Source organism: Stenotrophomonas sp. YJH_SMC_4, from assembly GCF_059371575.1.
On the sequence record NZ_JCAFUR010000004.1, the window covers coordinates 112,878 to 168,257 of the forward strand.

At 65.2% G+C, this 55,380-nt stretch carries 61 protein-coding genes (2 of these 61 running past the window's edge); 20 read left to right on the plus strand and 41 right to left on the minus strand.

Annotation, left to right across the window (positions count from 1 at the left end; translation table 11 throughout):
* Together AC5P9F_RS08880 and AC5P9F_RS08885 are read left to right on the plus strand one after the other, a co-directional pair.
* Positions 1–251, plus strand: partial view of a DUF5694 domain-containing protein gene (locus AC5P9F_RS08880; RefSeq protein ID WP_087803652.1) — the 3' portion only. 838 nt of this gene lie to the left of the window's left edge; 251 of the gene's 1,089 nt are visible here — the last part of the coding sequence; its start codon lies beyond the left edge, outside the window; its stop codon occupies positions 249–251.
* Between the two features lie 61 nt (positions 252–312).
* Positions 313–603 (plus strand): putative quinol monooxygenase, encoded by a 291-nt coding sequence (locus AC5P9F_RS08885; protein ID WP_005410081.1) that lies wholly within the window; start codon positions 313–315, stop codon positions 601–603.
* Here AC5P9F_RS08885 and AC5P9F_RS08890 read toward each other — a convergent pair.
* The 10 genes from AC5P9F_RS08890 to AC5P9F_RS08935 all read right to left on the minus strand — a co-directional run bounded on the left by AC5P9F_RS08890 (position 545) and on the right by AC5P9F_RS08935 (position 10,750).
* Positions 545–847: a hypothetical protein gene (locus AC5P9F_RS08890; RefSeq protein ID WP_012480609.1), complete on the minus strand. Its 303-nt coding sequence runs from the start codon at positions 845–847 to the stop codon at positions 545–547. The two genes, AC5P9F_RS08885 and AC5P9F_RS08890, sit on opposite strands and share 59 nt — an antisense overlap.
* A 62-nt stretch (positions 848–909) precedes the next feature.
* A complete protein-coding gene (locus AC5P9F_RS08895) occupies positions 910–3,099 on the minus strand; it encodes a PAS domain S-box protein (protein ID WP_005410083.1) in 2,190 nt (729 codons plus the stop codon).
* Positions 3,100–3,307: 208 nt separating this feature from the next.
* On the minus strand, positions 3,308–5,695 hold the full coding sequence (locus AC5P9F_RS08900; RefSeq protein ID WP_099474611.1) for a Tex family protein: 2,388 nt from the start codon (positions 5,693–5,695) through the stop codon (positions 3,308–3,310).
* Between the two features lie 207 nt (positions 5,696–5,902).
* Positions 5,903–6,118, minus strand: coding sequence for a hypothetical protein (locus tag AC5P9F_RS08905; protein ID WP_005410085.1), 216 nt, complete (start codon positions 6,116–6,118; stop codon positions 5,903–5,905).
* A 734-nt stretch (positions 6,119–6,852) separates the two neighbouring features.
* Positions 6,853–7,305, minus strand: a complete 453-nt coding sequence (locus AC5P9F_RS08910) for a hypothetical protein (protein WP_043034666.1) — start codon at positions 7,303–7,305, stop codon at positions 6,853–6,855.
* Positions 7,302–7,505 (minus strand): PspC domain-containing protein, encoded by a 204-nt coding sequence (locus tag AC5P9F_RS08915; protein ID WP_005410087.1) that lies wholly within the window; start codon positions 7,503–7,505, stop codon positions 7,302–7,304. The genes AC5P9F_RS08910 and AC5P9F_RS08915 overlap by 4 nt, the downstream gene beginning before the upstream one ends.
* A 64-nt stretch (positions 7,506–7,569) precedes the next feature.
* Complete coding sequence (locus tag AC5P9F_RS08920) at positions 7,570–7,938, minus strand: YfeK family protein (RefSeq protein ID WP_005413813.1); 369 nt, start codon at positions 7,936–7,938, stop codon at positions 7,570–7,572.
* Positions 7,939–7,969: 31 nt separating this feature from the next.
* Entirely contained in the window at positions 7,970–9,037 is a 1,068-nt protein-coding gene (gene phaC, locus AC5P9F_RS08925; protein ID WP_005410089.1) for a class III poly(R)-hydroxyalkanoic acid synthase subunit PhaC, read from the minus strand.
* Positions 9,034–10,113 carry a class III poly(R)-hydroxyalkanoic acid synthase subunit PhaE gene (phaE, locus tag AC5P9F_RS08930; protein ID WP_308678794.1) on the minus strand — a complete coding sequence of 360 codons (1,080 nt, stop codon included), beginning with the start codon at positions 10,111–10,113 and terminating at the stop codon, positions 9,034–9,036. The genes phaC and phaE overlap by 4 nt, the downstream gene beginning before the upstream one ends.
* Positions 10,114–10,135: 22 nt before the next feature.
* Positions 10,136–10,750: a CDP-alcohol phosphatidyltransferase family protein gene (locus AC5P9F_RS08935; RefSeq protein WP_014647547.1), complete on the minus strand. Its 615-nt coding sequence runs from the start codon at positions 10,748–10,750 to the stop codon at positions 10,136–10,138.
* 343 nt (positions 10,751–11,093) lie between these two features.
* Here AC5P9F_RS08935 and AC5P9F_RS08940 point away from each other — a divergent pair, with 343 nt between their 5' ends.
* Positions 11,094–11,744, plus strand: a complete 651-nt coding sequence (locus AC5P9F_RS08940) for a class I SAM-dependent methyltransferase (RefSeq protein WP_308678795.1) — start codon at positions 11,094–11,096, stop codon at positions 11,742–11,744.
* A gap of 877 nt (positions 11,745–12,621) precedes the next feature.
* Here the strand turns inward: AC5P9F_RS08940 and AC5P9F_RS08945 are convergent.
* The 5 genes from AC5P9F_RS08945 to ppsR all read right to left on the minus strand — a co-directional run bounded on the left by AC5P9F_RS08945 (position 12,622) and on the right by ppsR (position 16,948).
* On the minus strand, positions 12,622–13,986 hold the full coding sequence (locus AC5P9F_RS08945; RefSeq protein WP_197596896.1) for an MATE family efflux transporter: 1,365 nt from the start codon (positions 13,984–13,986) through the stop codon (positions 12,622–12,624).
* A gap of 117 nt (positions 13,987–14,103) precedes the next feature.
* Positions 14,104–14,733: a DUF2239 family protein gene (locus tag AC5P9F_RS08950; protein WP_033833148.1), complete on the minus strand. Its 630-nt coding sequence runs from the start codon at positions 14,731–14,733 to the stop codon at positions 14,104–14,106.
* A 162-nt stretch (positions 14,734–14,895) separates the two neighbouring features.
* Entirely contained in the window at positions 14,896–15,384 is a 489-nt protein-coding gene (locus AC5P9F_RS08955) for an NUDIX hydrolase (RefSeq protein ID WP_197596895.1), read from the minus strand.
* Between the two features lie 41 nt (positions 15,385–15,425).
* Entirely contained in the window at positions 15,426–15,935 is a 510-nt protein-coding gene (locus AC5P9F_RS08960; protein ID WP_005410096.1) for a DUF1249 domain-containing protein, read from the minus strand.
* Positions 15,936–16,126: 191 nt separating this feature from the next.
* On the minus strand, positions 16,127–16,948 hold the full coding sequence (ppsR, locus tag AC5P9F_RS08965; protein WP_005410097.1) for a posphoenolpyruvate synthetase regulatory kinase/phosphorylase PpsR: 822 nt from the start codon (positions 16,946–16,948) through the stop codon (positions 16,127–16,129).
* A 144-nt stretch (positions 16,949–17,092) separates the two neighbouring features.
* Here ppsR and ppsA point away from each other — a divergent pair, with 144 nt between their 5' ends.
* Positions 17,093–19,471, plus strand: a complete 2,379-nt coding sequence (ppsA, locus tag AC5P9F_RS08970; protein ID WP_005410098.1) for a phosphoenolpyruvate synthase — start codon at positions 17,093–17,095, stop codon at positions 19,469–19,471.
* A 151-nt stretch (positions 19,472–19,622) separates the two neighbouring features.
* Entirely contained in the window at positions 19,623–20,519 is an 897-nt protein-coding gene (locus AC5P9F_RS08975; protein WP_005413824.1) for a mechanosensitive ion channel family protein, read from the plus strand.
* Between the two features lie 129 nt (positions 20,520–20,648).
* Here AC5P9F_RS08975 and AC5P9F_RS08980 read toward each other — a convergent pair whose 3' ends face one another.
* From AC5P9F_RS08980 to AC5P9F_RS09000, 5 genes are all read right to left on the minus strand, one after another.
* Positions 20,649–21,764 (minus strand): alkene reductase, encoded by a 1,116-nt coding sequence (locus tag AC5P9F_RS08980; protein WP_012480623.1) that lies wholly within the window; start codon positions 21,762–21,764, stop codon positions 20,649–20,651.
* A 139-nt stretch (positions 21,765–21,903) separates the two neighbouring features.
* Positions 21,904–22,779, minus strand: coding sequence for an EcsC family protein (locus AC5P9F_RS08985; RefSeq protein ID WP_005413826.1), 876 nt, complete (start codon positions 22,777–22,779; stop codon positions 21,904–21,906).
* 169 nt (positions 22,780–22,948) lie between these two features.
* Positions 22,949–23,521 carry an oligoribonuclease gene (gene orn / locus AC5P9F_RS08990; RefSeq protein ID WP_005413827.1) on the minus strand — a complete coding sequence of 191 codons (573 nt, stop codon included), beginning with the start codon at positions 23,519–23,521 and terminating at the stop codon, positions 22,949–22,951.
* A gap of 75 nt (positions 23,522–23,596) precedes the next feature.
* The gene (tadA, locus tag AC5P9F_RS08995; RefSeq protein ID WP_099473697.1) at positions 23,597–24,121 is read right to left on the minus strand and encodes a tRNA adenosine(34) deaminase TadA; all 525 of its coding nucleotides are present in this window, start codon (positions 24,119–24,121) and stop codon (positions 23,597–23,599) included.
* A gap of 75 nt (positions 24,122–24,196) precedes the next feature.
* Positions 24,197–24,556: a winged helix-turn-helix transcriptional regulator gene (locus AC5P9F_RS09000; RefSeq protein ID WP_005410104.1), complete on the minus strand. Its 360-nt coding sequence runs from the start codon at positions 24,554–24,556 to the stop codon at positions 24,197–24,199.
* Positions 24,557–24,634: 78 nt separating this feature from the next.
* Here AC5P9F_RS09000 and AC5P9F_RS09005 point away from each other — a divergent pair, with 78 nt between their 5' ends.
* From AC5P9F_RS09005 to AC5P9F_RS09015, 3 genes are all read left to right on the plus strand, one after another.
* Positions 24,635–25,402 (plus strand): NAD(P)H-dependent oxidoreductase, encoded by a 768-nt coding sequence (locus AC5P9F_RS09005; RefSeq protein ID WP_099473699.1) that lies wholly within the window; start codon positions 24,635–24,637, stop codon positions 25,400–25,402.
* A 68-nt stretch (positions 25,403–25,470) separates the two neighbouring features.
* On the plus strand, positions 25,471–25,908 hold the full coding sequence (locus AC5P9F_RS09010) for an acetyltransferase (RefSeq protein WP_099473701.1): 438 nt from the start codon (positions 25,471–25,473) through the stop codon (positions 25,906–25,908).
* 56 nt (positions 25,909–25,964) lie between these two features.
* Positions 25,965–26,171, plus strand: coding sequence for a hypothetical protein (locus AC5P9F_RS09015; protein ID WP_088429380.1), 207 nt, complete (start codon positions 25,965–25,967; stop codon positions 26,169–26,171).
* A 22-nt stretch (positions 26,172–26,193) separates the two neighbouring features.
* On the opposite strand, the gene AC5P9F_RS09020 is transcribed toward AC5P9F_RS09015, so the two are convergent.
* Positions 26,194–26,700, minus strand: a complete 507-nt coding sequence (locus tag AC5P9F_RS09020) for a GNAT family N-acetyltransferase (protein WP_024958431.1) — start codon at positions 26,698–26,700, stop codon at positions 26,194–26,196.
* Positions 26,701–26,974: 274 nt separating this feature from the next.
* Here AC5P9F_RS09020 and AC5P9F_RS09025 point away from each other — a divergent pair, with 274 nt between their 5' ends.
* The 3 genes from AC5P9F_RS09025 to AC5P9F_RS09035 are packed head-to-tail and all read left to right on the plus strand — an operon-like array spanning position 26,975 to position 29,650.
* The gene (locus AC5P9F_RS09025) at positions 26,975–27,631 is read left to right on the plus strand and encodes a hypothetical protein (RefSeq protein ID WP_258014877.1); all 657 of its coding nucleotides are present in this window, start codon (positions 26,975–26,977) and stop codon (positions 27,629–27,631) included.
* 40 nt (positions 27,632–27,671) lie between these two features.
* Positions 27,672–28,325 carry a hypothetical protein gene (locus tag AC5P9F_RS09030; RefSeq protein WP_005413833.1) on the plus strand — a complete coding sequence of 218 codons (654 nt, stop codon included), beginning with the start codon at positions 27,672–27,674 and terminating at the stop codon, positions 28,323–28,325.
* Positions 28,322–29,650 (plus strand): XVIPCD domain-containing protein, encoded by a 1,329-nt coding sequence (locus tag AC5P9F_RS09035; protein ID WP_099473705.1) that lies wholly within the window; start codon positions 28,322–28,324, stop codon positions 29,648–29,650. Before AC5P9F_RS09030 ends, AC5P9F_RS09035 begins: the two co-directional genes overlap by 4 nt.
* A 49-nt stretch (positions 29,651–29,699) precedes the next feature.
* Here the strand turns inward: AC5P9F_RS09035 and AC5P9F_RS09040 are convergent, their stop codons facing one another.
* The 19 genes from AC5P9F_RS09040 to AC5P9F_RS09130 all read right to left on the minus strand — a co-directional run bounded on the left by AC5P9F_RS09040 (position 29,700) and on the right by AC5P9F_RS09130 (position 48,064).
* On the minus strand, positions 29,700–30,800 hold the full coding sequence (locus AC5P9F_RS09040) for a hypothetical protein (RefSeq protein ID WP_099473707.1): 1,101 nt from the start codon (positions 30,798–30,800) through the stop codon (positions 29,700–29,702).
* A 97-nt stretch (positions 30,801–30,897) separates the two neighbouring features.
* A complete protein-coding gene (locus AC5P9F_RS09045; protein ID WP_099473709.1) occupies positions 30,898–31,902 on the minus strand; it encodes an XVIPCD domain-containing protein in 1,005 nt (334 codons plus the stop codon).
* A 57-nt stretch (positions 31,903–31,959) separates the two neighbouring features.
* Positions 31,960–32,496, minus strand: coding sequence for a hypothetical protein (locus AC5P9F_RS09050; RefSeq protein WP_005410114.1), 537 nt, complete (start codon positions 32,494–32,496; stop codon positions 31,960–31,962).
* Between the two features lie 317 nt (positions 32,497–32,813).
* Positions 32,814–33,365: a DUF4189 domain-containing protein gene (locus AC5P9F_RS09055; protein WP_012480633.1), complete on the minus strand. Its 552-nt coding sequence runs from the start codon at positions 33,363–33,365 to the stop codon at positions 32,814–32,816.
* Positions 33,366–33,677: 312 nt separating this feature from the next.
* Positions 33,678–34,058 (minus strand): DUF4189 domain-containing protein, encoded by a 381-nt coding sequence (locus AC5P9F_RS09060; protein WP_077684470.1) that lies wholly within the window; start codon positions 34,056–34,058, stop codon positions 33,678–33,680.
* Positions 34,059–34,090: 32 nt separating this feature from the next.
* Entirely contained in the window at positions 34,091–34,609 is a 519-nt protein-coding gene (locus AC5P9F_RS09065) for a DUF4189 domain-containing protein (RefSeq protein ID WP_043034651.1), read from the minus strand.
* Between the two features lie 11 nt (positions 34,610–34,620).
* Entirely contained in the window at positions 34,621–35,778 is a 1,158-nt protein-coding gene (locus AC5P9F_RS09070) for a TrbL/VirB6 family protein (protein WP_012480636.1), read from the minus strand.
* 74 nt (positions 35,779–35,852) lie between these two features.
* Positions 35,853–36,653 carry a hypothetical protein gene (locus AC5P9F_RS09075; RefSeq protein ID WP_123958716.1) on the minus strand — a complete coding sequence of 267 codons (801 nt, stop codon included), beginning with the start codon at positions 36,651–36,653 and terminating at the stop codon, positions 35,853–35,855.
* Positions 36,654–36,704: 51 nt separating this feature from the next.
* Positions 36,705–39,152 carry a VirB4 family type IV secretion/conjugal transfer ATPase gene (locus AC5P9F_RS09080; protein WP_024958424.1) on the minus strand — a complete coding sequence of 816 codons (2,448 nt, stop codon included), beginning with the start codon at positions 39,150–39,152 and terminating at the stop codon, positions 36,705–36,707.
* Positions 39,153–39,236: 84 nt separating this feature from the next.
* Complete coding sequence (locus tag AC5P9F_RS09085; RefSeq protein WP_012480639.1) at positions 39,237–39,545, minus strand: VirB3 family type IV secretion system protein; 309 nt, start codon at positions 39,543–39,545, stop codon at positions 39,237–39,239.
* Positions 39,538–39,957: a TrbC/VirB2 family protein gene (locus AC5P9F_RS09090; protein WP_012480640.1), complete on the minus strand. Its 420-nt coding sequence runs from the start codon at positions 39,955–39,957 to the stop codon at positions 39,538–39,540. The genes AC5P9F_RS09085 and AC5P9F_RS09090 overlap by 8 nt, the downstream gene beginning before the upstream one ends.
* 73 nt (positions 39,958–40,030) lie before the next feature.
* The gene (locus tag AC5P9F_RS09095) at positions 40,031–40,996 is read right to left on the minus strand and encodes a lytic transglycosylase domain-containing protein (protein ID WP_024958422.1); all 966 of its coding nucleotides are present in this window, start codon (positions 40,994–40,996) and stop codon (positions 40,031–40,033) included.
* 3 nt (positions 40,997–40,999) lie between these two features.
* On the minus strand, positions 41,000–42,043 hold the full coding sequence (gene virB11 / locus AC5P9F_RS09100) for a P-type DNA transfer ATPase VirB11 (protein ID WP_012480642.1): 1,044 nt from the start codon (positions 42,041–42,043) through the stop codon (positions 41,000–41,002).
* Positions 42,044–42,057: 14 nt separating this feature from the next.
* Complete coding sequence (locus AC5P9F_RS09105) at positions 42,058–43,311, minus strand: TrbI/VirB10 family protein (RefSeq protein WP_099473713.1); 1,254 nt, start codon at positions 43,309–43,311, stop codon at positions 42,058–42,060.
* Positions 43,308–44,087, minus strand: coding sequence for a TrbG/VirB9 family P-type conjugative transfer protein (locus AC5P9F_RS09110; RefSeq protein WP_012480644.1), 780 nt, complete (start codon positions 44,085–44,087; stop codon positions 43,308–43,310). The genes AC5P9F_RS09105 and AC5P9F_RS09110 overlap by 4 nt, the downstream gene beginning before the upstream one ends.
* On the minus strand, positions 44,084–45,130 hold the full coding sequence (locus AC5P9F_RS09115) for a VirB8 family type IV secretion system protein (RefSeq protein ID WP_043034645.1): 1,047 nt from the start codon (positions 45,128–45,130) through the stop codon (positions 44,084–44,086). The genes AC5P9F_RS09110 and AC5P9F_RS09115 overlap by 4 nt, the downstream gene beginning before the upstream one ends.
* An 89-nt stretch (positions 45,131–45,219) precedes the next feature.
* Positions 45,220–45,666 carry a hypothetical protein gene (locus AC5P9F_RS09120; protein WP_012480646.1) on the minus strand — a complete coding sequence of 149 codons (447 nt, stop codon included), beginning with the start codon at positions 45,664–45,666 and terminating at the stop codon, positions 45,220–45,222.
* 424 nt (positions 45,667–46,090) lie between these two features.
* Positions 46,091–47,770, minus strand: coding sequence for a type IV secretory system conjugative DNA transfer family protein (locus AC5P9F_RS09125; RefSeq protein ID WP_005410127.1), 1,680 nt, complete (start codon positions 47,768–47,770; stop codon positions 46,091–46,093).
* 36 nt (positions 47,771–47,806) lie between these two features.
* A complete protein-coding gene (locus AC5P9F_RS09130; protein ID WP_005410128.1) occupies positions 47,807–48,064 on the minus strand; it encodes a hypothetical protein in 258 nt (85 codons plus the stop codon).
* 130 nt (positions 48,065–48,194) lie between these two features.
* Between AC5P9F_RS09130 and AC5P9F_RS09135 the strand changes: the two genes are divergently transcribed.
* Both AC5P9F_RS09135 and AC5P9F_RS09140 read left to right on the plus strand, forming a co-directional pair.
* A complete protein-coding gene (locus AC5P9F_RS09135) occupies positions 48,195–48,614 on the plus strand; it encodes an HD domain-containing protein (RefSeq protein WP_043034643.1) in 420 nt (139 codons plus the stop codon).
* Between the two features lie 125 nt (positions 48,615–48,739).
* Positions 48,740–49,951: an MFS transporter gene (locus tag AC5P9F_RS09140; RefSeq protein WP_005410130.1), complete on the plus strand. Its 1,212-nt coding sequence runs from the start codon at positions 48,740–48,742 to the stop codon at positions 49,949–49,951.
* Positions 49,952–49,967: 16 nt separating this feature from the next.
* Here the strand turns inward: AC5P9F_RS09140 and AC5P9F_RS09145 are convergent, their stop codons facing one another.
* Positions 49,968–50,447 carry a MerR family transcriptional regulator gene (locus AC5P9F_RS09145; RefSeq protein ID WP_005410131.1) on the minus strand — a complete coding sequence of 160 codons (480 nt, stop codon included), beginning with the start codon at positions 50,445–50,447 and terminating at the stop codon, positions 49,968–49,970.
* 89 nt (positions 50,448–50,536) lie between these two features.
* On the opposite strand from AC5P9F_RS09145, the gene AC5P9F_RS09150 reads away from it, so the two are divergent.
* The 7 genes from AC5P9F_RS09150 to AC5P9F_RS09180 form a co-directional block, all read left to right on the plus strand.
* On the plus strand, positions 50,537–51,775 hold the full coding sequence (locus tag AC5P9F_RS09150) for an NADH:flavin oxidoreductase/NADH oxidase family protein (RefSeq protein ID WP_060380630.1): 1,239 nt from the start codon (positions 50,537–50,539) through the stop codon (positions 51,773–51,775).
* A gap of 94 nt (positions 51,776–51,869) precedes the next feature.
* Positions 51,870–52,346 (plus strand): membrane protein, encoded by a 477-nt coding sequence (locus tag AC5P9F_RS09155; RefSeq protein WP_005410133.1) that lies wholly within the window; start codon positions 51,870–51,872, stop codon positions 52,344–52,346.
* A 133-nt stretch (positions 52,347–52,479) separates the two neighbouring features.
* Positions 52,480–53,124 carry a hypothetical protein gene (locus tag AC5P9F_RS09160; RefSeq protein WP_049396608.1) on the plus strand — a complete coding sequence of 215 codons (645 nt, stop codon included), beginning with the start codon at positions 52,480–52,482 and terminating at the stop codon, positions 53,122–53,124.
* 86 nt (positions 53,125–53,210) lie between these two features.
* Positions 53,211–53,480, plus strand: a complete 270-nt coding sequence (locus AC5P9F_RS09165; RefSeq protein ID WP_005410135.1) for a hypothetical protein — start codon at positions 53,211–53,213, stop codon at positions 53,478–53,480.
* A gap of 124 nt (positions 53,481–53,604) precedes the next feature.
* Positions 53,605–53,850: a hypothetical protein gene (locus AC5P9F_RS09170; protein ID WP_024958240.1), complete on the plus strand. Its 246-nt coding sequence runs from the start codon at positions 53,605–53,607 to the stop codon at positions 53,848–53,850.
* A 98-nt stretch (positions 53,851–53,948) separates the two neighbouring features.
* The gene (locus tag AC5P9F_RS09175; RefSeq protein WP_005410137.1) at positions 53,949–54,197 is read left to right on the plus strand and encodes a hypothetical protein; all 249 of its coding nucleotides are present in this window, start codon (positions 53,949–53,951) and stop codon (positions 54,195–54,197) included.
* A 182-nt stretch (positions 54,198–54,379) separates the two neighbouring features.
* A protein-coding gene (locus AC5P9F_RS09180) for an ATP-binding protein (protein WP_049396605.1) crosses the window boundary here: on the plus strand, positions 54,380–55,380 show its 5' portion. Its footprint extends 703 nt past the window's final position; the window shows 1,001 of its 1,704 coding nt (coding positions 1–1,001); it begins with the start codon at positions 54,380–54,382; its stop codon lies beyond the right edge, outside the window.

Here is a 55,380-nt window from a genome sequence, read left to right on the forward strand (position 1 = left end):
TGCTGGCCTTCAACAGCGATTTCGGCGCGACGCTCGTCGAACCCTCGCCGGAAGGCTTCGGCCGCAACTACGTGGGCTACTGGGAAACCCGCAACCTGCGCATGGTCGCCAACATGCGCGACGTGCTCGGCCAGCACCCGGGCACCCGCATGCTGACCATCGTCGGTGCCTCGCACAAGGGCTACTACGAGGCCTACCTCAACCAGATGCACGATGTGCAGCTGGTCAGTGCGGACGCAGTATTGCGTTGACGGGATGGGTGCCGGCCACCCGCCGGCACTATCCTGCAGGGCCCCGTCCAGAGGTGCCTGCATGCTCAAGGTCATCGCCGAAGACTTCATCCATCCCGATGCCGTGGACACCGTGCTTCCGCTGTACCGGGAACTGGTCGCCTGCACGCAGCGCGAGCCGCTCTGCCTCGGCTATGAACTGTTCGTGGACCAGAAGGATCCCGGGCACTTCGTCTTCATCGAGCAATGGCCTGACCGCGCCGCCCTGGACATCCACTGCGCCAGCGAACATTTCCAGCGGCTGGTGCCGCAGATCAATGCCTTCCAGCGCGCGCCATGCCGGTTCCTGCTGATGGATGCTGCGCCTCTGTAGTGCCGGCATCAACGCGACGGTGATCCCGGCGCCTGTGCCGCCACAGCACCAGGCTGGCCGCCACCGTGCACGCCAGGGTGAGGGCCAGCAGCGCCACCACGCTCGCCTGCAGCACCGGCAACATTGCCTGGGCGAGACGGTCCTCACGCACCTCCTCCAGCCGGAGCCCGGCCGCCAGGGCCAGGCACCAGCCGACCAGGGCCGGGGCGAAGGCACGCACCGCCATCGGGTTGCAGACATTCATGGGATCACCTGTAAGAGAGGAGGTGCGCGGAGTATTTGCGCCCGCCCTCTCACAGGCTGAGATCAGCCCTCGACGACCTCGGAATCATCGCCCGGCAGCTCACTGGCCTCGCCCTGCACCTGCACGTTGTTGCGGCCCATCGCCTTGGCCCGGTAACACTGGGCATCGGCCGCGGCCACCGCCTGATCCACGCTCATCCCTCCGGCCAGCGGCGCGATGCCGATGCTGGCCCCTACCCGCAACCGGTCCTGGTCCCACGGAATCGACAGCGACGCCAGGGTATGCAGCAGCTCGCCGCCAATGCGCGCTGCACGACGCGGCGTGCAACCGGACAGGATCACAGCGAACTCATCGCCGCCCAGCCGCGCCACCACATCCGAATCGCGCACCCCGTGACGCAGAACGCTGGCCACCGCCCAGAGCACCGCATCGCCAGCCAGATGGCCCCAGGTATCGTTGATCGGCTTGAACCGGTCCAGATCGATGTACATCAGCGACGCGGCCTGGCCGGTACGTTCGACACGGGTGATCGCCTGCTGCAGATGCACCTCGAAGCCACGGCGGTTGCTCAGTTCGGTCAGCGGATCGATCTCGGCCAGATGACGCGCCTCGCGCTGGCGGGCACGCTGCTGGGTATCGTCGCGCAGCACCCAGACCGCGCCTCGCACGTGGCCCTCGTCATCGCGCAACCAGGCGCGGGTCAGGTCCACCGGCACCGTGGCGGCACCCAGGCGCAGCAGCAGGTCGGCATGCAGGTCGACCGCATTGCTGTCCGGATCCAGCAGTACCGACACGTCCAGCACCGAACCCGGCGCGTATTCGGTGGTCAGCGCCAGCACATCCTGCACCTTGTGTCCGGCCAGCGACAACGCGCCATCGCCGGCCAACATGCGTACTGCAGCGGCATTGGCGTAATCGATACGGCCATCGAGGCTGACGCTCAGCACCAGGTCGGCCACGGCATCCAGGGTGATGCGGCTGCGCTGTTCGCTCTCGAACAGCCGCTGCTCGCTGCTGCGCTGGGCGGTGATGTCCTGGATCTGCGACACGAAATGCAACGGCTCGCCATGCTCGTTGCGCACCAGCGAGACCGACAATCGGGCCCAGATGACCTTGCCATCGCGATCGAGATAGCGCTTTTCCAGGTGGTAGTGGCTGCGACGCCCGGCCAGCAGGTCCTGCACCAGGGCCAGGTCGGTCTGCAGGTCATCAGGATGGGTGAGACGCTGGAAATCCACCTGCAGCAGTTCTTCCCGCGGATAGCCGAGGATCCGGCACAGCGCATCGTTGACGTCCAGCCATCGCCCTTCCAGTGACACCAGCGCCATGCCCAGCGCAGCCGAGGTGAACGCACCGGCGAACTTCTCCGCGGACAAGCGCGCTTCGGCCCTCGCCTGCAGGATCTCGGTGATGTCGATGGCCATCCCGACATAGCCGATGCGTACACCGTCGGCACCGTCCATGCGGCTGATCGAGAGGCGTACCTGGCGTGGCTGGCCGTCCTTGCGCAGCAGCGTCCATTGCCGCGAATAGGTCTGGCCATCGGCACGCGCACTGAGTGCCTCGAACACATCTGGCAGTTGGCCATCGGCATCGGCCAGCGGTCGCAGCCAGGCATTCAGTTCCTGCGGATCGTGGAAGGCATCCAGCCGGCGCTGGCCGACCACATCCGCCGCGCTGTAGCCCAGCAGGCGTTGCGCGCCGGTGTTGAACAGGGTGATGGTGCCATCGATATCGGTGGCGATCACCGCCACCTCGTCGGAGGCATCGACCACGGCCTGCAGGCGTTGCCGTGTTTCGGCCGCATCCTGTCGGGCCTGCTGCAGCTCGGTCACGTCGGCATGCGCGCCGGCCATCCACAATGGCTTGCCCTGCGCGTCCCATTCGAAGACGCGGCCACGGTCCTGGATCCATATCCACTGGCCATTCTTGTGGCGCATCCGCAGCAGGCACGCGTAGTTGTCGGTGCGCCCCTCGAAATGCTCGTCCAGTGCCGCGTCCGACAGCGCTATGTCATCGGGATGGACCAGCTTCAGGAAGGTCTTCTGGCAGACCGGCTCCAGCTCTTCCAGGCGGTAACCGACAATCTCGGCCCAGCGCGCGTTGACCCGCATCTCGCCGTTCTGCACGTTCCATTCCCAGGTGCCTGCGGCGGTGCCATCGATGATCATCGCCAGCCGCCGACGCTCTTCGGCCAGCGCCTGCAGGCGGCGCTCCAGCAACCCGTTGCCGTTGGTGCCCTGGCCCGCCATCACCGCTGCCCCCGGCCCGCGCAGGCAGGCAGCGGCCGCAGCGCGACGCTGCAGACCTCAACGAAGACGACGGGTCCTGCTGGCGTCATGGCCCTCCCCAGCGACAGCGGGGTGGCCGGACGCCTCCCCTCAAGCGCAAGTGTGCGCAATCACGGGGAAAATCGACAAGTCCCCCGCCACGAATCAAGCGTGACGGGGAACACGGTCCTCAACTACGCTTGGCGCGGGCGAAGGCCTCGGCCAGGGCGTTGTTGGCCGGGGGCGTGGACGCGGCGGGACGGCCACCATTGCCCTGGCCCCGGTTCGGCCCGCGGTTCTGGCCGCCTGCATCCCGGCGCGGACCCTGCCCATGGCCGCGCTCATCACGCTGGCCCGGGCGGCTGGTGGCCTGCCCGGGGGTATCGTCCAGACGCCGGGTCAGGGCAATGCGCTTGCGCGCCACGTCCACCTCCAGCACCTTCACCTTGACGATGTCGCCAGCCTTGACCACGTCACGCGGGTCCTTCACGAAGGTGTCGGACAGCGCCGAAATGTGGATCAGGCCGTCCTGGTGCACGCCGATATCGACGAAGGCACCGAAGGCCGCCACGTTGCTCACCACGCCTTCCAGTACCATGCCCTCGCGCAGGTCCTTGATGTCCTCGACGCCTTCGGCGAAGCGCGCAGCCTTGAACTCCGGACGCGGGTCGCGGCCCGGCTTCTCCAGTTCCTTCAGGATGTCGCGCACGGTCGGCAAGCCGAAGGTGTCATCGGTGAACTGCTCGGCCTTCAGGCCACGCAGGAAGCTGCCATCACCGATCAGCGCCTTGATCGGGCGTGCGGTGCTGGCCACGATGCGCTCGACCACCGGATAGGCTTCGGGGTGCACCGCCGAAGCATCCAGCGGCTGGTCGCCGTCGGCGATGCGCAGGAAGCCGGCGCACTGTTCGAAGGTCTTCTCGCCCAGGCGCGCGACCTTCAGCAGATCCTTGCGGCGCTTGAACGGGCCGTTCTCGTCACGATGGCGCACGATGTTCTCGGCCACCGTGGCCGACAGGCCGGACACCCGCGACAGCAGCGCGGCCGATGCGGTGTTCACGTACACGCCCACGGCGTTCACGCAGTCCTCCACGCGCGCATCCAGCGCCCGTGCCAGCCGGTACTGGTCCACATCGTGCTGGTACTGGCCGACACCGATCGCCTTGGGTTCGATCTTGACCAGTTCGGCCAGCGGGTCCTGCAGGCGACGCGCGATCGACACCGCGCCACGCAGCGACACGTCCAGCCCCGGGAACTCCTTGGCCGCGAACTCGGAGGCCGAGTACACCGAGGCGCCCGCCTCGCTGACCACGACCTTCTGCAGCTTCGGACTGGCGGCAGCCTTGATCGCTTCGCCGGCCAGCTTGTCGGTTTCGCGGCTGGCGGTGCCGTTGCCGATCGCGATCAGTTCAACGTTGTGCTTGGCGCACAGTTGCGTGATCGTCTGCACCGACTGGTCCCACTGGCGACGTGGCTCATGCGGGTAGATGGTGTCGGTGGCCACCAGCTTGCCTGTGGCATCGACCACGGCGATCTTGCAGCCGGTGCGGATGCCCGGGTCCAACCCAAGCACGGTCTTCGGGCCCGCCGGTGCGGCCAGCAGCAGATCCTTCAGGTTGTCGCCGAACACCGCGATGGCCTCAGCCTCGGCCTTCTCGCGGGCCTGGTTGAACAGGTCCAGCAGCAGATGGGTGTGCAGCTTGGCGCGCCAGGTCAGGCGGCAGGCGTCCAGCAGCCAGCGATCGGCGGCGCGGCCCCGGTCGGCGATGCCGGCCCTGCGCGCCACGCGGCCTTCGGCGTACTGGTGGCCGGCCTCGGCATCGCTGCCCGGGTCCAGTTCCAGGAACAGGATCTCTTCGCGGCGCGCGCGGAACAGCGCCAGCAACCGGTGCGAAGGAATCTTCGCCAGAGATTCGGCATGTTCGAAATAGTCACGGTACTTGGCGCCTTCGGTTTCCTTGCCCTCGGCCACGCTGGCACGGATCACGCCGGTCTCTCCCAGCCAGGTGCGCAGCTCGCCGACCAGCGCGGCGTCCTCGCCCCAGCGCTCCATCAGGATCGCGCGCGCACCTTCCAGCGCGGCCTTGGTGTCGGCCACGCCCTTGTCGGTGTTGACGAAGGCGGCCGCGAAGGCCTGCGGGTCCTGCGTGGGATCGGCTAGGAGGCCATCGGCCAGCGGCTCGAGACCGGCCTCGCGGGCGATCTGGGCGCGGGTACGGCGCTTGGGCTTGTACGGCAGGTACAGGTCTTCCAGCCGGCTCTTGGTGTCGGCGGCCAGGATGTCGTTGCGCAGCTCGTCGCTGAGCTTGCCCTGCTCGCCGATGCTGGCCAGCACCGCCGCACGGCGCTCCTCCAGCTCGCGCAGGTAGGTCAGCCGGGTTTCCAGGTTGCGCAGCTGGGTGTCGTCCAGGCCCCCGGTCACTTCCTTGCGGTAGCGCGCGATGAACGGAACGCTGGCGCCCTCGTCGAGCAGGCCGACGGCGGCGCGCACCTGGGCGGACTGGGCACCGATCTCGTCGGCGATGGTCTGGGCGATCTGCTGGGCGAGCGCGCTCTGGGCGTTCTTGGCGTCGTGCATTGCTTCAGGTCTGTGCCGCGGTACGGGAAGATCCCATTCTGGCAATCCACGACGGAGCCGGACAAGGCATTGACAGGGGGCGAGGTTCAGCGGCGGGGCCGGAGTGGACGCCGGCATCCTGGCGGAGAGAGGGCTCGGACTGGCCCTGGGCTGGGATGCCGGCGCGGGCGCGCGATGGTGGGCGCGCCCTGCCGCGTGTTGCGAAGGTCAGCGGTAGTGGCGGGCGGCGCGCTGCATGACGATCTCGTCACGCATGCCTTCCAGGGCCATCAGGCGGACCTTGCCGACACCCTGCAGTTCCATGAACCGCTCCGTGTAGAACTCCGGCCCCAGCGCGGTGTCGGCGCGGGATTTGCTGAAGCCGTAGGGCACCACGCCCTTCTCGCCATCCTTGCTACCACCGACATAAAGAACGATTGCCATGTGATGTATTCCTCCAAATTGCTACTGCGTACTGCACTCGATGAACGATGCTGCGAGCTCATCAAGGGAGAGCTTACCGCGTCGAACCTGACTGGAACGTCACGAAGGCTAATGACGATCGGTTGCATGCAGATGACTGCGGGATCGCAGCAGAATGCTTACGGATCTTTAACTTCCGGCTAACGAATCCGTGGGGGATTCCCGCCAACGGCGCAGCCCCTCGTGGGTGGTTTGGTTGTTCGCGGAAAGCTGGTTTCCCGGGGGCTGGCCGGGAGGGTGGGTAGTGCGGGGACGCCGTGAACCCGTCCTTGGGGGCTTGGCCGCGGCATCCATGCCGCGGACACCCCGCCCCACCCACCCTCCCGGCCGCTGACAGGTTCCTGATGCCTGCCTCCCCCCACGGAAAAGAAAAAAGAAGATCAAAAGCAAAAACGGCTTGGCCGGCTGATTTGTTGCTTCCTGTAGAGACCAGCCAAGCCAAGCCATGCCCCGCTCGCGAGCAAGCGCAGCGCGCGACCCGCTTCTGCTGTTCTATTTCTTCTCCGTGGCTGGACGCGCACGGAAACTGTCAGGGGCGGGGCGGGGTGGGTTCGCGGGACCGTTGGCGCCATGGATGGCGCCATCGAGCCCCCAGGGACGGGTTTACGGCGTGTCCCGCGAACCCACCCCGCCCGGCCCAATCGCATGAACGCATTCCGCGACCACCCACGAGGGGCTGCGCCGTTGGCTGGAAACTACGGCCACCAGCCACGCCCGAACCGGGCGAAATGATCGGCCGCGCGCTCGAACGGGTTGCGCGCACTCACCCCGCCGCACAGCAGGTACACCGGCAGGTACAGCGGCCCCAGCACCATGTACTGGTACACGTGCGCCCGTTCGTGATCATCCAGCCGGATCAGCGGCTCCGCGCCCCACCCTGCCTGATGCGCATAGGTGCGGCAGGAAATGCCCAGGTCATGGCCGGTATGCAGGATCACGTTTCCCAGAGTGATCGCCCCACCTGGCCCCCACGGCCAGCGGTCGAACACCAGCGCGCAGTCACGGCCGCTCCACCGCAATGTCGCGCCGCCGAGCATGCCGGCCAGGCCGCCGATCACGCCGAGCAGGGAATTGGGTGACGTCCACACCGCGCCCAGCACCTGCAGCGCGCGCAGCCAGATCGGCCAGGGCGTTGCTCCAGTCTTCAATCGGCCTCGTTGGGGATCAGGAGCCACAGGATCAGGTAGACCAGGATGCCAGGAAAGGCGGCGGAGGCCAGCGAAACCAGCACGTAGATCACCCGCAGCAGGGTTGCATTCCAGCCGAAGCGATGGGCAATGCCGCCCATCACGCCGGCAATCATGCGGTCGTTCAATGAACGCGACAGCGTTTTGGGCGTGGTGTTCATGGCGGCAGCTCCGGGAAACGGACAAGGCAGTCGAACATGGCTCGACTCTACACCGCCCCCATGTCTACGGCGTGCGGTGGCGCAGGGCCTGCAGGCGTGCGCCGAACCAGGCGGCTGCGGTCTGTTCAGGCTGCCCCGGACACTGGATGCGGTAGGGTTTGCCACTCATGCTGCTCTGGCTGGCAGCGCGCTCGATGAACTGCTCGGCGCTGTCCACCATGCCCTTTTTCAGCAGGTAATCGTACTTGCGCTGCAGGTGCGCGCGCGCGTCGCTGCCGTCGTACCAGCTGCCATTGCGCTGGAAACGGCACTGGGAGCCGTCCAGGCTGGCGATCAGCTGGGCGATCTCCCGGCGTGCATCCGTACTGGGTGCGGCGTGGGCAAGTGGTGCTGTCAGCAGTGCCGCAAGAATCAACAAAATCCGGTACATCATCACCCCCAAGTCAGTCGAGCATGGCTTGACTCTACAGATCGCGCGCCTTCAACCAGCCATCGATCGTGGCCGGTACTTCGCGCTGCGCGCGGCCGGAAACGTAGATACCAATATGCCCACCACGGAAACTGGACTCGGTGTAGTCGTCCGTGCCCAAACGCCCGCGCATCGCGCGCGAGGCATCCGGCGGCACCAGATGGTCCTGCTCGGCATAGATGTTCAGCACCGGCAGCGTCACCTGCGACAGATCCACCGCTTCCTCGCCGATCCGCACCGTGCCATTCACCAGCCCATTGCCCTGGTAGAACTGCTTGATGAAATCGCGGAACGCCTCGCCCGCCAGGTCCGGCGAATCGAAGATCCACTTCTCCATGCGCAGGAAATCCTCCAGCGCGGCCTTGTCATCGAGGATGTCGAGCAGGCCGACGTACTTCTGCACGTTCAGGCGGAATGGCTTGAGCATCAGGTAACTGGCATTCATCAGGTCGGCCGGGATGTTGCCCAGCGTGTCGACCAGCAGGTCCACGTCCACCTGCCGCGCCCAATGCGAGAGCATGTTGTCAGCCGTCTGGAAGTCGACCGGGGTGACCATGGTGATCAGCTTGCCCAGCTTCTGCCGGCGCAGCGCGGCGTAGCAGAGTGCGAACACGCCGCCTTGGCAGATACCCAGCAGGTCCACCGGGCCACCACTGCGCGCACGCAGCGCATCGACCGCGCCGTCGATGTAGCGCAGCAGGTAGTCCTCCAGGGTCTGGAAGCGTTCTGACCTGTCCGGGTAGCCCCAGTCCAGCACGTACACGTCCTGGCCCAGCGCCAGCAGCTTCTGCACCAGCGAACGGTCGGCCTGCAGGTCGACCATGTACGGCCGGTTGACCAGCGCGTAGACGATCAGCAGCGGTGTGCGCCGGGTCGGTGCCTGTTCGCCGACGAAGCGGTACAGCACCACCTTGCCGTCACGCCAGACTTCCTCGCGTGCGGTCACGCCATAGTCCACGTCTTCCACCTGCGGCAGCAGCTTCAGCCCTTCCATCAGCTTGCGCTGCATGGCCAGGGTTTCCTGCATCAGGTCATCGGCGTTGAAGCCCAGCGGTCCTTTCATCGGTCACGCGCCCGAGTGGAAGCGCGAGACGCAGCCTTCTTCGCAGACACCTTCTTCGCAGACACCTTCTTTGCAGGCGCCTTCTTCGCCGGCGCGGCCTTCTTCGCGGCTTTGCGCGCGGCCGGCTTCACCTTCGCCGGTGCCGGCTGCGACACCGGATCGACCGCGGCGGTCCCCGCCAGCACCGCCACCTGTGCCTGCAGGCGGCGAAGGCTGCGCTCCAGTTCGGCAATACGGCGATGCGCGGCGTCCATCTCGCTGCGGGTCGGCAGGCCGATACGCTCACTCATCTGTTCCACCTCGCGCTGCAGGCCGGCGCGCAGGCGCATCTGCGCGTTGCCCAGCGAGGCGTACACCTGCTGGAACGGTTCGGACATGGCGACCTTGGCGTAGGCCTCCTCGGCCACTTCGATCCACAGGTCGAACATCGCGCGGGCGCTGGTCAACTGGCTGCCGGGCTGTTCGTGCTCGGCCAGACGCTGCTCGAACAACGCGAAGGCCTCGTCCAACGCCTGCCCGATCTGATCAACGTAGGCGCGCGAATGCTGCTGGTACTCCTCCTGCGCCCGCAGCAGCGCCTGCCAGCGCGCCTGGTGCTCGCGGCCGGGGCCGAATGCCGGGCTCTGCAGCCACGGGCCCGCCTGCAGCTGGAACTGCTGCAGCCATGCGGCGAATTCGGGCGCGGTGGCGCCGGCGTGGGTGCTGCCACGGGCGCCCTGCAGCATCCACTGCAGCATGCCATCGCCTTGCCCCTGCACTGCCTCGCGCCAGGCCTGGGCCACCTCGGCGCTGCTGGCATCGCGGCCGGCGAAACGCGCGGCCACTTCCTGCATGGTGCCGTACCAGCTGCCGGCCTGTTCGCGGAAACGGCGCACGGCATCTTCCGGCGCGCCCTGCCCTTGTTCGGGCAACAGCTGGCCCCACCAGTCGAACAGCCGTTGCCAGCTGCCGGGGTCGCCGCCGGCCGGTGCACCGGGCGTGCTCGCGTGGCGCAGGGCATCGCCCCAGGCACCGAAGTACTGCCGCGCCAGCGTTTCGAAATCGCTGCTGCCGGCGTCGTGGGCCGAGCTGGTCATCGCAGGCCTCCGCAGGGCTGGCTCATGGCTTGGGGATACGCAGGGTCTTGCTGATCATCAGCGACCCGGACAAGGCGAACAACAGCACCATCGGGTGCAGCTGCCACGGGCCGATCTGCCACTGGCCGAACCAGATGTTCTGGCCGATGGCATCGGTACCGGCGGCAATCGCCAGTACGATCACCAGCACCAGGCTGGTCGGGATCGGGGTGCCCTCGAAATACGTGACCTTGCCCTCGTCGCCGGCCAGCGCCTCGGCAGTGACGTTGTAGCGTGCCAGGCGGCTGACACCGCAGCAGACGAAGTAGCTCAGCACCAGCCAGTCCCAGCCGCCCTGCATGCCGCAGGCATAGGCCAGCGCCGCCGGCGCCACGCCGAAGGAGATCACGTCCGACAGCGAGTCCAGCTCGCGGCCCAGGGTGGAACTGGACTTGCGCCAGCGCGCGATGCGCCCGTCGAGCGCGTCGAAGATGAAGGCCAGCGGGATCAACGCCATGCCGAACAGCAGGTAGCCACGCTCGCCGTCCTGCAGGAAGCGCATCGCGGCAAAGACCGCACCGGTGCCGCAGAAAGCATTGGCCAGGGTGAACCAGTCGGCCAGCTGGAATTCGCGCAGCATCGAGAAGTGACGTTTCATGGGGTCTCACGGAGCATCAAGGCCCACAGGTTACCGCGAGCGCCGCCGCTGGCGACAGCGCTGGCAGGCCCCGCCTTCACCGCTCCCTCACCTGCCCTCACCGGCGGTGAATTTTTCGCCACCCATCTTGACAGCCTAGGGGGGTGGCGCCTGTCGCGGCTTATCCACAAAGTTGCCCACGCGTAATCCACACCCCCTGTGGACAACCAGATCTCACCGACTGCGACGCTGGACATTTCCTCATCACCCGGAAGCGGGGTTTCCCTACTTCCCAAGCCACAGGGTCGGCGCTATGGTCACCGGCGGACCCGCCGCCGCCACGTCCGAAACTCTGCAACGGACGATGATGATGCTGGATGCTCCCACCCTGGCCGCACAGCTGCGGCAGCCCCACGGCGAGGCCGCGCTGGCGGTGGCCGACTCGATGAACCACAGCAACGGCGCACTCAACCTGGCCGCAATCGGGCTGCTGGCCGTCGGTGCCGGCGAACGGGTCCTGGAGGTCGGCCCGGGCAATGCGGCCTTCGCGCCACTGATGCTGCAGGCCACCGACAGCCACTATCTGGGCATCGAGCTGTCCACGGCCATGGTCGAGGCCGGCAACCAGCGGCTGGCCGACGCCGGGGTGGCCGAACGTGCGGCGATGCGACACGGCGACGCCCATGCACTGCCGGTCGCCGATGCCGCGATGGATGCCGCGCTGGCGGTCAACACCCTGTACTTCTGGCCGAACCTGGCCCCGGTGCTGGACGAACTGGCGCGGGTGCTGCGCCGGGGCGGCCGCCTGTGCCTGGCCTTCGGCGATGCCAGCTTCATGCGCAGCCTGCCATTCGCCGCCGACTTCCAGCTGCATGAGCTGGACGCGGTGGAGCTGGCGCTGCGGGTATCGGGCTTCCGCGTCTCGGCCTGGCGCAGCCACCGCGAATCCGCAGCCGGCAATGACGGCCAGACCCGAGAAAAGCACTTCCACCTGCTGCTGGCACAGCGGCACTGAAGTGGTAGAGCCGGCCGCTGGCCGGCTGCCCCGGCCATTGCGGATTGCCGGCCAGCGGCCGGCACTACCCAACCTGCACCTGCCGCCAGCGAACAAAGCAGAACACCTGCATCCGCGCCGGATGCGATCCGACCGAGTGGTAGAGCCGGCCGCTGGCCGGCTGCTCCGTCCATTGCGGATTGCCGGCCAGCGGCCGGCACTACCCTGCCTGCACCCGGCCGCCAGCGAACAAAGCAGAACACCTGCATCCGCGCCGGATGCGATCCGACCGAGTGGTAGAGCCGGCCGCTGGCCGGCTGCCCCGGCCATTCCGGATTGCCGGCCAGCGGCCGGCACTACCCAGCCTGCACCGGTCGCCAGCGAGCAAAACAGAACACCCGCATCCGCGGCGGATGCGATCCGACCGAGTGGTAGCGCCGGCCGCTGGCCGGCTGCTCCGGCCATTGCGGATTGCCGGCCAGCGGCCGGCACTACCCGGCCTGCACCGGTCGCCAGCGAGCAAAACAGAACACCCGCATCCGCGCCGGATGCGATCCGTCCGAGTGGTAGAGCCGGCCGCTGGCCGGCTGCTCCGGCCGTTGCGGATTGCCGGCCAGCGGCCGGCACTACCCAGCCTGCACCCGGCCGCCAGCGAGCAAAACAGAACACCTGCATCCGCGCCGGATGCGATCCGACCGAGTGGTAGAGCCGGCCGCTGGCCGGCTGCTCCGGCCATTGCGGATTGCCGGCCAGCGGCCGGCACTACCCAGCCTGCACCCGGCCGCCAGCGAGCAAAACAGAACACCTGCATCCGCGCCGGATGCGATCCGATCGAGTGGTAGAGCCGGCCGCTGGCCGGCTGCTCCGTCCATTGCGGATTGCCGGCCAGCGGCCGGCACTACCCGGCCTGCACGCGGCGCCGCCAATGCGCGAAACAGAACACCTGCATCACCAGCATGGCCAGCAACCCCAGCGGCCATGCCCACCACAGCCCGGCCAGACCGTGCCGGGATTGCAGCCACATCGCCAACGGCAGCTCCAGCAGCAACACGGCAGCCATGCCCAGCAACGCCGGCAACAGCACCGTGCCGCTGCCGCGCATCACTCCGACCAGCACCGCACTGCCTCCCATCGCCAGCACGCCCCACACCACGGTGCGCAACTGCAACGCGGCCAGTTCGCGCACGTCGGTCGCCGCCAGGATCAGGCCGGTCAGCCAGGGCGCCAGCGCCACAACCAGCACCACCACCCCGCTCAGCATCGCCAGTCCAAGCAGCACGCCTGTGCGTGCGATGGCCGGCAGCCGTGCCGTACGCCCCGCGCCCATCGCATGCGCCGCGAGGATGGTGGCAGTGATGCCCAGCGACATCGCCGGCAGCTGCACCCAGCTCATCAACTGGTTGACCGCACCGTAGGCGGCCGTGGCCGTGTAGCCATAGCGGTTGATCCAGCCCAGCAGCACGATTTCGGCAATGGCCAGGCTGAGCATCTGCAACGAAGACGGTATGCCGATGTGCAGCATCGAACGGATCAGCGCTCCATCAAAGCGGATGGCTTGCAGCAACTCATGCCCCGGGGCCAACGGGTGCCCTATGCGCTGCCACCGCCACATCAGCCAGGCCAGGGCCAGCAGCGAGGCGAGCGCCGCCGAGACTGCCGCACTGGCCGCGCCCAGCTGCGGCAGGCCGGCCCAGCCCAGGATCAGCAGCGGCGTGCACAGCAGGCCGACCACCGTGGCCAGCAGCAGCGCATGCAGCGGCGTTTTGGCATCGCCCACCGCACGGCTCACCGCAGTGGCCAGCCACAGCAGGAAGAACGCCGGTGCCGCCAGCAGCAGAACACGGGCATAGACGATGGATTCGCCGAGGATCGGCGCTGGCGTGCCCAGTGCCGCCAGCAGCTGTGGCGCGAAACCGCCGCCCACCGCCATCACAAGCACTGACAACAGCAGAATCAGTGCCACCGCACTGCCGGCGACCGCGCGAGCCTGTTGCGGCCGGCCCGCGCCCCAGGCCTGGCCGATCAGCACCATCGCACCGGTGGCCAGACCCATTACCAGGGCCAGCAGCAGGAAGAAGACAGGGAAGAACGCAGCGGCGGCGGCCACCGCCTGCGTACCCAGCAGATGGCCGAGGTAGACGTTGTCCAGCGTGCCTGCAGCCAGCTGCAATGCGTTGGTCAGCAGCATCGGCAGGAGCAGGGTCAGATAGGTGCGCCAGAGGGGCGGCGCGACCGGGGGGATGGGATGTGCGGGGGTGTCCATGGGGTTCTCTGGGCAAGGCGCTGCCCTGCCCGGCGTTTCCGCCAGCAAAGCAAGCACAGGGGAGCGGGCCGTGGCCCGCGATCAGGTGGCGCCGCCGCTCAGTAGCGGCGCGGTGGCTCAGCCGTCTGCGTGGTCCGAAGAATCATCGAAGGCCAGGCGCAGGGCGTGATTGCGCACATCCTCGGGCCAGCTGCGTAACGCCATTTCCAGGCCCGCCCGGTCGTGCGCGAACAGGACACGGATCGCTTCCTCGAAACCCGGCAGGTCTCCGGCGACGGTCTGCAGGAAGTGATAGGCACGCTCGCTGTGGCGGCGCTGCCGGTCCTTGTCGGCACCAGCACGGCTGGCCGCCTCCACCAGCTTGCGCAGCACTACCGAGGCCCCGCCGGGCTGCTCGGCCAGCCACGCCCAGTGGCGCGGCAGCAGGGTCACTTCGCGTGCGACCACGCCCAGCTTGGGGCGGCCGCGGCCACGCGGAGTTGCCGGCGCCTCTTCGGCAGTAACGTCGGCATCCGCCTCGACGGCGGCGGGAAAGGCTTCGACGACCCGCGCCAGCAGTTCTGCGTCACTGCCGCGCGTATCGAAATCACGGGTGCGGCCGGTAGCGTTGTCGAACACAAGCAGCGGACCGGCAGCGTTGCCGGCACGCAGCTGCTTCAGCGCCAGCGCAGCCACTTCCGGGGTACCGGAGGCGACCAGCCGGTGGCCGTCGAAGCAACTGAAGGGAGGGAGTCGGGACGCAGGCATGGCAATGGCATCGGAGGTGATGCGCGAATATTGCCCGGGTAATTTGCGTTCGTCAATATTGCCCGGACATTAATGAACCGGAAGAGCGTGCCAACCAAGGTTGGCACCCACCTGGAAGGTTGATCCCCACTCGAAAGATCGCCCCCCTCCCGATTCGCCGGCTTACAGCCGGCTGTAGGACCAGCTGACCATGCGGCCGTCCTGGTACGGCATCACGCCGTGGAAGGGGCGCGGGTCGGCGTCGAACACCAGTGGCAGGAAGTTGCGGTCGCCCTCCCACATCGGCAGCGTGTCCAGCTTGTCCAGGTCCACCCACTCCAGCGTGCCTTCATGGTTGCCGCCGTGCGGGGTGCCTTCGAAACTGTCGATGACGAACACGAAGCCCAGCCAGTCCTCGCCATGCTTGCCGAATCCCGGCCAGCTGATGGTGCCGCGCAGCCGCATGCCGGTGCAGTCGATGCCGGCTTCCTCGGCGATTTCGCGGCGCATGCCTGCCGCAACGTCTTCGGTCGGTTCGATCTTGCCGCCCAGCCCGTTGTACTTGCCCAGGTGCTGGTCACCGGGCCGGGTGTTGCGGTGGATCATCAGCACCTGGCGACGATCGGGCGACAGCACGTAGCCCAGGGTGGCGACGATCGGGGTGTACGGCATGGGCAGCATCCAGCGGCAGGTCAGCCGTGGATTATGGCCGATCAGCGCACCAGCGACAGGCGGCGTTCGGCAGCCGCAGTGGCGCCATCAGGATCGCGGCGCAGGGTGGCCACGCCGTGGCCGCGCTCGGCGAGGTATTCCAGCCACTTGCCGAGGAAGGTGTTCATGCGCATGCGGTGGCTGATCAGTTCCGCCGGCGGCGGGTACAGGCCCATGGTGTCCTGCCAGCGGCGGCCGACATAGCAATGGGTGGTCTCGGCCTGGCGCGCGTCACGGTACAGGCGCACGTAGGCCGACGGATCAGGCTCGCCGGTGACCGGGTCGGCCAGGTCGTAGGTCAGGCGAAGTTCCACCGTGTAGCGGTGGCACTCGATCACGTCCAGGCGGACATCCAGGCCGTCGCCGATCGAGGAAATGTAGCTGCCCGCCGCCAGTCCGGCCGGTTCGAACAGGCGCACCAGATGGCGATAGTTCTCCGCGTACAGGCCCATGAGCCAGCTCAACCGGCTCAGGCGGGGAATGCGTTCGGTACGGGGCAAGGCTCGGGCCATGGGTCGATCCTACACGTTGGTGCTTCAACGTGGGGGCGGGATCACCCCGACCAAAGGGCTCGGTATCGACCAACGGTCGATACCCACCGTGCAGGAGGGTCGATACCCACCGTGCAGGAGGGTCGATGCCCCCGCGCAGGAGGGGTATTGCCCCGGGAGGTAGGCCACGACCGTTGGTCGTGGCGCACGGATCAATACAACTCGCGCTGCAGCCCCAGCGTGGCCAGCACCTTGCTGGAAATCTCCTCGATCGAGGTATGCGTGGTGCTCAGCGTCGGGATCCGCTCCATCTGGAACATCACCTCGGCCGCGGCCACCTCGCGCTTGCAGGTCTCCAGGTTGGCGTAGCGCGAGTTCGGGCGGCGCTCCTGGCGGATCTGCTGCAGGCGGTCCGGGTCGATGGTCAGGCCGAACAGCTTGCGCCGGTAGTTGCGCAGGCGCGGCGGCAGGCGGTCGCTTTCCAGGTCCTCGTCGGTCAGCGGGTAGTTGGCCGCACGCACGCCGTAATGCAGGGCCAGGTAGATGCAGGTGGGCGTCTTGCCGGCGCGCGACACCGCCACCAGGATCACGTCGGCATCGTCGTAGTTCACCGCGATACCGTCATCGTGGGTCAGGGCGAAGTTCATCGCGTTGATGCGGCGGTGGTAGGTGTCGAAGTCGACCATGCCGTGGGCCTGGCCGACCCGGGCCAGGCGCGGGCTGGCAAGTTCACGCTCCAGCGGCTCGATGAACGGCGCGAACACATCCAGCATCAGCGCCCCGCTGTCGGCCAGGATCAGGCTTAGGCTCTGGTCCACGCAGGAGTTCACCACGATCGGCCGGACCTGGTACCGCTCCCCCGCCGCCTGGATCCGGGCACAGGCTTCACGCGCTTTTTCGGGGTCGTCGACAAACGACATGCGGTCGGTAATGAAGCTGAACCCGGAGAACTGGGTGAGCAGGCTATGCCCAATGGTTTCAGCGGTGATACCGGTTCCATCGGAAACGTAGAACACCGGGCGGATGGTCGACATGCGCGCTTTTACCCCCTACGAAGCTTAAAAAGGCCGCCAGCACAAGCTTGTGCCGACAGTGGTCTGCCCGGCATCATATCGGCTTCTTCCTACGGACGCGGCCACTCAGCCCGCCTCGGGCGATGGCCAAACGGAGCATCGCGCTTGAACGAGAACATCCTGTGGTTGCACGAACTGCGTCTGGCCGATCTGGCCCGCGTAGGCGGCAAGAATTCGTCCCTGGGCGAGATGATCGGCAACCTGGCCGGTCTGGGCGTTTCGGTGCCGGGCGGTTATGCCACCACCGCTGAAGCCTTCAAGGACTTCATCGCGCACAACGATCTGTCCAAGCGCATCTTCGACAAGCTGGCCACGCTGGACGTCGAGGACGTCAACGCGCTGACCGCCGCCGGCAAGGAAATCCGCAGCTGGGTGATCGATGCGCCGCTGCAGCCGCAGCTGGACCAGGACATCCGCACCGCCTACGCCAAGCTGAGCGCCGAAAACGGCGGCGGCGACGTGGCCGTGGCCGTGCGTTCGTCGGCCACCGCCGAGGATCTGCCGGATGCCTCCTTCGCCGGCCAGCAGGAGACCTTCCTCAACGTCACCGGTGCCGACGATGTCGTGCACAAGGTCAAGGAAGTGTTCGCCTCGCTGTACAACGACCGTGCGATCGCCTACCGCGTCCACCACGGCTTCAAGCATGAGGACGTGTTCCTGTCCGCCGGCGTGCAGCTGATGGTGCGTTCGGGCGTCGGTTCCTCCGGCGTGCTGTTCACCCTGGACACCGAGTCCGGCTTCCGCGACGTGGTGTTCGTCACCTCTTCGTTCGGCCTGGGCGAAATGGTCGTGCAGGGTGCGGTCAATCCGGACGAGTACTACGTCTACAAGCCCACCCTGCAGGCCGGCAAGCCGGCGATCCTGCGCCGCTCGCTCGGCAGCAAGGCGATCCGCATGGTGTATTCGGATGTCCCGGGTGAGCGCGTCAGGATCGAGGACACTCCGGTCGAACTGCGCAACACCTTCTCGATCAGCGACGAGGACGTGCAGGAACTGTCCAAGCAGGCGCTGGTCATCGAAAAGCACTACGGCCGCCCGATGGACATCGAGTGGGCCAAGGACGGTGTCAGCGGCAAGCTGTTCATCGTGCAGGCGCGCCCGGAAACGGTGAAGTCGCGCAGCCACGCCACCCAGATCGAGCGCTTCGCGCTGACCGAAAAGGGCGGCAACGTGCTGGCCGAAGGCCGCGCTGTGGGCGCCAAGATCGGTTCGGGCGTGGCCCGCGTGGTCAAGACGCTGGACGACATGAATCGCGTGCAGCCGGGCGACGTGCTGATCGCCGACATGACCGACCCGGACTGGGAACCGGTGATGAAGCGCGCTTCGGCCATCGTCACCAACCGTGGTGGCCGCACCTGCCACGCCGCGATCATCGCGCGCGAGCTGGGCGTGCCCGCCGTGGTCGGTTCGGGCAACGCCACCAAGGTCATTGAAGATGGCCAGCTGGTCACCGTCAGCTGCGCTGAAGGCGATACCGGCTTCATCTACGAAGGCAAGCTCGGCTTCGAGCGCACCACCACCGATCTGGGCAACATGCCGCCGGCCCCGCTGAAGATCATGATGAACGTGGCCAACCCGGAACGTGCCTTCGACTTCGGCCAGCTGCCGAACGCCGGCATCGGCCTGGCCCGCCTGGAAATGATCATCGCCAGCCACATCGGCATCCACCCGAACGCACTGCTGGAATACGACCGCCAGGACGCGGCGACCAAGAAGAAGATCGATGAGAAGATCGCCGGCTACGGTGATCCGGTCAGCTTCTACGTCGACCGCCTGGCCGAAGGCATCGCCACCCTCACCGCCTCGGTTGCACCGAACCCGGTGATCGTGCGCCTGTCGGACTTCAAGTCCAACGAGTACGCCAACCTGATCGGCGGCAGCAACTACGAGCCGCACGAAGAGAACCCGATGATCGGCTTCCGCGGCGCCAGCCGTTACGTCGACCCGAGCTTCTCGGCCGCCTTCGCGCTGGAGTGCAAGGCCGTGCTGCGCGTGCGCAACGAAATGGGCCTGGACAACCTGTGGGTCATGATTCCGTTCGTGCGCACCCTGGAAGAAGGCCGCAAGGTCGTCGAGGTGCTGGAACAGAACGGCCTGAAGCAGGGCGAGAACGGCCTGAAGATCATCATGATGTGCGAAGTGCCGTCCAACGCACTGCTCGCCGATGAGTTCCTGGAGATCTTCGACGGCTTCTCGATCGGCTCCAACGACCTGACCCAGCTGAGCCTGGGCCTGGACCGCGACTCTTCGATCGTTGCGCACCTGTTCGACGAGCGGAACCCGGCAGTGAAGAAGCTGCTGTCGATGGCGATCAAGGCAGCGCGTGCCAAGGGCAAGTACGTCGGCATCTGCGGCCAGGGCCCGTCCGATCACCCGGATCTGGCCGAATGGCTGATGCAGGAAGGCATCGAGTCGGTGTCGCTGAACCCGGACACCGTGGTCGATACCTGGCTGCGCCTGGCCAAGCTGAAGGCCAACGGCTGATGCCGTGATGGCCACGGGCTGACGTCGTGTTCATCGGCGTCGGCCGATACTGCTGCTGCATGCAAGCCCCGCCTCTGCGGGGCTTCGTGTTTCTGGCGTGCACGCACGCCCTGCCCCACGCAGACACCGTTTCTCAGCAAAGGACTTCCGCATGATCGCCGCAGCAGCACCCGCCGCCCCCGCCGCAACGCCCTGGTTCCACTCGCTCGACTGGGAACGCCTGCTGGAAACCTACGGCGTGCCGTTGCTGGCCGCGATCGTGGTGCTGCTGGTGGGCCTGTGGGTGGCACGTCGCTTGTCCAATGCAATGCCGCGCGCCACTGCGCGCATGGGTGTGGACCCGATGCTGGGAAGCTTCCTGCGCAACGTGGTGTATGCCGCCTCACTGGTGATCGTGGTGGTGCTGGCCATCGGCACGCTGGGCGTGCAGATCACCCCGCTGCTGGCCGTGCTCGGCACCGCTGGCCTGGCGGTCGGTCTGGCATTGAAGGATTCGCTGTCCAACATCGCCTCGGGCGTGATGCTGGTGACGCTGCGTCCGTTCCGCGTGGGCGATGTGGTCACCGTGGCCGGCCAGACCGGCACGGTGCGCGAAGTGCGCATCTTCCAGACCGTGCTTACCGGCGCCGACAACCAGCACACCACCATTCCGAACACGCTGATCACCGCCGCGCCGATCATCAACCTCACCGCCGAGCCGACGCGCCGCGTCGAACTGGTGATCGGCATCGGCTACGAAGACAACATCCAGCTGGCACGCGACACCGCGCTGGCGCTGATGAAGGCCGATCCGCGTGTGCTGCAGACCCCCGCACCGGACGTGGTGGTCTACGAACTGGGCGCACACGCCATCAACCTCGGCATCCGCTGCTACGTGAAGTCGGCCGACTGGTTCGGCACCAAGGTCACGCTACTGGAGCAGCTGAAGCTGGGCTATGACAAGGCCGGCATCAACATCCCGTACCCGCAGCAGGACATGCACCTGTACCTGCACGGCAAGGATGGTGGGGTCATGGAGGCTGATGCGCTGGTGCGCGACAAGCCGTGATCCATGCCGGTAGTGCCGACCAACGGTCGGCACCCACCCATCGGCGATACGACATTGAAATGCCGGCCAGCGGCCGGCACTACCCCTCGCCCACTGGTAGTGCCGGCCGCTGGCCGGCAGCGCCCAGGATCAGGCAGCTACGCTCTCTTCCAGCGCCGGGTAATCTGTGAAACCCTCCGCACCACCGCCAAAGAACGTGGCGCGATCCGGCGGATTCAGCGTCGCACCCGTACGCAGGCGCTCGGGCAGATCCGGGTTGGCGATGAACGGCCGGCCGAAGCCGATCAGGTCAGCCCAGCCTTCGGCCAGTGCCTGCTCGGCGCGCTCGGCGGTGTACTTGCCGGCGTAGATCAGCGTGCCCGGGTAGACCATGCGCAGCGCCTGCTTGAACGCCACCGGCATCGGCGGTGCATCGTCCCAGTCGGCCTCGGCAATGTGCAGGTAGCCCACCCCCATCTCACCGAGCAGGTGTGCGGCAGCCAGATAGGTCGCCTGCGGCGTATCGTCCACCGCCCCCTGCAGCGTGGTCAGCGGCGCCAGGCGCACGCCCACACGCTCGCCACCGGCAACCTCGACCACCGCCTGCACCACCTCGCGCAGGAAGCGCAGGCGATTCTGCAGTGAACCGCCGTAGGCATCGGTGCGCTGGTTGGCCTGCGAATCGATGAACTGGTTGATCAGGTAGCCGTTGGCGCCGTGCAGTTCCACACCATCAAATCCCGCGGCCAGCGCATTGCGCGCAGCCTGCGCGTAATCGGCGACGATGCCCGGAATCTCGTCCTCGCGCAGCGCGCGCGGCATCGAGTGCTGGATCATCTCGCCCACACCGGCTTCGGGACCCGCCCCAGTCGGGTCGACGAACACTTTCACGCCTTCGGCGAGCAATGCCGAGGAAGACACCGGCGCCGCGCCATCGGGCTGCAGGGCCACATGCGAGACACGGCCGACGTGCCACAGCTGGGCGTAGATGCGGCCACCGGCGGCGTGCACCGCATCGGTCACCTGCCGCCAGCCCTGCACCTGCTCGGCACTGTGGATGCCCGGGGTCCAGGCATAGCCCTGGCCCTGCTGGCTGATCTGGGTACCTTCGCTGACGATCAGGCCGGCGCTGGCGCGTTGCGCATAGTAGGCGGCCATTTCCGCGGTGGCGACGTTGCCATCGGCGGCGCGCGAGCGGGTCATCGGCGGCATCACGATGCGGTTGGGCAGCGTCAACGCGCCCAGGCGGTGGGGGGTGAACATCATGGCGGCAATCTCTTGCGGGGGGAGTGCCGCAAAGGATGGGGATGCCGGCTGCCAGGCAACAGGCATGCACTGGCAAAACAATTGTTCCCTCGAGGCAAGGATCACCCGCCACGAGGGCTCATCCACGCATGGCGTGGCTCTACTCCAGCCTTGGCTCGATCCTTACCGCACCATGCGCCACGCGGTCATAGCAGGCGCGCACCACATCCTCACCGTACTTGCGCTCCAGCCGGCGCACGATGAAGTGGCCGCGCGCCATGTCCTGGTAGTAGTCGGTGAACATGGTATTCAGCGTTGCACCGGCGGCAGCACCGACGATCGGCACCGCCTGTGCGGCGAATTTCTCGGTGACCACCACGCCGAAGCGCGCCGCCACCTTCTCCACCATCTTCGCCAGCAGCTTTCCAGCTTCCTTCGGTGCCACGCCCAGGGTCAGGTCGCGGCCGGTCACCACACGCCCAGCCAGTTCGGCCGAAAGATGCCGCATCACGTCGGTGGTGAAGCCGCGGGCCAGGTAGTAGCCGGTCTCGCTGGCGTCGTCGCGCGGCGAGTTGCCACCCAGCGCGAACACCTCCAGGCACGCCTGCCGGGTGCTGAACTCGGACAGGTCGAAGCCCTCGCTGCGGGCCACGTCGGCCACGGCGCGCATCATGATGGTGGTCGACACCGGCAGTTCGATGAACAAGGCCGCGAAACCAAAGGCCCCGCCGACCGCCCCCGAGGTGGCTGCCGCCAGCTTGTGCCAACGGGTCGACGCTCCCTTGCCCGGCGAGTTGTCCATGCTCCACAGCGCCGCCTGAGCGGACTTGGACAGCGCCGCCTGCACCGCACCGTGTATGCGGCCGGAGACCGCCTTGGGCAGCGCCTTCACCGCGAACTCCAGCGGCGTGCCGACCAGATTGGCCATGCGCGCGGTGAGGGTCGGCGCTTCCAGCAGGGCCACCGCCCGCTGCAGGTCGGACCAGTCGCGGGCGTCGTGGGCAATGTCGCGGGGAAGCAGGATGGGCTCGTTCATGGCGCCGATCTTAGCGCCGGGGAGTTGAACGGTTCGTCGCGAGGCACGACAGAGGGGTCAGAGCCCTTGCCGCGGGAAGGGGTTCGGCCCCGACGCCTTGCCGGCCAGCGGCCGGCACTACCAGTTCGCGTGTCACCCGGTAGCGCCGGGCCTTGCCCGGCGTTGTTGTTCAGGCCGTGGGCAAGCCCGACAGCGCGCCCATGAACTGGCGGTAATGGCGCAGCTCGGCGATCGAGTCGTGCACGTCGCTCAGCGCGGTGTGGTTGCTGTTCTTGCCGACGCCGGCGGCCACGCTCGGCGCCCAGCGCTTGGCCAGTTCCTTCACCGTGGACACGTCCAGGTTGCGGTAATGGAAGTACTTCTCTAGGCGCGGCATCTGGCGGTGCAGGAAGCGGCGATCCTGGCAGATCGAGTTGCCGCACATCGGCGAAAGGCCGGCCGGGATCCACTGCGCCAGGAAGTTTACCGTCTGCGCCTCGGCCTGGCCGAGGGTGGTGGTGCTGTCCACCACGCGCTGCCACAGGCCCGAACGACGATGCTGGTTGCGGTTCCACTCGTCCATCGCCTCCAGCGTTTCCAGCGGATGATGGATGGCGAATTCCGGACCTTCGGCCAGTACGTTCAGCTGGGCGTCGGTGACCACGGTGGCGATCTCGATGATCGAATCGTTGTCGGTGTCCAACCCGGTCATTTCCAGGTCGATCCAGATCAGTCGTTCGTTGGCCGCGCCGGTGTCCGCCATTGTGTCGCCTCGTTGCTGGGCAGGCGCGCGGCCTACCGGTGAAGGAAAGAGGCGCCCATCATACCCGTTCGCCCCTCAGCCCTCGCCGACGTGGTCTTCCAGCAGCAGCGGCGGCTTGCCACGCTTGGCGCGGAAATAATTGGTCAGGCGCGTACTGGCTTCCTTGGCCAGCACCCCGCCGTGGATCTCGACCCGGTGGTTGTGGCGGGCATCGCCGAGCAGGTCGAACACGCTGCCGCACGCACCGGTCTTGGGGTCGCTGGCGCCGTAGACCAGGCGCGAAACGCGCGCATGCACGATCGCCATCGCGCACATCGCGCACGGCTCCAAGGTCACGTACAGCGTGCTGCCAAGCAGGCGATGGTTGGCGAGCAGCTTTCCACCGGCCCGCATGGCCACGATCTCGGCATGCGCGCTGGGGTCGTGCGAGGCGATGTTGAGGTTCCAGCCCTCGCCCAGCAGCTGGCCGTCGGCGCCCACCAGCACCGCCCCGACCGGAATCTCGTCGAACTCACGCTGCGCGCGCTCGGCCAGGGCCAGTGCATGGCGCATCCAGTGTTCATCGGCGTCGTGCACCGGTACACCCAGGACATTGGTCATGGCGGTTCTCGCTTTTCAACTGGGCCAGGATGGCCGCCGGGGGCGCATTGTACGCCCGGGGCCGTGCAGGCGCCGCTAGCGCGCGTCGAAGCGCTCGCGGGCCGCATCGAGCGCCGGGAAGTTGTGCTCGGCCCAGCGATCCAGGGCGGACAGCGTCTCGACCAGGCCGCGCGCGACCTCGGTCAGGCGGTACTCCACATGCAGTGGTTTGCTGCCCCGGTCACACCGCTCGACCAGCCCATTGCGCTCCAGCTGGCGCAGGGTCTGGGTCAGCACCTTCTGCGAGATGCCTTCGATCTTCCGCAGCAACGCGCCGTTGCGAAGCGGGCCCTGCGCCAATGCCGGCAGCAGCAGCATCACCCACTTGCCTGAAATCAGCGCAAGCGCATCGCGTGCCGAACAGTCGGCGGCATAGACATCCCCGGGAAAGGCCATGGTTACCTCAAGGTGCGTAATTGCCGGCGCATGCCGGCACCGCGAGGATGGTCGCACACTCCTCGAACACCTCGCCCCATGCGCGCCCTGATCCTACTTGCCCACCCCGAGCCCCGCTCCTTCAATGCACATCTGGCCGCTCAGGCCGCCGAGCAGCTGCGGCATGACGCGCTGCAGGTGGACGTGGTCGACCTGTATGCGGAGGGCTTCGATCCGCTGGAAGCGGCTGACCACCATCCGCATCGCCTGCATCCCGGCCACTTCGACGCCCAACGCGAACAGCGGCACAGCGCCGAGCAGGGCCAGCTGCCCGTCGATGTGCAACGTCACCTGCAACTGCTGCGGGCCGCAGACCTGCTGATCCTGCAGTTCCCGCTGTGGTGGTTCGCGGCGCCGGCCATCCTGAAGGGCTGGCTGGACCGCGTACTGGTGTACGGGCCGATGTACAACAGCCGCCTGCGTCACGAGCACGGAGCGATGCGCGGCAAGCGTGCGTTGCTGAGCGTCACCACCGGCTCATCTGCACGGGCCTGCGCAGTCGACGGCCGCGAGGGAGATACCCGGTTGCTGCTGTGGCCCTTGATGTACAGCCTGCGCTACGTCGGCTTCGACGTGATGGAACCGCACGTGGTGCACGGCGTGCGTTCCGGGCTGGCACCGGAGCGTGTGCAGGCCCACGACGAGGCACTCGCTGCAGCAACCCACCACTACCGCGAACGCCTGGCGCAATGGCCGCAGTGGCCCACCGTGCCCTTCAACGACAGCAGCGATTTCGAGGACGGCGTTGTGCTGCGCGCGGAGGCCACTACCTACAGCCCCTTCATCCGCCATCGCAACGCCGGATGAATCCACATCTGCGCGCTGGATCGGGACGCGCCATACTACGCACTCTTTGCAAGCACCTTGGCGAACCCATGACCACCCTCCGCCCCTCTCGCGCCGACGACGGCGCCGCTCTTGTCGACCTCTGGCGCCGCGCCGTCGACGCCACCCACGACTTCCTCAGTGCCGAAGACCGCCAGGCCATCGATGCCGAAGTAGCCGGTTTCCTGCCGCAGGCGCCGATGACCGTTGCTGTCGATGCGCAGGATCGGCCGCTGGGCTTCATGCTGATCGATGGCACGCACATGGAAGCGCTGTTCATCGATCCGGACGTACGTGGCACCGGCATCGGCCGGCAACTGCTGAAGCATGCTCTGACCCAGCATCCGCAGCTGAGTACTGACGTCAACGAACAGAACGCACAGGCCGTCGGCTTCTACCTGCGCATGGGCTTCGTCGAAACCGGACGTTCACCGCTGGATTCGCAAGGCCGTCCGTATCCGCTGATCCACCTTCGGCACAACGGCTGACATCCGTCGGCAGCAGCCACGTGCTAGCGTGGCTGCTTTCGACCAAGGAATGCCGCATGGATGGTGCAAAAGCCCTGTTGACCCTGTTTGCGCTGGGCATCAGCCTGGTCTGGATCCTGGTGCCGTTCGCCATCTTCGCCGTGCGCAACCTGCTGCGTGAAGTACTGGTCGAGCAGCGCCGTACCAATGAACTGCTTGAACACATCGGCGGTTACCGCATTCCGAAGCCGCAACCCGAACCGACCGCCTGGCGCGCGCCCTGAGCAGAAACGTGCCAGGCCCGGATCAGGCCGTCGCCTCGAAGGCCGGTGAGTACTGCACTTCGCCCTGTGCCAACGGAGGCTGCAGGCAAAGTGCCTGGAAGTACTCCGGCGGCACACCCGGCAGCACCAGGCCCGGCTCGGCACAGAAGCCGAAGCGACCGTAATAGGCCGGCTCGCCCAGCAATACACAGCCATGTGCGCCCTGCTGACGCAGTGCTTCAAGTGCGGCATGCATCAGGGCCGCACCGATGCCCTGCCCCTGCCAGGCAGGCAATACCGAAATCGGCCCCAGGCCAAACCAGCCCGTGCTGCCATCGCTGATCGTCACCGGCGACACCGCCACATGGCCGATCACCTTCCCGTCCATCTCGGCCACCAGCGAAACGCTCAGCTCCCCGCGCGCGCGAAGGGCGTCGACGATGAACTGCTCGGTATGGCTGCTGTGCGCAGCGTTCCGGAATGCGGCCTCGGTGAGCGCATGGAGGGTGGCGTGATCATCAATGGCTTCGGCACGGATGGTGTAGTTCATGGCGTAATGCTCGCTTGCGTGAGAGTCGCGTGAATTGGCGACCGTTGTCACAAATTGGCGGCGAAATGTCGAACGCGAAGCGCAATCGCCTGGCCAACCCCGAATCGCCTGTGCCGCAATCGATTCGGCGACGCTGCCGAACGCTGAATGCGTCAAAATTCCGTCACCGACACCTTGCCGTAGCTGGCGCCAGGTTTCCAGAACACTCCATAATCGATAAACCTGTCACCAGGGAAGGATATATGGACACGGACGCACGATGCAGGATGCCGCCATGGATGTAGCCACGCCGACACGCGATGGACGCCATCTGGTACCGATGGGCCTCTTGCTGGCGCTGACGGCCTGCTCGCCTTACGCGGACGCAGAGCGTGACGTTGCCGCAGGTGGACGCGGCCTGGCCAAGCTCAACCCGTCACCGCAGCAGGGCTACGAGCTGGTACTGACCCTGAAGGATGCCCCCGGTCCCTTCGCGGTGGTCGAGGGCGTTGCCCAGTACGACGTCAGCAACCACAGGGACTGCGGCCGGGTCCTGTGGGCGACCGGTACCGCCAGCCGCATCACCAGCCAGGAGTTGGTGGAACTACACAAGGTCGACGAGAACGAATACCGCGGTACGTTCTACCTCGACCGCATGCAGGACGAGGATTACTACGGGCGTGGCGTCTGCCATTGGACGTTGACGGGTGTCGGTGCGATGTTGCGCGCTACGACCGGCGAGGCGGATACGCGATTCCTTACGTTCGTCGACAAGGAGCGCATGGAGAGCGACTCACCTCTTACGCTTTATTACCCAAACCTTATCTATCCGCGCGCCGACACTGTCGCCAACTTTGGCGCCAGTGGCGAGGAAGATCCGTCGGGGTACAGCGAAGATCTGCGCGACGCGCTGTTCTCAACCACCACCACTGTGCAGAAGCTCGTGCCATGAGCTGCCAGTTCAACAACCCCTACCCCCAAGGAGGCCGACATTGCGCCACAAGATGATTCCGTGCCTTGCTCTGCTTCTATTGACCGCCTGCAACCCGGAGACCGCCATGAACCAGGAACGTGCCGCTGCTGAAGCCGATGTCGCCCAGGGTGGGCGCGGCCTCGCCAAGCTCAACCCCAGCCCGCGCAAGGCCTATGAACTGGTATTGCGCCTCAAGGATGCACCCGGCGACTTCGCACTGGTCAAGGGCGTAGCGCAGTACGACGTCACCAACGAAGACCAGTGCGGCCACATCGAGCCGGCCACCGGCACAGCTGCACGTATCACCAGCCAGGAACCGGTGGAGCTGCGCAAGGTCGCTGAGGGCGAGTACCGCGGCACGCTATATGTGGACCGCATGCTGGATGAGGACTACTACGGTCGTGGCGTCTGCAAGTGGGAGTTCACCGGTGCCGGGGCAATGCTGAAGGCGACGGGTGCCGAAGAAGAGACCCGCTTCCTCACCTTCGTCGACGCCAAGCCGCTGACCGAAGGTGGCGCCCATACGCTCTACTATCCGGATCTGGTCTATCCGAAGGCAGATCGCGTTCCCAACTTCCCAGCCAGTGGCGAGCCCGATCGCAGCAACTACGCCGCTGATCTGCAGGACAAGCTGTTTACGATCACCCTCTCCGCAAGTGAGGTCGCGCCGTGACCATCACCTCTCAGGACTACGCCGCGTTATCCAATGACGCCTACAAGGATCGGGCCGTCGGCCGACGTGAACCCGGCCAAGAAGAAAAAGTCACGTTAAACGGCCATGAGTACAAGATACTTGAGCATGTCAACAATCGTCTCAACGGCTATCAGGGCACCGTCTATCAGCGCGTAGACACCAAAGAGATCGTCATTGCGCATCGTGGCACCGAGCAGATCGCTCGCGATGCGATTCTGACCGACGGCGGCATGGTGGTTGCGCGCACCAACGTGCAGGCGCCTGACGCGATTGCTTTGACACAGAGGACGCTCGAAGGCGCCGCGCTTCAATCCCGCTTGAACGGTGTGCCCGCGCCCCAGGTCACCGTCACCGGTCACTCCCTCGGCGGCGCTCTTGCCCAGATCACCTCGCACCACTTCAACGTCAAGGGCGAGACATTCAATGCCTACGGCGCGGTCAGCCTCAGCTATCGCATTCCGGAAGGCGGCAACACCATGATCAACCACGTCATGGCCTCCGATCCGGTCAGCGCCGCGTCACCGCATTTCGGCCAGGTACGCATCTATGCCAAGCCCGACGAGATCAAGACGCTCGCGGCAAACGGCTTCAGCAATCACGCCCTGCGTGATCTGATTCCGGACCGCCCGATCATCGCGGCCACCAGCTCGTTCGGTGCGCACAAGCTGGGCAACTTCCTCAACGAAGGCTCGGTACTGAAGCACCCGGAAACGCAGAAGCTGGCGAAAGACAACGCCAAGATGATCGAGGAGTATCGCGACGACGTCGAGTCACTGCGTCGCGGCGTCACCCGCGCTGCACGCGGCATCCCGGGCGGCGCCATCGATCTGTACGACCACATCCGCGGCCCGCTGCAGCCCGGTGAACCGGCACGCCGCGAAGCGGAGAAGAATGGCCATCACACCAGCATGCTGCGCATGGACGATGCCAACCACCTGGGTAACCCGCTGTTCAACGACGCGATCCGCGGCGTGCACGCACATGACGTGCGCGTTGGCCGCGTGCCGGACGTGATGAGTACGCAGCTGGCGGGCAGCCTGGCGGCGGAGATGCACGCTGCAGGCGGCAAGCGCATCGACGAAGTGGTGATGAACGCCGATGCCTCGCGCAGCTTCGCCGTGCAGGGCCAGGGCGGTGACCCCGCCCACCTTCGCGTGTCGGTGGATACGGCAGTGGCGATGAACACGCCGCTGGAACATAGCAGCCAGCGCATCGACCAGCAGGCTGCAGGCCAGCGCCTTGCGCTGGAGCGCGACCAACAGCTGGAACAGCAGCAGCATCAGACCCGCAGCCTGCAGGCCTGATGGACAGCGCGGGAGCCGGTCATTCCGGCTCCCGCCTCAGCACCGTGACTCAGGGGCTGGTGGCCGCGACCGGCGCAGATGCACTGGCGGTCACGAACAGATCCGGCCCGGAATCCGGGAAGCCGCCGCAGGCGCGATCGCCCGGCGCGACCGGATCACACGGCCACTGGCTGCGCGGGACCTTGTCGCGCAACTCGAAGCGATCGCCGGTCCAGACCACGAAGGCAAGATGCTCGCGGTTCCAGTCACTGAACGCACGCGCCCCACCCTTCGGCACCGTCTCCGGATACTGCACGAACCAACGCATGGCCGGCCCGAACTGCAGCTTGCTGTGATCCAGCGTGATCCTGCCCTCACGCGCCAGCTGGCGTGCGCGATCCGCCTCGGTCACCTGTGGCATGGCCGGCATCGCTTCGGCGGTAACATCCCTCGGCGGCGCATCGCCACGCACCTGGTACACACGCTGGCCCACATAGGCCTCGCGGCAGCTACCCGCTGGCACACGTACCGGCTCCGCGCTGTAGCCATCGCGGTTGGCGACCTGGTCGCTGCAGGTGAACGGCGCGGACACCAGGTAGAACGTGCTGTCGGCGTCGCGCCCTTCCAGCGAGCGCACCCAGACGTCGCCCATCCGCACGATGAAGTCCGGGCGCTGGCCGTACCCAGGCACCGCCTTGAACCAGGCCTTCTGCTGTACCTCTCGCTCGCGCCAGTTGCGCGGCAGGTGGATGTCCTGCTCGGGCAGCGCAACCAGCAGAGCGGCCAGATGCGCCGGCATGGTGCCCTGGCAGGCGCCGGTCAGCAGGTCGCCCTGGGTCGCCAGTCGCCCGGCCAGATCCACCGGGCAGCGCGCACCGAGCGCCCGCTCGGCCGCCCGTTCGGGCGGCAATGGCACGATGGCCAATGCGGGCGGTGCGGGTGCTACCGCCGGAACGGTTGGCTCGGCGGTAGCAGGCGGTGCCGTTCCTGCGGGCGCATCAGCGATCGCCTGTGCCGCGGCGGGCGTTTCCGCGACGGGCGGCGCTGTCTCCTGAGCCTGTGCCGAGGCTGCGGCAAGTCCAAGTGACAGCAGCCAGAGCGGCGGCAGGCGGCGCGCGGATGCATTGCAGTGGGCGGCGGCCTGCAGGGCATTCAAGGGAACGATTCGCATGTGGTGTCCTTACGGGTGGGTTTCCATGTCGGCGCCACAGGGCGCCACGCGTCGTACGTAAAGCGCCAGCGGGCACCCTGCCCGCCGGCACCAAGTGCTACAGGGATCGGGAACGCTGCTCCTGCTCGCGGGCGAGCGCGGCCGTCGGATCCTGCTGCGCAACGCTGGCCGCCAACTGCTGGCTGCTCTGCGCCAGTGGCTGCTGGGAGGCCTGCTCCCGGTCAACAGACGCACGCAGCATGGCCGGATCACCCAGCGCGCCCTGCACTGCAAACAGCGTACGGCCGTCGTTGCCCGCCAGCAGATGATCGATGCGCGACAGGCCGGCCTTCTGCGCCCCCAGCGCCAATGCGCCAGCGGTATTGTCGAGCTCCTGTGCACTGCGCAGTCCACTTTGCGGCCCCATCTGCCGCAGGTGCTGGCGCGCATCCTCGAACAATGCGTTGCCGGGCTCACCGGCATGCGACATGTCGCGTGCAACGGTCTGCGCCGGCGCACCGACTTCGCCGCGATCCAGTCGCGCCATCACGTCCGGCGTCAACTTCTGCTGCCAGACCTCAAATCGTTGCCGGCGCGCCTCGATGCCATTGAGCGCGCCGTTGAGCGCATAAGTTGCTTCGCGCACATCGTGGCGCGCCCCCTCCGGCACCCGTGTCTGCCACTGCCATACGGCAATACGGCCTGCGTGCTCGGGCTGCGCTGCCAGCTCCGGGTGATTCACCAGGTCCAGATCCAGCGCCTTGCCGGCACGCTCGTAATTCTCCTTGCCGACCAATGGCAGATAGCCGCGGCCGTGGTACTTCAGCGCGTCACCAGGCGCGTCGTTGCCCATGCGCCCGCCGTACATCAACTCAGCCAGGTTTTCCGGGCGACCACGCAGCGCTTCCTGGCGGGCGCTCTCCAACGCGGCGTTGCCATTGCGCCACGCAGCCTCCACCGGGATCTGCGAGATTCCCCGGGTGAAGTTGAAGCTCTCGTTGAGCCGGCTCAAGCCGCGCGACTCGTGCCCTGCCTGGGCCATGAAATTGGCCAGTTCAAGCGGGGAGTCGATGCCGGCTTTGGTCGCCTGTCGCAGCAGCTGCGACTCTCTATCGGTCGACACAGTGCAACTCCTGAATCTTCATCAGCGCGGATTCCCTTCCGCCGGTTGGAGCTTGGCTCATGGAAGCGACACCTCGGCAACACTGGATGGGTCGAAGTCCTCGAACCTCACCCTGCCCAGCTCCGCCGCCGAGTAATCCCGGATGTTGGTCGCTTCGGTCTCGATATCCACGACCTTGCGTCTCACCCCGTCAACCCAGCAGGCCTTGTCCGCGGGCGCATAGCGGAACCGGTAGGTGCTGCTCCAGCGCTCGCGGCTACCGCCGTTGGTGATCACGCTGAAGGTGCCCTTCTCGACCATTGCATACGCAAAAGGGTCGCCGGCCAGGCCACCTCGGGTGGAACACGGCACCAGCTTGTCGTTGCGCGCGGCCAGCTGCCAGCGCCCGCGCCCATCACCGCGCAGCAACAGCAGCACCCGGTTTGGCCCGTGCTGGCCGGGCACCAGCCCTTCCGGCGTCGGCTGGTCGATGACCAGCAGCTGATACTCGATGCCATCGCCGTTGAGTTCGCCCCTTACGGCTTCCAGCAGGTTCGCACCGGACGGAACAAATGCCAGGGCATCGTCCATGTGTGCGCCAACCCTGTCTTCCATCCCCTCCCACTCCTTCAATGTGGTCATGCCGATACCCGCCTCCCTGCCCAGCCGGAACGCGTTCCGGCTTATCCGCGCCTGCGCGGACAGGAATCATAGCCTTGCGTACGGCAAGACCGCGATGATGGCGAGCGTCACCCGACGCAGGGGCTGACAGCGTCCTCATTGGACGGAAGAACCCCTGCATTCGGCGGCACTGGCGCGTCATTTTCATGACGCGTGGGGAGCTTACCGCGAGGCGTTCTGCCGCGTCGAAGTGCGAGGAAATCGAAAAGCGGAATTGATCACAGAAAACGGGGCTTAGCGTGAATGGCGCCTTACCTAATGAACAGATCCGCCGTGCAGGCCGTTCTGGCGATCCCGCATTGTCCCTGCGGCAGCTGCTTCCATGCCGCCTTCGCGTTGCATTGCTGCATCGCGACAATGACCGCTCCCTGTTCGGACATGGCGGTGGCGACGCTGGTGGTTTCAGTGCCCAGGCCCGCGTGGGCGACCGCCACGCATTGCGCCTGGAACAGGGTCGCCAACGTACATTCGCCTTTCCCGAACTCCTTGCACTCCTTCATGGATGCACGCTTGGCCTTGCCCCGCGAGCGCATCGAGTTGCTGATGAAGGTGTCGCCGCGGGCATCCATCGCCACGCCACGCACGGTCTGCGCCCAGTTGGGGCGATTGTTGTACGGGGAGCCTGAGCTGCTCACCGGAATGGGCGCACAGCCCTGTACACCCTGGCCACCGATGGGATACATGCCCTGCGGGCAATTGCCTTCGGCAAGCGCGGTGAACGGCAGCAGGCCTGCAATCAGCAGGCACGGGAGAAAAGCGAGGTGGATTCGTTTCATGGGGAGACCCATTCCTTTGCTGCCCATTGTGAGGGGTGGGATGACCTGAGCGGACGATCGTTGCCCACTGTCGATGCTGGAGCCAAGAGAACAAACGGAGCTGCGCCCAAACACATGAAGCTTTCCGCCGCCATCGCGAGTTGCGCTGACTACCAGTCCGACAATCCGATCAACGGGTCAGAATGACTCATAGACCGGCTTCGTACAGTCCTCGTATGCAACCTGACACGCCTTTCCATCGGTGTCGACGCACGACTGCTGGGCAAACTTCCGCGCTTCGGCGGAGTCCTTGGCGCTGGCAAAACCGGCGCGGGAAGCCCCGCCCTGGCTATTGGGAACCTACCATGCAACGCACTGGTTTCTATACGTGTAGATGACTCGGCAATCGGAAGCACCGCGCCTACCGTAGTCTGCCAGAGCAAACTGCTCCGCGTTCTCCTTGCTCGGCCGGCCCGTCGCAACACCGGCATCTGCGGTCGCGTCGGACGACGCAATTGCCCCCCACGTCTTATGCCACTGACCCGCGGGCCCGGGTTCGCGGGCAGTTACCCCTGCCCCAGGAATCGGGGCGCACCCACCAACCCCTTGATCGCCGATGGGGTACTGGCCGGACGGGCATCGGCCCTCGGCACTGGCGTTGCTGGCAACAAGTAATGCAGCGAACAGCAGAGCAGAAATCACGAAAGCTGAATCACCACGCAGAGATTTGAAGTCGGCCATTGCCTTGAATCTCCGTGTGATGTCACAACCGATCAGTCTTGCTGGAAGAACGGCTTGGTACAGTCAGAATGGAAAACGGAGCAAGCCTGACTTCCCAAATCCTTGCAGTCCTTGATTGCCCGCTCCTGCGCCTGTTCTTTCGTCGCCCCGGTGTTGAATCTCATGCCATTGTCCGGTCGTGCAGCCCGGACAACCGCATAGCACTGGTTGTAGTAGGTAAAAACGACTGTGCAGTCGGTAGCTCCGCCCTGCCGGCATCGCTCGACCGCTTGGCGCTCTGCCGAAGCCTTGGCCTGATGCCCAGTGGCCGAACCTGCATCTCCTCCAGGCGAGCTGGCGACAGCACCCCATGTCTTGACCCAATACCCGGGATTCTCCTGCGGGGCGCTCTGAGCCGCGCCGGGTATGGGTGCGCAGCCACCAACGCCTTGGTCGCCAATCGGGTACTGACCCGGAGGGCAGCGCCCTTCAGCGAACGCCGAACTGACGTGCACAGAGCCCAGTAGGATCAGGGACAAGCACAGATGCTTTAGAGAGGCGCTTACGTTCATCAACTGAATCTCTAGTTTCCATGACTCGGATTTGCCGCACCACGCTGACCGGGAACCGCTGAACCCGGGCCTCCGGTTCCATCAAACATCTTCCCCATCGCCGACTGCTGACCATGGGAGTTTGAGCCAGAAGACGACTCCGGAGCCGCCGGCGGCGGAGCCGACATGCCCGGCGGACGACCATCGGCACTCGGCGAGGCACTTGCACCACCGCCTATCTGCGAATATGCCATGAAGGTGCCCAGGGTACCCTGGAAGAACATCGCTGCCATTGGGGGTGTAGTCAGGATCAACGCGGTGAGGATCAGGCCCATGCCTCCCTGCTGCATTGCCTGGCTGGTCATGCCGTCGGACATGCTTTCCTTGAGGATGAATTCCTGCACCAGCGCTGTGGTCCAGAAAGTGGCCGCCACACGTACCACCATGTCCAGTGCGATGGAAACCATCGCTGCAAGTACGGCCATGGAGAACATCGTGCCAATGCCGTAGAACAGCCAACGTTGGAACAACTGCTTGGTCTGGTCGAACAACAGGCAGAGGATGAACAGGGGGCCAAAGCCGATGAACAGCGCCATGGCGATTTCATACAGCATCAGCATCGCACCAGCGGTGATGGCTGGACCTGCGGTGCCCATGCCGATGAAGAACAGTGCCCGCTTCTTGTCCTCCAGCAGCTCCCCGTCATTCATGATCTGGATGGCGTCGATACTGGAAAGCGCCACCTGCATCCATGCCAGGCTCTTGTCGATCTGAGCTTCGGGTGACTCGTTCGAGCCTGTCACGACCTTCGTGATTTCTGCCTTGACGTCGTGGGTGAGGAAGCTCTGAAGGTTGGTGCCGAAAGCGCCCATCGTGGTGGCCGCGCTGACGATCAACGCCGCACGCGCCATATTGGTCACCAGCACCATCATTGAGTCCCGGCTGCGGCCGGTCACGATGCGGAAGCCCTGCACCAGCACCCACAGGGTCATGAGCGTGAGGGCGATGCCGCCGACCCACTGCATCATTTCCCCCATCATGTCGATGCCGAACTTGTTTATCTTGCTTCGCAGGAAGTCGAAGATGAACTTGAAGAACACGAAATCCCCGATCGATTGGACACGTGCAACGTGCCCCATCAAATCCTGGAATCCGCCATTGAAATCAAAATTGGCAATCGACCTGATCATTTCCGCAATCCCTTGATGTATCCCTACCGGACAACCTCGTGGAGCGGGTGCCTATGCACCTGCCCCAAGCGGCGTCAGTCGACGTGCAAAGCGCGTTCCAATGCGGCCGTCTTGACCAGCTGCGAGATGACGCCCGGCTTGCCCTTCAATGCCACGCGCGCCAGCACGCGCTGATTGGCCATCATTGACTCCTGATAGGCGTCGTAGGACCGCATGCGCGCCTCCCACTCCTGCTGCAGCTTGGAAATATCGTTTGCCGTACGCAGGGAGTCACTGTTCACGGCCGAAAGAGTTCCCGCAAGATTGCCATCGGCGCCGCCTCGCCAGCCCATGATCTCAGACAACGACGCGTTGATGCTGGGAATGGTCTTCTCGATGAAATCCACCGTCTCGTTGCGCTTCCGGTTTTCCATCATCTGGATGTTGACGCACAGCTGCTGCTGCTGCGCGTAGAGATCACCGGAGGTATCCAGCACAAACTTCTTCAGCAGGCTGCCAGCGCTGAAGCCCGCCGACGTACGGCAGAGGTCGGCGACCATATAGTCGTCTGGAACCCGCTCCAATGTGGCGCCTGGCGGCAAGCCGAAGTTGTTGATCATGCCCTGGATCTGGACAAGCGCATTTTGGTACTCCTGGAACGTCCTTCTCCACCGAGTTACCTGAGCCGCGTACTCCAGCCCGTCAGCCTTCATTTGCGCCTTCCCTTGGGCAAAGTCCTTCAGTGCCTGCATGAGATTACTGAGGTCGAAGACAGGGTAACCACCGGCCGAAACCGACGTGGTGGAGAACATGACCATGCTCCCCAGCAGGATGGCTGCCAGGCGCTTCTGACGCAGACCGCGGTGGCGCTTGTGATTTCGGGATGTCATGCTCATGTTCTTCTCCAGGGGAATGGATTTCATTCGGCGCTGTCTGATCCAGGGCTTTCAAGCCGCATCGGTTTCGGCAGAGGCCTTGGCTTTACCAGAGCCCTTTCGGTTCTTGTAGAAGTCCTCCAGCCACTGTTCCGGCGTGAGTTCGTCCACGGTGATCCGATTGCGGACTGCAGCCGTCTGCAGCACCCGATGCATGATGTCGATGTTGTCGGTCGAGGCCGAGATCACCGACAGGATGTCGTCCATGCCACGCAGGTTGAGCTGGCAGACACTGGAAGCATGGCCCTGCTTGACCAGGAAGCAGCGCGAGCGCTCGTCCAGTGCCGTGACCACCTTGAACTCCGCCTCGGTCAACTTCAGGCCATCCATGTAGTCGCTCTTGCTGGCGTTCGGGTTCGGCAGCAGGATGAGCGTGGCGGTCTGCTCGATCAGGGCAGCGGAGATATCACTCTTCAGCGCGTCTTCCGGGCTCTGCGTGGCGAAGATGCCCAGGCCGTTCTGCTTACGGATGGTCTTCTGCTTGTTCTTCGCGAACTCCTTCAGGCCACCCTCGCCGTCCAGGATCTTCCAGAATTCGTCCATCACATAGATCAGCGGTCGACCGTCGATCAGCGATTCCAGGCGGTGCAGCAGGTAATTGATGACCGGCACGCGCACTTCGGGATTGTCGATGATGTCGGTGTAGTCGAAGCCGATGATGTTGGCCTTGCTCAGATCCACCGTATCGATCGGATTGTCGAAGACCCAACCCAGCGAATTGCCCGAAGTCCAACGGCGCATGCGCGCATAGAGGCCGTCGTCGCCCATGTTGGGCAGGCTCTTCTGGAAGTTGGTCATGCTGCGCAGATGCATCGGCGTATCGAGCATGCTCTCCACCGCACGGTAGATGTCCTCTTCCTCGCGGGCGCTGTACTCGCGCTTGCCGGCCAGCACCTTGATCAGGTCGGCCAGGAACTGCACGTTCGCTTCGTTGTTCTCGCACTGGAACGGGTTGAAGCCAGTCGGCGCACCGTTCTCCAGGGCCAGATAATTGCCACCGCAGGCACGCACGAAGATCTCCGCACCACGGTCCTTGTCGAAGAAGAAGATGGTCGGTGACGGCTCGTACTTCTGAACCTGGCTGAGCAGGAAGTTGATCAGCGCGGTCTTGCCGGTACCGGACTTGCCGATCACCATGGTGTTGGCGATCGCCTTCTCACCCAGCGAATTCTCGGATGGATGGGTGGCATGGAAATTGAAGTAATACGGCTGACCGTTGGTGGTCTGCAGCGTGGTCACGCAGTCGCCCCACGGGTTGTTGTGCTGCTTGCCGGTGGCGAAGTTGTGCAGCGGCGACAGGCCGAGGAAATTCAGCGAGCTGACGTTGGCCAGCCGCGTGCGGAAGCGCCAGTTGGCCGGCAGCTGCGAATAGAACGACGAGGTGACTGCCAGATCCTCCTTGGTCGACACGAAACCGGCGTTGGACAGCTCGGCACGGGTCGAGGCCACGTTCTGCGACAGCTTCGCCTGGCTGTCGCCATACACCGCGATGATGAAGTGGTATTCGCCCAGCACGAAGTTGCCTGACGACAGATGATCCATCGCCTGGTCGAGTTCGACGATCTGACTGACCGCCTTGTCGCCCGAGGAGATCATCATGCCCTTGGTCCGGTCCAGCACCTTCAATGCGTCCTGGCGTCCCATCGGGCTGAACGAATGGGTGATGACGTACTCGTAGTCCAGATACTTCAGACCATTGAGGATGCCCGGATAGGTGCCCTCGGCATATTCCTTGATATTCAGGATCGCGCCGAAATGGTTGACGCCATTGGGCGTATTGATCACGAAATCGCCGGTCTTGGCCGAGAACATATGACGGCTGACCGGAAGATAGTCTTTCACAGGCGCCGACAGCACCGGTACCGGCTCATCGATGCGGTTGATCAGGTAGCCGAACAGCTCAAGCGTTTCGGAAAACACCACGCCGTTCTTGGCTTCGTACATACCGAGCCGGTAAGGCGCGTAGTCGCGGATCACAGCTTCGACGTTGCCGGCGAGCTCCATCAGCTTCTCGACGGCCTGCTCCTGCTCGGCGCGCAGCTTGTCCACGTTCGCGGACTTCTCCACGAAGCGCTTTCCCGCCACCACCGGACGATAGATCATCGTCAGGTACAGCTCGTTCTGCATGATGCGCTGGGAGGACAGCATGCCCATGTACTGGTCGGACACATCCTGGTTGAAGCGCTGCTTGTAGTAGCTCTTTCCCTTCAGGGTGCGACGGCGCCGGATGTCATGCACCCAGAAGGCAACGTTGACGAAATCCGGCGCGCGCAGCGTCTGCAGCAACCGGTTGAAGGTGTTGTGCCGATGCTCAAGCTCCCATTCTTCGCGCCCCACGAACGGCAGCCCTTCCAGGTGCCACGTCAACAGGTAGTCGCCGCCCGTGGTCTTCACCACATTCGGAGCCACGTGCGACGACAAGGGGATGAATTCGCTGATGGAGGTATCTGGGTTGAACATACGACTGCTTCCAAAAGGTACTGCCGACAAAGATGCGGAGTTGGCCAGGCGGGCGCTCAACGCCCGCCTGGCCGGATCCAGCCCTCAATCCCTGGGGGCTGGCTTGTTGCGGTAGTGATTCGGGTTGAACACCCACATGCCATCATGCTCCTGCACGTTGCGCACCTTGAGCTTGAACATCAGGCGCAGGCCCAGCAGGCGGAAGATCATCTCGTCACGCTTGGCCATCTGCCGCATGATGAAGATGGCCACCGGGATGGTCAGCAGAAACCAGAAGTTCGTGTACATGCTCAGCAGCAACAACCCACCCGCCACCATGAAAAATGGCAGGTAGGGAACGCCCAGGAACATCGCTGGGCGCGTGCATCCCCGGAACAGGACGTTCTTATGCACTGTAGTACTGGACGGCGTGCTTGATCATTTCAAACGCCATGCCAGCGCCGTCGCCACCACCGACCTTTTCGCAGCTGCCAGCCTCCTTGCCGAGCAGCATGCGCGCGATCTGGCCTGCCGCGCCGATCAGCACACCGCCGATGAGGATCGGGGCCACGTCACCGATGCGCTTGTGGGCAAACGCAATCTGGTAACCGGCGAAGATCACGGCGATCGTGACCACGGCGATCGAGGCCATGTTCAGCAGACCGTTGATGTTGGAGAAGAAGCCGCAGACCTTGCCATCGGTACCACCGAAGTCAGTGCCGGCCAGGGCCTGCGGAGCGAACACAGCACCGGCGAATGCGACGGCCATCAGCATGGTCTTCAGCGTGCGCTGGGCCTGGACGAGGTCGAGATTGAATCGCTTCATGGATTGATTTCCTTGTTGATGGACTAACACAACTGAATCGACCAGCCGGGGGACCGGTCGCACCACGACTTCGTCAGAACACGAAGGCCGCATCCCCTGCGGGAATCTGCTGCACCGGCGCACGGGGCGCCGGTGCGTTGTAGAAATTCTGGGTGTCCGCTGCCGGCGCGTTACGCTCATTCCACGGGCGCAGCATCACCGGCGCGTTCGCCCCGGCAGCCATCCCGGGAAGCTGTTGCGGCATGGCGGCCCCGCCCTGCGCCGCACCAGGCTGCTGATACGGCTGTGGAGCCTGCTGCGGCATGTCGTTTCCACCCTGTGCCTGTGGCTGCATCATTCGATCGACCGAGCCCAGCACCACGCGCGATACCGCCTGGTCGGCGATGTTCAGCAGGCTGCCGCGGGCCATCGCACCGGTGGATGGGTAAACGGTGTAGGCCCGGGCCGGGTCATTGGACGGCACGTACACCGGCGCACTGGCCTGGGCGACGATGCGTGCCTGGGCCGGCGAGGCCGTCTGCGGATGATGTTCGACCCTGACCACCCGACGCTCGCCGCGGCTGACCACGTCAATCGGCGCGACGCCGTTGCTTGCGACCTGCTGACCGCGGCGGATCGAGTCATAGATCTTCTGCACGTACCCGTGACGGAAGCCGGTCTCGAAGTTGCCCGAGTAGTAGCAGCTGAACGACTTGCCCCAGTCACCACCGGAGCGCTTGTAGCAATCGGCGAGGATGCGCGAACCAGCCTGCAGGTTCGGGCACTGCTGGAAGGCCTTCTCGTAGGAATCCAGCCCGTACTTGCCCAGGTTGTAACGGTTGACCTGGGCCAGGCCAATGGAGAAGTTGTAGCCCTTCTCCTCCAGCATGCGAACGGTGGCCAGCGCCTCGTCGAGGGCCTTGGGCTGGCGCACCAGGGCGCCGCCGACCACGCCGATGGCATAGGGGTTGCGCGACGATTCCACGTTGATGACGTGCTGCATCACGTCCATCGAGACGGCCATTTCCGGGCACGCCATCATTTCCAGTCCTGGCAGCATTGGTCAGCCCTCCTGCCCCTGGGCACGCCCAGGATTGAAGTCGATGCCGGTGATGTAGCGCGAGCCGGCATGCGCCTTGATATGCACGACGATGTCGATGGTCATCATCAACAGTCGCTTGATCACGTTGAACTCCAGGCCCGAACCCTCGGCCGAGGCCTTCACCATCAGCGCCAGCTGATCCCAGGTCTGCTCCGGGCTACCGGCATGGCAACTGGTGATCGAGCCCGGGTGGCCCGATGCGCAGTTGCGGATGAAGTAGAACGCCTCGTCACCGCGCAGCTCGGCCAGGATGATGCGTTCTGGCTTCATGCGCAGGCAGGCTTCCATGCAACTCTTTGCGCTGACATTGCTGGTGCTCTGCCCGCCCTTGGAGTACAGCAGGTGCACCACATTGGGTTGGGTCAGAAACAGCTCGCGTGCGTCCTCGATCGTGACCAGGCGCTCGTTGTCCGGGATATGATTGACCAGCGCTTTCATGAAGGTGGTCTTGCCGCTACCGGTCGCACCGGAGACCACGATGTTCTTGCGGTACATCACCGCACGACGGAAGAATTCTGCGTACTCGCGCTGCTGGCGCAGTTCCAGCAGCTCGCGGTCCTGCTCGCTCAGACTGCCATCCTGTTCCAGGATCTGGTTGAAGAAACCATCCTCGTGGTACTGGGTGAGCGACTTGGTGTGCTTGGACGGCAGGCGGATCGTGATCGAAACCTTGCCGGCATCACAGGCAGGTGGAATCACGAACTGCGCACGCTGGCCGGTGGGGAACGTGAGCGACACCACCGGATCGGCATCGGTGATGCGCTGGCCGGTGTTGCTTTCGTTCACTACGGCGGTGCAGAACTGCCGGGCCCGCTCGAAGGTCAGGCCCGGCACGTCCACCCGCTGCCACCCGGCCCGGGTTTCCAGGTACAGCTCACCGGGACGGTTGATGCAGATTTCCGTCACTTCCGGGGATGTCATGTACTCGGCGATGCCCAGCACTTCGTACTGATAGCGCAGGAAATCGCTGGAAACGAGGGCGAGGGGTGACACTTCGGCGTCCATGGTTGTTCTTCGGGTTACCGGCGCGGGTTGAGCACGTTGGTGAAGTCAACGTCCTTGGCGACGTAGACGTTCACGATGGTGCCCTGGTTGATGGTGACAGTCGGCGGGCGATTCGAACTGGTGAGGGCTTCGTTGGCGAGACGCTCCATCGTGCGCGCGGTGGCGCTTTCATAGGGCGAACGAACGGCGAAACCATTGCTGGAAACCGTCGTCGACTCTGGGCCATGTTCGGCTGCGGCGTACTTGAAGGCGTCGGCGATCAGGCTGATCATCAACGCCGACGCAATGCGACTACCCCAGTGCGCGCTGTACTGGCCAGGATGACCGGCACCACCCAGCTGATCCACGCCCGGGCTGGACATGGCCACGTCGATGCCATTGGGCGTGGTGATGCGATCCCAGATCACTTCCACGCGCTTGCCCTTGGGACCGCCACCGTACGCACCATAGATCTTGGACCCCTTGGGCAGCAGCAGGCTGCGGCCGTTGATCGAGTAGACCGGCTCGGTCAACAGGCACGACGTATAACCTGCAAGATCGGTGATGATGCGGGTCTCGAGTACACAACGCAGATAGGTGCCACGCACCAGCAGCGCGTCGGGGCTCCGGATGTAGGAAGCATTGGACACATCCTCCACATCAGGCCCGCGGCGCACCTTGGCCGGCGGAGCATTGCCGTTCTGCGCCTGCAGCGCAGCCAACGTGGCCTGCATGTAGGGATCGTCGTTGTCCCCTGCTGCGGCCTGGCCGCCAGCGTCGCCCGTGCCCACGCCTGCGCCACCACTACCGGCAATGCGGCGATCCAGCAGACTCGGGCCACGCTCGACCTCGCGCTCGGGTTCGGCACGAGGAATGAACGTCGGGCCCATCGTTTCCTGCGGCGGTGGCGGCAGCATCGGAATGGGCTCGGCGGCTTCCCGGGCAGCCTCGCGAATCGCGGAGGGTGCAATGATCGGCAGGTCGGGGGTGCTCGAACGTGCAACCTGCGGCGGCGCCTTGGCTTCTTCAGCGTCTTCCTTGCCCTTGCGCAGCAGCAGGAAGCCCATGGCCAGCAACAACACCAGGATGCCGCCGAGGAACAACAGCGCCTTGCGGTTCAAGCGCTGCTCTTCCGCAGAGCGAAGCTGTGGGGCACTGGCATCCAGATCCGGCGCCGCCTCTGTCTGCGCGTGCCCGTAGTAAGGGTTCGCCGATGGCTCCTGAGCCGCAGGCCCCTGTCCGTACGGAGACGGATTCGGATCGTTTTCGGGAGTGTTCTGCTGGCTCATTTCTTCACGTTCCTTCGCAGGCCGACGACGAAGTCGCCGTGGCGGATGACCAGGTACGGGTACGTCCCGTGCACGATCAGCGTATTGCCCTCAACCGTGGTGTTGACCACGAAATCCTCGCCATACTCCTTCTCGCGACCGAATACGGCCGGGAAGATACCGGTCTTGTACTCGGGCGAGTTGGGCAGTTTCAGATAGGTGAAACGGCCATCGTCGTAGGCGTTGACCGGGACCAGCCATCCCATCTTCTTGGCCTTGCTGGTCGAATAGGAGTAGTTGAAGTTGTATTGGCGATCCTTGGCCAGCTCGGTACTGAGCAGCGGCTGCGCCTCCTCCTCGACCGCCGACTGGGCAGGGCCAAACACAGTGTCATTCGGATAGACGAATGCGATCTTGTACTGCACGCCGGCGCGACGGGCCTGCTCAAGCTGGCGCCAGTCGGTGGCAACGACCTTCAGCTCGAAAATGTACGAATGGGTCTCGGTACGCACCATCATGTTGGTGTCGACGTCGACGTTCTTCGGCTTGAGATAGAACACGTTCTCGCGACGGGTGAGTTCCCAGCCGCTGCTGAAGCCGGTGCTGTAGTCGAGGATCTTCTCGTTCGGGCTCAGCTCGATCTGGGTGGTGAGGCCCAGGCCGGTGCGAACCGGGTAGATGCGGTCCTTCTCATACTCGTAGTGGTCAACTGCCTGTGCCATCGCCGCGCTGGAAAACACCAGCGACAGCAACGACAGCAGCGCCCACGCGCTTCCCCTGATTTTTCGACTACTCATCGGTTGCTTGCTCCATCAGCATTTCCGGTGGAATGGTTCGGTGCCGGCATCATTGCCGGCTGTCCCGGCGCGCCCTGCCCCGGCATCGGCTGCCCCTGGACCGGCTGCCCCTGCATGGGCGCACCCTGCATCGGCTGCATCTGCCCATTGGCCGGCACTGCGACGGGCTGACCGGTGGCGGGATCGATCATGGTGGCAGCGGCCGGATTGTTCGGAACGTACATGCCCTGCGCCTGCTGTGCGGCGAGCTGTGCCTGTTGCGCGGCATCCTGGGCCTGCTGCTGCATGGCACCGTCATCCGGCACGGGCACGCCGCGCGCATAGTCGTTGTCGACACGGTACTCCGTGACCTGGAACGCCAATGGGTTGAGCACGCGGTCCTGTTCGGAGAGCGCCAGATTCTGGTTGTACTGGAAGCGCATGGTGACCAACTGGTTGTCCAGATAGGTCGATGCACCGCTGCGCTTGTCGAGCAGGCTGCGCTGGATGCGCACCGACGCGCCACGGAAGCTGCCGTTCGCCTGCACGCCCAGCGGGGTGATGCTGAGGATCTTGACCCTGATCGCCTTGCCCCGGCCGTACATCACGAACGGATTCTGCGGATTATTGCTGGCATAGCGCTGCTTCATGCTTGCGGCCACGGCATCACTGGACATGACGAACACCAGCTCCCAGTCGCGCAACCCCATCACCGCGGAGTCGTACGACTCGCGCGCCAGCACGTACTGGGCGACATTGCTGCGGTTGACCGCTTCATTGGTGGTGATCGTCTCGCCCTGGAACGTGCCCCTCAGGCGCGCCACCGTGGCGGTACCCGTGTAGGCATCAGCCATCACCAGGAACGGCACCTTCTCCTTCAGCGGCAGCATGTAGTAGTAGCCGCCAGCCAGTGCCAGCGACATCAGCAATGAGCCGGTGGCGACCCACCAGGCACGGCGCTCACTGCGACGCGCCATGTCGGCCACGGTGATCTCGTAGCTGACCGCCTTGGCGACCGACTGCTCGACCTTGGGACTATTGCCGGGATCCTTCTTGCGGAACATGGATTCTTCCGTACTGCTGAAACATCAATGGGCGTGGCACCCCTGCGACAGGCGCGGGGAGCGGCACGTTCGATGATTTCGAGGTGGACTCAGGTGCCGCTGTTGGAATCAGCGCCCTGTGCCGACGCGGTCGGCGTCGAGCCAGCGCTCTGCACAACGATCTGGTTGCCAACGATGGAGACGGAGATGCCCTGCGCTGCATAGGCCGCCGTCAGATCGATCACGGCCTGCTGAGCGTTGGTGGTGTCGATGTTGGAAACCGCGCCGTACAGGGTGAAGTCCGAGCTCAGGCGGTAATCCAGCGTGCGTCCGGAATCCTTGGCCCAGCGCTCGAGCATGGCTTTGAGCGTGCCATCCATCGGCGAGGCTTGGTAGACGTAGCTGGAGTACAGCGGGATCTCGGTGGTTGCCGCAGCAAAGCGGTTCACCGGCTTCCAGCGGCCTCCGAAATCGGGAGCGGACTTGGTGGCGCAACCGGCCACCATCAACGCCGCCACTGCGGCGATGGACATTTTCGCGATAAACGCCTGATTCATACGGGCTTCACTTTGACGTACGAAAAAGCAGTCCCGAGCATTGGTCCCCTGGTCGTCCGGCGCTGCGTCGCGCACGCCGGAATCGGAGCGACGCACTGACTGGCAGCACACCCACTCCGGCTCCCCTGCAGCCAACGGCTGCCAACCAAGTCGCGGGGCCGCCAGACACTCCCGGCGACACACCCGCATACCTCACCAACGTCGAAACCATCCATGTTTCATGGCACAAACTCCTGGCCACCCTGCTCTACAACATCTGCCATCCATCACACATTTCTGAACGGCATGCACAGGGTCGCACAACCACGCGTCAATTCCATGTCAGACAAGTCTGAAAATCTATGAACAAATGCCGAATTCTTGACTCAACTCACGTTTTCACGTCAGTGAATATGAATCTACGTCACAAATTTAACGACGTGAATTAGACGTTAAGCATTGGAACGTCGACTTTCGGCAGCAGCCGCGAGGTGAAGTAGCGATCCTTGTAGTAGCGGATCTTGTCGCACTTCACCGGATGCGGTATGCCCTCGTACAGGAACACTTCCTTGTCCGGCCCCATCGCCTTCAGCTCCTGCGGCAGCATCAGTGCCCGCCGCTCCTCGGTGAAGCTGTGGGTCTTCTCGCGGGCGTGCGTGACGTTCTTCTTGCGGATGGTGGTGTAGCCCAGCATGTCCGAATAGTCGTTGGCGTCCTGCTGCTCGCGCGGCGCGTACAGGATCTGCAGCGCGTGGTTGGTGATGATCGTGCGCGAGACTTCCCGGCCGTAGGTGGCATCGAGCTGGGACATGCTCTGGATGATCGGCAGCAGGCGGATGTTGTAACCGGCCATGTAGGACACCGCCGAGGCGATGATCTCGACCTTGCCGATCGAGGTGAATTCGTCCATCAGCAGCAGGCACTGGTACTTCAGGTCCGGGTTGGACTTGGGCAGTTCCTTGGTGTTGAGGTTGATCAGCTGGCTGAAGAACAGGTTGATGATCAGCCGGCTCTCGGCCAGCTTGTTCGGCTGGATGCCGATGTAGATGGTCATCTTCTTCTTGCGCACGTCGGTCAGCAGGAAGTCGTTGCTGCTGGTGGCCTTGTCCAGCACCGGGTTGATCCAGGGATTGAGCGGTTCCTTGAAGGTGCCCAGGATCGAGGCGAACGTCTCGTCGGCCTGGGACAGCATGTTGGCGAACGCCGAACGCGCGTTGCCACTGAGGAACGAACGCTCCGACAAGGCCTTGAGGTACTTCTTCAGATCGGTGCCATCGCCGGATGACAACCGGTAGACAGAACCCAGCGTCGGCGTGCCCGAGCCGCCCGGGAAGCCACTGCTGCGCTCGTCGTCCCAGTTTTCGAACAGATACAGGGTGAAGGCCATGAACGCGTTGCGCGCCTGGCTGACCCAGAACTTCTGGTCCTCGGCGCCGTCCGGATACAGCATCGCGGCGATGCTCATCAGGTCCGACACCCGGAATGCCGGATCATCGGAGACATAGCTGAGCGGGTTCCAGCGGTGCGTGCGCCGATCCTCGGCGAAGGGATTGAACAGGTAGATCTCCTGGCCCTGGCTGGCGCGCCAGCCGCTGGTCAGGTCGAAGTTCTCCTGCTTGATGTCCAGCACCACCAGCGATTCGCCGTATTCCAGCAGGTTCGGGATGACCACGCCCACGCCCTTGCCTGAACGGGTGGGTGCCGCAAGAATCACGAACTGCTGGCCATCCAGCCGCACCAGTTTGCCGCCATGGCTGCCGACCACGATGCTCTGGCCGGTCTTCTTGAACATGCCATGCCTGGACAGGTCGGCGCCGGTGGCGAAGCGCGCGTCGCCATGCAGCGAGCGCTTGTCCTTCTTCAGCAGCAGCACCAGACCGGTCACCAGCAGGACCAGCAGCGGCAGGCCGAAGCCCACGTAGCCGGCCCACTTGATCTTGCCCACGAACGGCGCAACCTGCGGCTGGCCGATGGCGTGGTAGTACTGGTAGTACGTGTTCCAGGTGAACAGCTTGGTGTCCAACCCCAGGAACAACAGGGTCAGGTAGCCGGAAAACACGAAACCAAGCAGCAGGGTCGCCAGCGTGACGATGGCGATGAGCAGATACTTCTTACTGGGCAACACCCGAATCCTCCATGATGCGCACGAGGGCGCGACGGCCTAGCGGCGGCGCCAGCGCGACGCCTTCTTCCGCAGGTTGTTTTCGTTCTCCAGCCCGGGCTCTTCGCCCTCTTCACGCACCCGCTGCAACAGCAGTTGGCGCGCTTCGGCCAGTGATACCAGGTCGGTCAGACGATCCCCATCGTCGGCGACGACCGCATGGCCGACCACATCGCCCGGAGCGTACACCGGCTCGTAGGACACTGCTACCAGCTGATAGCGGCCACGGGTTTCCAGCACATGCCTGAATTCCTGCATCGCATTCCTCCTTGTCGGGGCAACACTGCGTCCCCTGCCCCGCCATGATGCCCATCGCAGTGTCATCGGCGTATGCACAAGCGCTACGGCTTCTGCGCGAAACTGTCTGCGGATATCCAAGGAGATTGCAATGGACTGGGTAGCACTTGCACGCACGCTGGCCACCGAGGCCCACACGGGCCAGACGGACAAGGCCGGCCAGCCTTACATCTGCCATGTGGCGCGGGTGGCGGCCGCGGTGCGCGGCGACGATGACGCCGAAGTGGTGGCCTGGCTGCATGACGTAGCCGAAGACTGCCCGGCGTTTGCCGCACGGATCGAGGTCTTTCCCGCCCCGCTGCGCGAGGCGGTCCACCTGCTCAACCGCGACGCGGCCCCCGACGCGGACAGCTACTACGCGCGCATTGCCGCCCACCCGCTGGCACTGAAGGTGAAGCAGGCCGATCTGGATGACAACGCCGATCCGCAGCGCCTGGCGATGCTCGACGCGGCGACGGCCGGGCGCCTGCGCGGCAAGTATGCGCACGCCCGGGCAGCGCTGGGCATCTGATCGCGCCGCGCGATGGCGGGTGGGCGAACGTGTCACCGATCAAACGCTGATTTACCCTGAGTGCTGCTGCCCTTGTTGCGGTGCAGCAGTACAATGACCGGCTCCCCGCCCCCATCGCGCCCCGCATGAGCCCCAACTCTTCCCTGGCTGCGCGGCTGACGCCCCGTCAGCGCACCCTGATCATCCTTGCCTTGTCGCTGGGCGGCTTCGCCATCGGCACCAGTGAATTCGCCAGCATGGGCCTGATGCTGGAGATCAGCCGCGGCCTGTCGATTTCCGAAACCCAGGTCGGCCACCTGATCAGCGCCTACGCCATCGGCGTGGTCGTCGGCGCCCCGATCCTCGCCTTCGTCGGCGCCAGCTTCCCTCGCCGCAAGCTGCTGCTGGCACTGATGGGCTTCTATGCCGTCGGCAACCTGGCCAGCGCACTGGCGCCGAACTACGGCACGATGCTCATTGCGCGTTTCGTCGCCGGCCTGCCGCATGGCGCCTACTTCGGCGTGGCGATGCTGGTTGCCGCCGCGATCAGCCCGGCCGGCCAGCGCGGCCAGGCGATGTCGCGCGTGTTGCTGGGCCTGTCGATCGCGATCCTGGTCGGCAATCCGCTGACCACCTGGCTGGGCCAGCAGCTGAGCTGGCGCACCGCCTTTGCCCTGGTCAGCGTGCTGGCCATCGCCACCGTGGCGATGATCGCGCGCTTCCTGCTGCCGGACCCGGACGAGGTCCGTACCTCGCCGATGCGCGAACTGCGCGCCTTCAACACCACCCAGGTGTGGCTGGCGCTGGCGATCGGCGCCGTTGGCTTCGCCGGCATGTTCTGCGTGTTCACCTACCTGGCACCGACCCTGGTGCAGGTCACCGGCGTGGCCGAATCGTGGATGCCGCTGGCGGTGGGCGTGTTCGGCATCGGCGCGATCATCGGCAACATCGCCGGTGGCTGGCTGGTGGACAAGTTCCACTTCAAGGCCGCCGCCGTGGTGCTGCTGTGGTCGATCGTGATGCTGCTGCTGTATCCGCTGGCCGCGCAGTCGGTGTGGACCATCGGCCCGATGATCATTACCGTCGGCACCATGGGCGCGCTGGCCGCAGTATTGCAGACGCGCCTGATGGACGTGGCCGGCGAAGCACAGACCCTGGCCGCCGCCTCCAACCATGCCGCCTTCAATACCGCCAATGCACTCGGCCCGTGGCTGGGTGGCATGGCGATCAGTGCCGGCTTCAGCCCGGCCAGCACTGGCTATGTCGGTGCCGCCACCGCCATCGGCGGCCTGCTGCTGTGGTGCGTGGCGGTGATGCTGGACAGGAAGCGCAAGACAGCCGGCGTGGGCAGTCACTGACCTTCGCGCCGGATTGTCAGCTGCTGCCCGCGCGGCGGCGGCGATCCGGCCGCAGCAACGCCGTATCGCCGGCCGCAAGTGTCGGGCGCGCCAGCTCACCGCGCTTGACGCGCTCCAGCACCCGCCGCGAGTTGGCCGCGCAGTCGATGCCCTCCGGCCGCGCCTGGATGTCCTCGATCAGGGCCAGCAGGTGCGCCCGGCTCTCTGCCAGCCGCAACTGCAGCGCCTCGATGTCGGCCACCTTCTGCTGCAGCATCGAGATCAATGCGTCGTGCTGCCACTGGCCCATGTCCGGTGGCAGCAAGGCGCGTATCTCCTCCAGGCTGAAGCCGGCGCGCTGCGCACCGGTAATCAGCTCCAGCAGCAGCACCGCCTGCTCCGGGTAGTCGCGGTAGCCGTTGGCCTGCCGCTGGACGACCAGCAACCCTGCCTCCTCATAGAAGCGGATGCGTGACGCCGCCAGGCCCGTGCGGCGGGCCAGCTCACCGATCTTCATCTGCCTGAATCCTCGACATCGGAACCCATTGACCTTCAATAAAACTTGAAGGTTAGCGTAGCGCCATTCCCCTGTCCTGGAGCTGTCCCATGTCGCTGTTCTCGCCCCTGGCGCTGCCTTCCGGCGCCCTCATCCGCAACCGCATCGCCAAGGCGGCGATGGAGGAGAACATGGCCGACGCCGACCACGCCCCCTCCGAAGCGCTGCTGCAGTTGTACCAGCGCTGGGCCGACGGCGGCGCCGGACTGATCATCACCGGCAACGTGATGGTTGATAGCCGCGCCATGACCGGCCCCGGCGGCGTGGTGCTGGAGGACGATCGCCACCTGGAGCGTTTCATCGCCTGGGCCGACACCGCGCGCTCGCGCGGGGTGCAGATGTGGATGCAGATCAACCACCCCGGGCGGCAGATGCCGGCCGCGCTCGGCCAGCCGGCATTGGCGCCTTCGGCGGTCCCCTTGGACATGGGCGCACTGTCCAAACAGTTCGCGCCGCCGCGGGCGATGACCGAGGCGGATATTGAAGACGTGATCGCCCGCTTCATCCGCAGTGCCGAGCTGGCCGAGCGCGCCGGTTTCAGCGGCGTGGAGATCCATGCCGCGCACGGCTACCTGCTCAGCCAGTTCCTGTCGCCGCTGTCGAACCGCCGCGATGACCGCTGGGGTGGCAGCCTGCAGAACCGTGCGCGCCTGCTGCTGGAGATCGTGCAGGGTGTGCGCGCGACGGTGGCGCCCACGTTCGTGGTGGCGGTGAAGCTCAACTCCGCCGATTTCCAGCGCGGCGGCTTCTCGCCCGAGGACGCGCGCGACGTGGTCGAGATGCTGGCGCCCCTCGGCGTGGATCTGGTCGAACTGTCCGGCGGCAGCTATGAAGCACCGGCCATGACCGGCGCCGCACGCGACCAGCGCAGCGTGGCCCGCGAGGCGTACTTCCTCGAATTCGCGCGCGAGATCGCCACGGTGGCAAGGATGCCGCTGATGGTCACCGGCGGCATCCGCCGCCGCGAAGTGGCAGAGCAGGTGCTGGCCAGCGGCGTGGCCATGGTCGGCATCGCCACCGCGCTGGCGATCGAGCCGGATCTGCCGCAGCACTGGCAGCAGGGCCGCGATCCGGTGCCGACACTGCGCGACATCAACTGGCGCAGCAAGCCGCTGGCGGCCAGTGCGCACATGGCCGCAGTGAAGTATCAGCTGGGCCGGTTGAGCCGGCGCCGCCCCACCGCACCCACCGTTTCACCAGTATGGGCCCTGCTGCTGGCACAGGCGGCCGCAAAGTGTCGGACCCGCCGCTACCGGCGCTGGATCGGCGCCCGCGCCCTCGCACACTGAGCCGCGCGGTCTTCTCATCGCCGCAGCGATGCTCCACCATCTGCAGGATCGGCGGCAGTTCCGCCGCCGGTCACAGCATGGAGACGGAACCCACGTGGCAGCAGGATCGACCAGGAACCGGGAGAAGCTGCTCGATGACCTGCTCTCGCTGGGACGTAACTGGGCGCTGGCGATCGCCATCGCAGGTGCCGGGGCAGCAGTTCACTACAGCGAGTCGGTGTACGAAGCAGGACTCTGGCGAGGCCTGCTGCCCACGCTCTGCTTCCTGGTCGCGATCATCTGGATCGTGCTCAGCATCATCCGCTTCGACCTGACCCTCCAGCAGCACTTCGAGCGCAAGCGCACGCGCTGGCTCAGCCGCCTGCTCTATGTCGTGCTGCTGGGTACCGGCATCACCGCCGTGTTCTTCGTGACAGAACTGGCGTCCAACAACCACATCGCAAGGATGTGCGACGCCGTGGCCAACGAACCGGCCAGCCGGATCCACCGGTCCGCCGAGTGCCAGCGCCTGTACCAGCATCGGGCGGCGTACCGGCAGCGGTTGGAATCGGCCGAGGGCGAGTTCGACTGAGCAGATGCGTGGGCGAAGGCGCACGAGGACTCACACAGGGGTCCAGCAAGGGTGGATTCGAAATAGTTGTATGGACTTCATTGCAACGCGACGCCACGCTTTCTTGCCGGAAAGCCGTGATCGAACGCAGTCCATGAAGTCACCCACCGCCCGCTCCCGTCTCCCCGCCCGGCCGCGGAAAATCGGCAGCGAAGTACGCATCTTCAGGCGCTATCACCAGTACGCCATCGTTGCCGCCGGAGCCGGACCACTGGCAATACTCCTGTTTGCCGTCGCACCCGAACTTGGGCCGCTTCCGGCACTGGGCGCGGCAGCGATTTTCACGCTGTCGCCGCTGATTCTCGGCTTCGTTGTCTATTCCCCACAACGGGACCGGGTGGTACTGGAACAGGATCGTCTGGTATTCCAGCACCGTCCTCCTCTCCCGTTCAAGCAGATCCGGTCCTACAACCTGGACGATCATGTCGATCTGATCCTGATCGATGGACCGAGCGTGCTGCTGCAGCGCACGCGGGCATCGATGCATGATTTCCCAACCTTCCGGGACGCACTGGCAGAGGCGCTCGCAGATCGGCCCGCCAACGCTGCCGCGGCTCCGCAACGTCGCCACTTCTTCGGTGCCTGGCCCGCACGCGTTTGGGGTGCGGGCCTGTTGCTGGCGACGGCGGCACTGGTGATCACGGGCGTACTGCATGGCTGGCCGTTGTACAAAGCACCGATCCTTGGGATCGCGCCCGTGGTGGGCATTGGGCTATTGCTGTCGCGCCGCCGTCACTGATCGCGCCGTCGGCGAAGTACACATGGCGTGGATGTATGTTCGGGCACAGTACGCGCGCCGCTCACGCTTGGAACCATCCAGCCACCATGCTCCACGCGCCTGCCCCCGCACATCACGATGCCATCGCCCTGCAGGCGGGCGTGCTCGGCAGCGTGTTGGGCGTGGCTCTGTACAAGGCCATCGCGTTGTCGGCGCTGGCGACCGGATCCTTGATCGTGATCGGGCTGTGGCTGCTGGCCTGCGCGCTGCTGGCTGCCTGGGCACTGGCCGCCTGCCTGGCCTGCCTTGCGCTGAGCCGGCGCGTATTCGTGCTGATGCTGGCGCTGAGCATGATCCTGATGATCTGCGTCGCCTGACAGCAGCAGGCGCCGGACTATCGCGCATCTGTTACAGAATAACAAGTGCGGTTGGACGGATTGCTCGTGCCCGGGGTCACGGATTTGAATTCCATGGCCAGCCCGGCACCACCCGAGACTCCCCATGATCCTGCAGCCCCTGCTTCGCGCCTCCCTCACCGCCTTTGCCCTGGCCACGCTCAGCGCCTGTGCCACGTATGACGACAGCAACATGCACCAGGCCTGCCAGGAGTCGCCGCATCTGAAGGACCTGCCGCCCGAAGTGGCTGCCCGCGAGAGCCGCTGCAACAAGAGCATGGAAGTGTGGTCGAGCGAGCGCAAGGGCAGTGACAGGCCGATCGACCTGAGCGGCAAGAAGAAGGATCTCTGATCCGCCGGGCATCTTGATCGTTCCAATGCATGCGGATGACCAGCCCGTCACGATCGGGGGGGGCAGGATAAGGCCTCCCCATCACGACGACTTTCCCGATGCCGGCCACTGGTCACCCTGTCATCCATGCCTTTGAAGCTGTGTTCGACCTGTCTGGCGGGGTGGAGCGCATTACGGCGCTCACTGTCATCTGCCGGCATTGCTCTGAAACCCGCTCGGCCAGCGAAGACAATCTGGTCCAGCTGCCGGGCGGCGCCTTGTTCCGCTGCGACGGATGCGGCAGTCATCAGGCGGTGAGCCATGCGCGGGTTGCCGATTGGCAGGTGAATTCGCTTCTGGGTGTCTGAGGCTGCAATACGACGGTGCCACGACGCAGGCTGTTGGCGCAGGGATGATGGTGCAGTCAGAGGGCGCCCCGTGAGTCACCTCGTGCGCCGCGCAGGGCCGATGACAGCCAGGGCAAAGGAGCTGTGCAGGGCGCAATGACATCACCTCGGCTAAGCTGCGGCACCTTTCTTCGCGCACGGCCATGCATCCCTTCCCCCTTCCTGTCTCGGCACCCGATCAACTCGCCTACCGACTGCTGCAGGACAGCGACTGGGCCCGTTCCACCGACGCGATCAACGCTCCTCCCGAACTTCGCGCTCTGCTGGCGATGATCCTGGATTCTCCGGAGCCTCTGTGGATCGCATGGGGCCACGACAACAAGGCGTTCTTCTTCAACGATGCCTACCTGCCGATGCTGGGCGGCAAGCTGCACGGCGCCATGGGCAGCCGATTGGAAGACGTCTGGGCGGACGTCTGGGCCGACGTCGTCGATGCTGTCAACGACGCCTTCGGCGGTACAAGCCGCAGTTTCAAGAACATGCCGTTGATGATGGACCGTGATGGCACGTTGCGCGAGACATTCTGGACGTTCTCCTACTCGCCGCTGCGTGCCGGTTGCGGAGGCGTGGCCGGCATCATCTGCATGGTCAGCGAGCAGACCGAGCGGGTGATCGAACGCGACCGGCACACCCGCCAGGTGGCGGCCATCACCGAGCAGGCACGCGAGGCCCATCTTGAACTGGTACGCGCCCGCGAACAGCTGCGGCAGTCGCAGAAGCTGGAGGCCATCGGCCAGCTGACCGGCGGCGTTGCCCACGACTTCAACAATCTGCTGCAGGTCATCACCGGTTCCGTGGACATGCTGCTGCATACCTGGCCGGCCGAAGATGCGCGCCTGCGCTATGTACAGGCGATCGAAACCGCCGCTGACCGCGCCACTCGCCTGACCGCCCAGCTTCTGGCGTTCTCGCGCAGGCAGAGCCTGTCGCCGCAGGTATTCGACCTTTGCGAGAGCGTACGCGCGCTTTCAGACATCATCACCACAGTGCTGGGTGCACGCATCTCCGTGTCGGTGAACCTGCCCGACGCCCCGTTGCCGGTGCTGCTGGACCGGACCCAGCTCGACACCGCACTGATCAACATCGCGGTGAACGCGCGCGACGCCATTGACGGCCACGGCAAGGTGACGATCGATGTGGAACA

Coding starts and splice junctions, on each gene's coding strand:
- AC5P9F_RS08885 (WP_005410081.1), top strand. CDS start 313: ATGCTCAAGGTCATCGCCGAAGACTTCATCCATCCCGATGCCGTGGAC.
- AC5P9F_RS08890 (WP_012480609.1), bottom strand. CDS start 847: ATGAATGTCTGCAACCCGATGGCGGTGCGTGCCTTCGCCCCGGCCCTG.
- AC5P9F_RS08895 (WP_005410083.1), bottom strand. CDS start 3,099: ATGGCGGGCCAGGGCACCAACGGCAACGGGTTGCTGGAGCGCCGCCTG.
- AC5P9F_RS08900 (WP_099474611.1), bottom strand. CDS start 5,695: ATGCACGACGCCAAGAACGCCCAGAGCGCGCTCGCCCAGCAGATCGCC.
- AC5P9F_RS08905 (WP_005410085.1), bottom strand. CDS start 6,118: ATGGCAATCGTTCTTTATGTCGGTGGTAGCAAGGATGGCGAGAAGGGC.
- AC5P9F_RS08915 (WP_005410087.1), bottom strand. CDS start 7,505: ATGAACACCACGCCCAAAACGCTGTCGCGTTCATTGAACGACCGCATG.
- AC5P9F_RS08920 (WP_005413813.1), bottom strand. CDS start 7,938: ATGATGTACCGGATTTTGTTGATTCTTGCGGCACTGCTGACAGCACCA.
- phaC (WP_005410089.1), bottom strand. CDS start 9,037: ATGAAAGGACCGCTGGGCTTCAACGCCGATGACCTGATGCAGGAAACC.
- phaE (WP_308678794.1), bottom strand. CDS start 10,113: ATGACCAGCTCGGCCCACGACGCCGGCAGCAGCGATTTCGAAACGCTG.
- AC5P9F_RS08935 (WP_014647547.1), bottom strand. CDS start 10,750: ATGAAACGTCACTTCTCGATGCTGCGCGAATTCCAGCTGGCCGACTGG.
- AC5P9F_RS08940 (WP_308678795.1), top strand. CDS start 11,094: ATGATGATGCTGGATGCTCCCACCCTGGCCGCACAGCTGCGGCAGCCC.
- AC5P9F_RS08945 (WP_197596896.1), bottom strand. CDS start 13,986: ATGGACACCCCCGCACATCCCATCCCCCCGGTCGCGCCGCCCCTCTGG.
- AC5P9F_RS08950 (WP_033833148.1), bottom strand. CDS start 14,733: ATGCCTGCGTCCCGACTCCCTCCCTTCAGTTGCTTCGACGGCCACCGG.
- AC5P9F_RS08955 (WP_197596895.1), bottom strand. CDS start 15,384: ATGCCGTACACCCCGATCGTCGCCACCCTGGGCTACGTGCTGTCGCCC.
- AC5P9F_RS08960 (WP_005410096.1), bottom strand. CDS start 15,935: ATGGCCCGAGCCTTGCCCCGTACCGAACGCATTCCCCGCCTGAGCCGG.
- ppsR (WP_005410097.1), bottom strand. CDS start 16,948: ATGTCGACCATCCGCCCGGTGTTCTACGTTTCCGATGGAACCGGTATC.
- AC5P9F_RS08975 (WP_005413824.1), top strand. CDS start 19,623: ATGATCGCCGCAGCAGCACCCGCCGCCCCCGCCGCAACGCCCTGGTTC.
- AC5P9F_RS08980 (WP_012480623.1), bottom strand. CDS start 21,764: ATGATGTTCACCCCCCACCGCCTGGGCGCGTTGACGCTGCCCAACCGC.
- AC5P9F_RS08985 (WP_005413826.1), bottom strand. CDS start 22,779: ATGAACGAGCCCATCCTGCTTCCCCGCGACATTGCCCACGACGCCCGC.
- orn (WP_005413827.1), bottom strand. CDS start 23,521: ATGGCGGACACCGGCGCGGCCAACGAACGACTGATCTGGATCGACCTG.
- tadA (WP_099473697.1), bottom strand. CDS start 24,121: ATGACCAATGTCCTGGGTGTACCGGTGCACGACGCCGATGAACACTGG.
- AC5P9F_RS09000 (WP_005410104.1), bottom strand. CDS start 24,556: ATGGCCTTTCCCGGGGATGTCTATGCCGCCGACTGTTCGGCACGCGAT.
- AC5P9F_RS09005 (WP_099473699.1), top strand. CDS start 24,635: ATGCGCGCCCTGATCCTACTTGCCCACCCCGAGCCCCGCTCCTTCAAT.
- AC5P9F_RS09010 (WP_099473701.1), top strand. CDS start 25,471: ATGACCACCCTCCGCCCCTCTCGCGCCGACGACGGCGCCGCTCTTGTC.
- AC5P9F_RS09015 (WP_088429380.1), top strand. CDS start 25,965: ATGGATGGTGCAAAAGCCCTGTTGACCCTGTTTGCGCTGGGCATCAGC.
- AC5P9F_RS09020 (WP_024958431.1), bottom strand. CDS start 26,700: ATGAACTACACCATCCGTGCCGAAGCCATTGATGATCACGCCACCCTC.
- AC5P9F_RS09025 (WP_258014877.1), top strand. CDS start 26,975: ATGGATGTAGCCACGCCGACACGCGATGGACGCCATCTGGTACCGATG.
- AC5P9F_RS09040 (WP_099473707.1), bottom strand. CDS start 30,800: ATGCGAATCGTTCCCTTGAATGCCCTGCAGGCCGCCGCCCACTGCAAT.
- AC5P9F_RS09050 (WP_005410114.1), bottom strand. CDS start 32,496: ATGGAAGACAGGGTTGGCGCACACATGGACGATGCCCTGGCATTTGTT.
- AC5P9F_RS09055 (WP_012480633.1), bottom strand. CDS start 33,365: ATGGGCAGCAAAGGAATGGGTCTCCCCATGAAACGAATCCACCTCGCT.
- AC5P9F_RS09060 (WP_077684470.1), bottom strand. CDS start 34,058: ATGGCCGACTTCAAATCTCTGCGTGGTGATTCAGCTTTCGTGATTTCT.
- AC5P9F_RS09065 (WP_043034651.1), bottom strand. CDS start 34,609: ATGAACGTAAGCGCCTCTCTAAAGCATCTGTGCTTGTCCCTGATCCTA.
- AC5P9F_RS09070 (WP_012480636.1), bottom strand. CDS start 35,778: ATGATCAGGTCGATTGCCAATTTTGATTTCAATGGCGGATTCCAGGAT.
- AC5P9F_RS09075 (WP_123958716.1), bottom strand. CDS start 36,653: ATGAGCATGACATCCCGAAATCACAAGCGCCACCGCGGTCTGCGTCAG.
- AC5P9F_RS09080 (WP_024958424.1), bottom strand. CDS start 39,152: ATGTTCAACCCAGATACCTCCATCAGCGAATTCATCCCCTTGTCGTCG.
- AC5P9F_RS09090 (WP_012480640.1), bottom strand. CDS start 39,957: ATGAAGCGATTCAATCTCGACCTCGTCCAGGCCCAGCGCACGCTGAAG.
- AC5P9F_RS09095 (WP_024958422.1), bottom strand. CDS start 40,996: ATGCTGCCAGGACTGGAAATGATGGCGTGCCCGGAAATGGCCGTCTCG.
- virB11 (WP_012480642.1), bottom strand. CDS start 42,043: ATGGACGCCGAAGTGTCACCCCTCGCCCTCGTTTCCAGCGATTTCCTG.
- AC5P9F_RS09105 (WP_099473713.1), bottom strand. CDS start 43,311: ATGAGCCAGCAGAACACTCCCGAAAACGATCCGAATCCGTCTCCGTAC.
- AC5P9F_RS09110 (WP_012480644.1), bottom strand. CDS start 44,087: ATGAGTAGTCGAAAAATCAGGGGAAGCGCGTGGGCGCTGCTGTCGTTG.
- AC5P9F_RS09115 (WP_043034645.1), bottom strand. CDS start 45,130: ATGTTCCGCAAGAAGGATCCCGGCAATAGTCCCAAGGTCGAGCAGTCG.
- AC5P9F_RS09120 (WP_012480646.1), bottom strand. CDS start 45,666: ATGAATCAGGCGTTTATCGCGAAAATGTCCATCGCCGCAGTGGCGGCG.
- AC5P9F_RS09130 (WP_005410128.1), bottom strand. CDS start 48,064: ATGCAGGAATTCAGGCATGTGCTGGAAACCCGTGGCCGCTATCAGCTG.
- AC5P9F_RS09135 (WP_043034643.1), top strand. CDS start 48,195: ATGGACTGGGTAGCACTTGCACGCACGCTGGCCACCGAGGCCCACACG.
- AC5P9F_RS09140 (WP_005410130.1), top strand. CDS start 48,740: ATGAGCCCCAACTCTTCCCTGGCTGCGCGGCTGACGCCCCGTCAGCGC.
- AC5P9F_RS09145 (WP_005410131.1), bottom strand. CDS start 50,447: ATGAAGATCGGTGAGCTGGCCCGCCGCACGGGCCTGGCGGCGTCACGC.
- AC5P9F_RS09150 (WP_060380630.1), top strand. CDS start 50,537: ATGTCGCTGTTCTCGCCCCTGGCGCTGCCTTCCGGCGCCCTCATCCGC.
- AC5P9F_RS09160 (WP_049396608.1), top strand. CDS start 52,480: ATGAAGTCACCCACCGCCCGCTCCCGTCTCCCCGCCCGGCCGCGGAAA.
- AC5P9F_RS09165 (WP_005410135.1), top strand. CDS start 53,211: ATGCTCCACGCGCCTGCCCCCGCACATCACGATGCCATCGCCCTGCAG.
- AC5P9F_RS09170 (WP_024958240.1), top strand. CDS start 53,605: ATGATCCTGCAGCCCCTGCTTCGCGCCTCCCTCACCGCCTTTGCCCTG.
- AC5P9F_RS09175 (WP_005410137.1), top strand. CDS start 53,949: ATGCCGGCCACTGGTCACCCTGTCATCCATGCCTTTGAAGCTGTGTTC.